Source organism: Amycolatopsis sp. NPDC021455, from assembly GCF_040640995.1.
In the GTDB taxonomy this organism is placed as follows: Bacteria; Actinomycetota; Actinomycetes; order Mycobacteriales; family Pseudonocardiaceae; genus Amycolatopsis.
This window is the reverse complement of the sequence record NZ_JBFACT010000014.1, coordinates 112,973-169,379: the sequence shown is the minus strand read 5'-3', so window position 1 is coordinate 169,379 and position 56,407 is coordinate 112,973. Positions and strand designations below refer to the sequence as shown.

Sequence of the window (56,407 nt, the reverse complement as noted above, 5' to 3'; positions counted from 1 at the left end):
CGAGGGGCTCGTCGACCGGCCGGTGCCGCGCGTGCACGCCGGAGACCAGGTCGACCGAAAGCAGGAACCGCCAGAGCCCGGCCAGCGCGGCCGGGCCTGCGCCGTGCAGGTCGTGGACCTTCAGCACGGCACCTTCGTCCGGGGAGTCGAGCGACCGGCGGCTGATCGTGTCGTACACGACGAAACCGTCGTCACCATCGGGTCCACTGTGGACGGCAACGAGATGGGAGGCGTCCGGGCCCGCGTAGTGCGCATGCCCGACCGGCCACCACAGGTCCGGACGCCCGATCATGCCCGGCCGGTGCAACCCGACACGCTCATACAGCGCGGGAAGCTCCTTCACCGCCTCCTCGGACGTGAGCATCCGGACCTCACCGACGGCCGGGACGCGCTCGTGCAAGCGCGCCGCCGGCCGCGCCACCCGCAGGGTCTTGCCGAGCGCGGCCGAGCCGTACCCGAACCGGCCGTAGATCGTCGGTTCACTGGCGTGCAGCACGGCCAACGGCACCCCGCGCACGGCGAAGTCCCCCAGCTGGGTGGCCATCATCGCGCTGAGCACCCCGCGCCGGGTCCGGTCGGCCCGCACACCGACGCCGTCCACCGCCGCGACCGGCACGGCCTGCCCACCGGGCACGGCGATCTCGGTGTCGAACGAGCTGACGACCCCGATCGGAGTGCGGCCGTCGAACGCGCCGAACTTGTGCGTGGCGGGCCACGCCTCCCCAGTCCGGGACCAGGCGTCGTCGCTGATCCGCGGGGCGTGCAGCGACCGGCGCAGCACGTCCAGCGTGCCGCGGCGCTCGTCTTCGGTGATCGGGCGGACGTCCAAGGCGCTCATCCCCCCGATCTTGCCGCCCGCCACCGGAACGGGCACCCGGTTTTAGAAGTAAGTACCGCTCCAGGACGCGACACGGGTGCCGAACAGCACGTCCGCGGCCGCCGGAGCGGCCGGGTCATGCACCTCGATCCGGCCCGCGTCGGCCAGCGCCGAAACCCGCCAGGTACCGAAGTAGGCCATGGCGAGCGTGGTGACGTCGAGGCGCAACGCGGCAGGCTCGTCAGTCCGCTCGGCACCATCCGACGTGACCCGGTAGGCACCGCTGTTGCCGGGCAGCAACGGGTCGGCCACCTCCAGGACAACCGCGTCGGCGTGCCCGTACGAGCGGGCGGCCAGCGCCTTCGGGACGTCGACGAGCCGGATCCAATGCTCGTCGGCGACCCGCTCGACGGAGGCGTGGCGGTGGTCGGCGAGGAGCAGCTCGATCGGCTCGTCGAGCGCGCGTTCCTCCGCCACGACCCGGTCCACCAGATCGACACCCAGCAGGAACCGCCACAACCCGGCGAACGCCGCCGGGGAACCGGCGAACAGGTCCGTCACCTCCAGCTTCGACTGACCGTGCCCGCCTTCGACGAAGTACCGGACAAACCCGTCGGGCCCGTCCGGACCGTGGTGCACCACCGTCTTCATCGGCTGCGTCCGGCGGCGCGCCTGGGTCTCGTACAGCCGCCACAGCACCTCCGGACGGGTCATGCCCCCTGGCCGATGCCGCAGACGGTCGTAGACACCCGGGCAGACCTCGAAAGCCCGGTCGATCTCCAGCAGCTCGATCTCACCGCCCGCCGGCACGTCCGGGCGCAACCGCGCCCGATACCGGTCGACGGCGTACGTGCGGCACCGCGTCGCCAAGCCATAACCGAACCGGCCGTAGATGCCGGCTTCGGAAGCGAGCAGGTTCGCGAACACCACCCCACGAGCGGCGAAGTCCTCCAGCTGCGCCGTCATCAACGCCCGCAAGATCCCACGCCGGGTCCGGTCGGCACGAACGCCGACACTGGTCACACCCGCCATCGGCAGCCGCGCCCCACCGGGAACGGTCAGCTCCGCGTCGAAGAACCGCGCCGTGCCGACGAACTCGGGATCGAACGCCCCGATCGCCCCACCCGGCTGGTACGCCCGGGCCGAGCGCTCCCACTCGGTGTCGTCGGCGGGCGGAAAGTGCACGGTGCCGCGGAACAAGTCACTCGCGGCGCGGTGCTCGTCGGTGGCCAGCGTCCGGATCTCGAAGTCGCTCATCCCCGGATCATCTCCGGAGACGACGAGGTCCGGCCACCGGAATTCCCGGCGGCCGGACCTGGAGTCACGTCACTTGGAAGCGGGCGGGGAAACCTCGTAGTTGCCGCCGTCGCCCTTCACCGTGATCGGCACCTGCTGCTGCTTGCCGGCGATCGTCGCGGTGCACTCGAACTTCGCCCCGTCCTCGACCTTCTGCTCGGCCGGGCACGTGACGGCGGTGACACCGTCGATCTTGTAGGTCTCGGTGAGCAGCTTCTGGACGTCAGTCTGCATCTGCGTGTTGTTGAACACCTGCGTCTTGAAGAACCCGGGCGCCACGAAACCCAGCACCCCGACCACCGCGAGCACCACGACCAGCGCGAGGACCCCGATCAACAGGCCCTTCTTCGACTTCGCCGGCTGCTCCCCCTCCGGCGCGCCCTGCCCCGGGAACTGCTGCTGGCCGTAGTCGTACTGACCCTGCTGCGGCTGCCCGTACTGCGGCTGCGCCTGGGGACCACTCTGCGGATACTGCCCGCCGGCCGGCTGACCGTACTGCGGCTGCGCCTGCGGCCCGCTCTGCGGATACCCCGGCTGCTGCTGACCGTACGGCGGGGGCTGCTGGCCCCACTGCGGCTGCTGCGGCGGGCTGTACCCACCCGGCTGCTGACCCCATTGCTGCGGCTGCTGGGGCTGCTGCGGCTGGCCCCACTGCTGCTGGTTCGGGTCGTAGGAAGGCGGCTGCTGACCCCACTGGGGCTGTTCCTGCTGGCCGCTCGGCGGGTACGCGCCGCCCGGCTGCTGCCCGTACTGGGGCTGCTGTGGGTCGTTGCCGCCATACGGCGTGCTCATCGTCTGCCTCCGCCTGCTTCGATCATGTCGCTGTCCACCCCGAAACCGCCGTCGTGCCGCATACGCACGGTGTCGAGGGCGATCCAACCACAGGTCGGACCCGAGCACACGTGTCCACGCTCACCCCGTCCGCCGTCCGGAGCAGGGCTTACACGAAGTTCACGCCGCTCCAGCGGCCACGACACCCCGGCGCAGCGCCTTCACCGCGTCCGCGGCCGCCGCCCCGACCGGATCACCCTTCCCGAGCACGTCCCGGATCTGGTCGAGCAGGTCGATCACCTGCCGTGACCACCGCACGAAGTCACCCGCCGACAGCTCCTGACCGTTCGCCTCGGCCGCCGTGAGCACCTTCTCCAAGGATTCACCCCGGGCCCACCGATAAACCGGCCACGCGAACCCGGCATCGGGCTCCCGCGTCCGGTCCAGCCGGTGCCGCCGCTCGTCCTCGGTCAGCTCCACCCACAACCGCGCCGTCTCCTGCCACGCCTCCGGCACCGCACCACCCGGCAACCGCGGCTCACCCGCGGTGTCCCGGCGCGCCTCGAACACCAGCGTCGACACCACCGCGGCCAGCTCCGCCGGATTCAGCTTCCGCCACACCCCGTGCCGGATGCACTCCGCCGCCAGCAGATCCGACTCGCTGTACAGCCGCGTCAGCCGCCTCCCGTGCTCGGTGACCCGATCCTCACCATCCCCGGCCGACTCCGGCCCCGATCCATCCATGCCCCCGCCACCACCCTCAACGGAGGCGCTTCGCGCCGCTGCCAGATATCCGCGCTCACCCAAAAGAGCCAGGATCCGGTCGAACGCCCGCGCCAGCGAGTGCGTCGTCGCGGCCACCTTCCGCTCCAGCTGCTGCGTCTCCGCCGCCAGCCGCTGATACCGCTCGACCCACCGCAGGTTCGCCTCCCGCTCGGCCAGCCCGTGACACGGATGCGCCCGCAACGCCCGCCGCAACGCCGCCAGCTCACCGTCCTCGTTCGCCCCGGACCGCCGCTTCTGCTTGCCCGGCAACGAAATCCCGGCATTCCGCAACGTCGAAGCGATGTCCCGACGCGTCTTCGGCGACCGCAGCTCCACGTGCTTCGGCAGCTTGATCCGGCCCAGCGCCTCCACCGGCGCCGGGAAGTCCGCCACCGACAACGGCCCCGACCAGCGATCCTCCGTCACCACCACCGGCCGCGGCTCCCGGATCGGATCCAGCCCCGGGTCGACGACCACCGCGAGCCCCGCCCGCCGCCCCGCCGGCACCGCGATCACATCGCCCTTCCGCAGCTTCTCCAGCGACTCCGCCGTCCCCGCCCGCCGCACCGCGGTGTTCTGCCGCGACAACGCCTTCTCCCGCGCCGAAATCTTCGCCCGCAGCTCGACGTACTCCAGCATCTCGTCGAAATCCCCGGTCACCGCGGCCGCATAGCCCTTCAGGGCCTCCTTGTTCCGCTCGATCCGGCGCGCCGTACCGACCACCGACCGGTCCGCCTGGAACTGCGCGAACGACTGCTCCAGCAGCTCACGCGCCTCCGCCGCGCCGACCTGCGCGACCAGGTTCACCGCCATGTTGTACCCCGGCCGGAACGACGACCGCAGCGGATACGTCCGCGTCGACGCCAGCCCCGCCACCTGCTTCGGATCCACCCCCGGCTGCCACGCCACGACGGCGTGCCCCTCGACGTCGATCCCCCGCCGCCCGGCCCGCCCGGTCAGCTGCGTGTACTCCCCCGGCGTCAGGTCCACGTGCGCCTCGCCGTTGTACTTCACCAGCCGTTCCAGCACGACCGTCCGAGCCGGCATGTTGATCCCCAGCGCCAGCGTCTCGGTCGCGAACACGACCTTCACCAGCCCCCGGACGAACAGCTCCTCGACCGTCTCCTTGAACGCCGGCAGCAACCCGGCGTGGTGCCCGGCGATCCCGCGCTCCAAAGCCTCCCGCCACTCCCAGTAACCCAGCACGCCGAGGTCACCCTCGGGCAGGTCGGCCGTGCGCTCCTCGATCACCCGGCGGATCTCCTCGACCTCACCCGGCCCGTTCAGCCGCAACCCCGACCGCACGCACTGCGCCACCGCCGCATCGCACCCGGCCCGCGAAAAGATGAACACGATCGCCGGCAGCAACCCCGCCCGGTCCAGCTGCTCGACCACGTCCACCCGCGACGGCGGCCGGAACCGCGGCATCCGCGCCGGCACCCCCCGCCGCCCACGCGGGCCGCGGAAACCCGCGGGCGCGTACTGGCGGCCGATCTCCTCGGTACGGCGCAGCAAGGTCGGGTTGATCCGCAGCTCGGTGCCCGGCGTGTGGACGTCCTCGCCGGCGAACAGGTCCAGCAGGCGGTTCCCGACGAGCATGTGCTGCCACAACGGCACCGGCCGGTGCTCGTCGACGACCACGGTCGTGTCCCCGCGCACCTCGACCAGCCACTCGCCGAACTCCTCGGCGTTGCTGACCGTGGCCGACAACCCCACCACGCGGACGTGCTCGGGCAGGTGCAGGATCACCTCCTCCCAGACCGCCCCCCGGAACCGGTCGGCGAGGTAGTGCACCTCGTCCATGACCACGTACCCGAGATCGGTGATGGTGGAGGAACCGGCGTAGAGCATGTTGCGCAGCACCTCGGTGGTCATCACGACCACCTGGGCGTTCCCGTTGATCGAGGTGTCCCCCGTCAGCAGGCCGACGGCGTCGGTGCCGTACCGGGCGACCAGGTCGGCGTACTTCTGGTTCGACAACGCCTTGATCGGCGTCGTGTAGAAGCACTTGCGGCCCTCGGCCAGCGCAAGGTGCACGGCGAACTCGCCCACCACGGTCTTACCCGCCCCGGTGGGCGCGCAGACGAGCACGCCGTGACCGCCCTCGAGCGCCTCGCACCCGCGGATCTGGAACTCGTCGAACTCGAAGGACGCCTCCGCGGCGAAGCGGGTCAGCTGGGGGTACTTCCCGCGGCGCGTGGAGGCCGCATAGGCCTCGGCCGGGGAGGGAGAAGGGCTACTGGCCACCTCGTCAGGGTTTCACATCCCCCCGGCAGTCCGCACGCCGCGTGACCGACGGCGTGGCTCGCCCGGTCCGTGCTTCTTTTCAGCCGCGACCCGGCAACTTGTTGATCAAGAAAATTGGCCCGGCGTATAGGTCATTATACACTTTGCTGTTCCCGGAACCGGGTTGTGGTGGGGTGCGTCGGATGCGGCATGACGGAGCCGTGTCCGGGTTGTGGGCTGCTGGATCGGGTGCAGCGGGTGCCTGCGGTGTATCAGGGTGGTCACTCGTTTTACCGGGGTCAGGGCGCGTCGGTGGTCGTGCCGGCCGGTGAGGGTGTGGTGGTGTCCACGAGTGGCCAGGTGAGCGGGGTGTCGGTGTCCGCGGTCGCGCGGGCGCTGGATCCCTTCCCTCCCCCGCGCCGCCGTGGTGGCCTGTTGGTGGCGGTGGTCGTGCTGGTGCTGGTCGGGAGTTGTTTTCTGCTGTTGCCGTTGGCGGCGTTCGACGATCCTCCGCCTGGGGGCGCGGGGTCGAAGGTGGTCGGCGTCGCGGTTGTCTCGTTGCCCGCGTTGTGCGTGTACGTCGCGGCCGGGGTGCTGGTCTGGTTGTACGTGCGGCGGGTGCGGGCGGATCGGCGGCAGCGGCGTGGGGTGCCGGCGGCGCGGCAGGTGTGGGAGCAGGGCTGGTTCTGCCATCGCTGCGGCGGTGTGTACTTCGCCGATGCGGGACGGCTGCTGACGCCGGCGCATTTCCGCCAGCTGGTGGCGCGGGCGGGCGGGTACGAGCGTTAGGCCAGGACCGTCAGGGCGTTGGGGACGCAGCTGACCGTCACCGGGACGCTTCCCTGCGGCTCGCCGTCGGCGTAGGCGGGCCAGGAGTTGCCGGAGAGGGTCACCTCGCGGGCGCGGAGGGTGCGGACCGCCGGGTGGGTGAGGTGTTTGCCGGTGCGGAGGCCGGGGAGCAGGCGGATGAGGGCGCGGCGGGTGGCGTGGCCGATGACGGTGACGTCGAAGACGCCGTCCTCGGGGTCGGCCGTGGGGCAGATCGGGACGCCGCCGCCGTAGAAGGGGGTGTTGCCGATCGCGACGAGGGTGGCGTCGAGCTCGAGGCGTTCGGTGCCGGTGTCGATGACGACCGGGCGGGGGCGGAGCGCCACCAGTTCGGCGAGGATCGCCAGGTCGTAGCGGCGTGGCCCGGACGGCCAGCGCATCCGGTTGGCGCGTTCGTTGACGCTCGCGTCGAAGCCCGCGCACAGTACCGTGGCGAACCAGGTGTCGGCGGCGCGGCCGAGGTCGATCCGCCGCCGGGCGCCCGAGCGCAGGGCGGCCACCAGTGCGTCGACGGCGGGCAGCGGCTCGCCGGGGACGCCGAGGGCGCGGGCGAAGTCGTTGCCGGTGCCCGCCGGGACGAGGCCGAGCGCGACGTCGTGGTTCGCGCAGAACTGGACGCCCTGGTGGGCGGCGCCGTCGCCGCCGAGCACGATCAGGACGTCGAGGCCGGCGTGGTGGGAGGTCCGCATCAGCGCGCGGGACTCCTCGACGGAGTGGGCGACCAGGACGTCGAGGCGGTCCACGGCGGCGCGCAGCCGCTCGGCGACGGTGTCGGCGATCCGGGCGGCCGCGCCGTGCCCCGACGCCGGGTGGACGGCGAGCGCGGCGTGGATCCCCACTAGGTGACGTCGTCGGTGCTCGAGCGGCCGCCGGACGCGGTCGGGGTGGACGGCTCGTCGTCGATCGTGCTGGGCGTGTAGTCGAACGGCGCGGCCTCGTCGTCGGCGAGCTGGTCCCAGCCCTCGTCCTGGCGCTCGCGGTCCTTCTTGCGGTCGTGGATCCGCGCGATCTGGACGGCGATCTCGAACAGCACCGTCAGCGCGCCGGCCAGGCCGAGCATCGAGAACGGGTCGGAACCCGGGGTCGCGAAGGCGGCGAAGACGAACAGGGCGAACACGATGCCGCGACGCCACTTCTTCAGCTGCCGGTACTTCACGACGCCGACCCGGTTGAGCATCACCACCAGCAGCGGCAGTTCGAAGCTGATCCCGAAGATGATCAGCAGCGACAGCATGAAGGAGATGTACTTGTCCGCCGTCAGCGCGGTGATGAACTCGCCCTGGCCGAACCCCATGAGCAGCTGCAGCGCGTGCGGGAACAGGATGTAGGCCAGGACGGCGCCGCCGGCGAACAGCACCGACGCGAACCCGACGAACGTCAGCGCGTACTTGCGTTCCTTGGAGTACAGGCCGGGGGCGATGAAGGCCCAGATCTGGTACAGCCACACCGGCGAGAACAGCACCGCGCCGGCGGCGAGGCCGACCTTCAGCTGGATCATGAACGCTTCGAACGGCACGGTCTGCAGCAGCTGGCAGCCCTGGGCGCCGTTGAGCCGCCGCTCCGGCGGGATGGCGCAGTAGGGGTCCTTGATGATCTCGCCGAGCGACGGGATCACGCCCACCTTCGTGCTGAACCAGAAGAACCCGAGGATGCCGCCGATCACGACCGCGAGCAGCGCGAAGCCCAGGCGGCGGCGGAACTCGTAGATGTGCTCGATGAGCGTCATCGTGCCGTCGGGGTTGGCGCGACGGCTGCGCCTGCGCCGCTTCGACCGGCGGCTGTCACCGTTTCCGGAGGCGGATTCCGCCACGGGTTGTTCCGTTCTCGTCGGAGCCCACCGGAGCGCGCCGGCTGGGGCGCGCTCCGTGGACCAGGGACCGGGTGTGGCCTACTTGCCGCTCAGCTGGCGTTCTTTTGCGGCTGGTTCTGCGTCTGGTCGGCGGCCTGCTGCTTCTTGAGCTCGTCGAGCTGCCGCTGCAGGTCGGCGACCTGCTGGTCGGTCGTGGCCGCGGGGGCGGGCGTCGCCGGGATCTGCTTGGTCTCGACGGGCTCGGCGTCCTCGTGCGAGGCGCTCTTGTCGCCCGCGAGGTCCTTGGTCTCGGCCTTGAAGATCTTCATGGACTTGCCGATCGACCGCGCCGCATCGGGAAGCCGCTTGGCCCCGAACAGCAGCACGACGAGCAGCACCAAGATGATCAAATGCCATCCTTGCAATCCGTTGGCGAACAAGATGGCCTCCTATCTGCGTCTGGTAGGGATGTTACTGGTTTTCCGGTTTCCGGCGGCGCTGCTCGAACGCGACGCGCAGCGCTGCCGTCCGGGCGCGGATCAACCCCGCCCGGTCCTGGGTGTTCGTAGCCACCATGCTTGCGGTCTGCTTGAAACCACGCAAGACCCGGGTGGTCCGCACCAGCAGGACGACGAGGAGCAGCAGTCCCGCCGCGGCGAGGACGATGGTGGGCAGGTAGGGCACTCGACCAGCCTAGTGGTCGCAGGTTGACGGAAGGTGACGGGCTCGGGCCACGGCGCCGGCGGCCCGGCGACCGACGTCGGACGCGAGGTCGGCCGGGCTCTCCACCAGCGCTTCTCCGCCCAGCCCCAGGACGAGGCGCACCATCCAGGACTGGTCGGCGTAGCGCATCCGGATCCGCAGCCGTCCCCCGTCGAGCTCGTCGAGCTCCTCGCACGGGTAGTACTCGGCTACCCAGCGTGCGTCCGGGTCGAGGACCAGGACCGCCTCCCGCTGGTCGGGACGTTCGCGGAAAACGCCCTCGGAGATGTCGGTGGGGTGGGCGTGGGCGGGCGGCCGGGACGGCTCGTCGAGGACCGTCAGCTCGTCGATCCGGTCGAGCCGGAACAGCCGGACGCCTTCGGCGCGGCGGCACCAGGCCTCGAGGTAGCCGACCGCCTGGACGATCAGCAGCCGCATCGGGTCGACCGTGCGCTCGGTGATCTGGTCCTTGGAGGCGGTGTAGTAGCGGATCCGCAGCGCCCGCCCGTCCCGCAGGGCCCGGGCGACCTCCTCGCGGGTCCGCGCGGTCTTCTTGCCTTCGCGCACTCCCCCGCCGACGACCACGCCGGCGGGCTGGGCCTGCCCGGCGGCGGCTTCGATCTTGGCGATGGAGCGGCGGACGGCGTCGCCGTCGACCACGCCCGGCGTTTCGGCCAGCGCGCGCAGGGCCACCAGCAGCGCGGTCGCCTCGCCGCCGGTGAGGCGCAGCGGGCGGTTCATCCCGGCGTCGTGGGTGACGACGATCGTGTCGCCTTCGAAGGACAGGTCGATCAGGTCGCCCGGGCCGTAGCCGGGCAGCCCGCACATCCACAGCAGCTCGAGGTCCTTGCGCAGCTGTTTCGGCGTGACGTCGAAGTCCTGCGCCGCGTCGTCGATGCGGATGCCCGGGCGCGCCAGCAGGTAGGGCACCAGCGCGAGCAGCCTCGGCATCCGGTCGGTGGAGGCGCTCACCGGCCGCTCCCCTGCCGGGCCACGACGGCTTCGAGCCGGTCCTGGACGGTCTTGGCCAGCACGTCGGGTTCGAGCACGACGACGTCGGGGCCCTGCGCGGTGATCCAGTCGGCCGCCGACTCCGGGAAGTAGAGCCCGATCTCGACGAGGTCGCCTTCTTCGCCGTCGACGGTGTACCGGCCGACGACGGTGCCGCGGCGGCGGACCCCGGCGGCCCGGCCGTCGGCGACCCACAGCCGGGCGGTGGTCACCGGCGACTGCTCGGCGTCGCCGGTCGCCGTGACGAGCTTCAGCAGGTTGACGCCTTCGGGCCGGTGGACCTCGCCGGGTTTCCCGACGGTGCGGACCTGGCCGGTGACCCGCGAGAGGCGGAAGCAGCGGGTGGCCCCGCGGTCGCGGTCGTGCCCGACGACGTACCAGCGGCCCTTCCACGACACCACGCCCCACGGTTCGAGGGTGCGCATGATCCGCTCGGGCGAGCCGCTGCGGCGGTATTCGAACCGCACCGCCTGGCCGTTCTGGACCGCGGCCAGCAGCGGCCCGAACGCCGGCTCCGCGCGCACGCGCGGCTCGACGACGGTGGGCGCCTGGTCGTCGACCTCCAGGCCGGCGGCGCGCAGCTTCACGAGCGCGCCGTGGGCCTGCCCGGTCAGCTCCGGGGAGTCCCACAGCCGGGACGCCAGCGCGACCGCGGCGGCTTCGTCCGGGGCGAGGTCGATCTCGCCGAGCTCGTAGTCGCGGCGGGCGATGCGGTAGCCCTCGATGGCGTCGAAGGCCGAGTTGCGGCCGGTCTCGAGCGGGATGCCGAGCTCCCGCAGCTCGGTCTTGTCCCGCTCGAACGTCCGGAAGAAGGCGTCGTCGCTGGCCGCGTCGCCGTAGCCGGGCACGATGCCGCGGATCCGCTCGGCAGTGAGGTACTGCCGGGTGGACAGGAGGGCCAGCACCAGATTGACCAGCCGTTCGGCGCGTGCGGTGGACACCCGGTAGAGCCTAGCCCGAGCCGCCCGGCTCGATCGTGAGGTCCGGTGTACGCGCGTCGTAGTCGGCGCGGGCGGCGTCGACGGCGTCGAAGTTGGCCTCCGCCCAGTCCTTGAACCCGGCCACCAGCGCGCGCAGGGATTCCCCCAGCGGCGTAAGGGAATAGTCGACGCGGACGGGTACCGAGGGGGTGACCTCGCGGTGGATGAGACCGTCCCGTTCCAGCACCCTCAGGGTCTGGGTGAGCATCTTCTGGCTGACCCCGGCGATGCGCCGCGAAAGGTCGCTGTAGCGCCGCGGGCCGTCACCGAGCGCGACGAGGACGAGGCTGACCCACTTGCCGGCGATCTCGTCCAGGAGCTTCCGCGTGGGACAGGCCGCGAGATAGGCGTCGTAGGCGGCTTTTTCGGCCTGCCGCCGCTGTTCCGCCGTGCGCGTGGGCACCGGGCGTACCTCCTGGTGGGGTGGGCACCTGCGAGTGCGTACTTCCCGCTGGAGAGTAGCTCCCCGTACGTTCGCGGGGAAGGTTTTCGGGGAACGGAGGAGCAGATGCGTGCGACGGTGGTCCGCCGGTTCGGCGGTCCGGAGGTCCTGGAGCCCGTCGAGGTGCCGGTGCCGGAGCCCGGTCCGGGCCAGGTGCGGATCCGGGTGGCGGCGGCCGCGGTGAACCCGGTCGACCTCGCCACCCGCGCCGGGATCCTGACGGCGGCCGGGGTGGTTCCGCCGCGCGAGGTGCTCGGCCTGGGCTGGGACGTCGCCGGGGTGGTCGACACCCGTGGCGGGCGTTTCGCCGAGGGCGACGCCGTGATCGGCCTGCGCGACCGGATCGCCACCCCGCTCGGCGCGTACGCGGAGTGGATCGTGCTGGACGCGTCGGCGGTCGCCCCGGCCCCGGCGGGCGTCTCGTTTCCCGAGGCCGCGACGCTGCCGCTCAACGCGCTGACCGCGGCGCAGGCCCTCGATCTGGTGGAAACCACCGGGACCGTGCTCGTGACCGGGGCGGCGGGCGCGGTCGGCGGGTACGCCGTCGCCCTGGCCAAAGTGCGCGGGCTGCGGGTGGTGGCGGTCGCCTCCGCCGCCGACGAAGGGCTGGTGCGGGGGTTCGGCGCGGACGAGTTCGTGCCGCGCGGGCCCGCGCTCGGCGATCGGGTGCGTGCGCTGGTGCCGGGCGGGGTGGACGCGGCCCTGGACCCGGCGCTGCTGGGCCTGGAGGCACTCGACGCGGTCCGCGGGGGCGGGGAGTTGGTCGCGTTCGCGGCGGGTGCCGCGCCGCTGCCGTTGCGCGGGGTGAGGGTGAGCAGCGTCTGGATCAGGGCGGACGGCGAGCGGCTGGCCGAGCTGTCCGGGTTGGCCTCGAAAGGGGTGCTCCCGCTGCGAGTGGCGGAGGTGCTGCCGCTGTCGGAGGCGGCGGCCGCCCACGAGCGCCTGGACGCGGGCGGCCTCCGCGGCCGGCTGGTGCTGACCCCGTAGGCCCGAGCGTCCCAATGCCACATTGGGTGCGTCCAGCGCACCCAATGTGGCGTTCGGTGCGCCCCAACGCACCCAATGTGGCGTTCGGTGCGCCCCAACGCACCCAATGTGGCGTTCGGTGCGCCCAACGCACCCAATGTGGCATTGGGTGCGCCCAACGCACCCAATGTGGCGTTCGGTGCATCCAACGCACCCAATGTGACATTGGGTGCGCCCAACGCACCCAATGCGGCGTTCGGTGCATCCAACGCACCCAATGTGGCGTTCGGGGCCGCGATCAGCGCACTAGCCTGAGCCGCATGGATGATCGCGTTCTCCTCGTCACCGGTGCCTCCCGCGGTCTCGGCGCCGCGACCGCGCGGCTGGCCGCCGCCTCCGGCTTCAAAGTCGCTCTCGTCGCCCGCAAGGCCCAGTCCGTCGCCGCCCTCGCGGCCGAACTCGGTGAGGACCGGGCCCTCGCCCTGGGCGCCGATGTCGGTGACTGGCCGGAAATCTCGGCCGCCGTCGGGCGGACCGTCGAGCGGTTCGGGCGGCTCGACGCCGCCTTCGCCAACGCCGGGGTCGGGGTCGGGACCTCCTTCTTCGGCGACGACGATCCCGATCCACGGGCCTGGGAAGAGATGGTCCGCACCAACGTCCTCGGCGCGGCCTACACCGCCCGCGCCGCCCTGCCCGCGCTGCGGGAGTCGTCCGGGCACCTGCTGATCACCGGCTCGGTCGCCGGCCGGTACATCCGCAACGCCAGCATGTACTCGGTGACCAAGTGGGCCGTGACCGGGATGGCCGGGGCGATCCGCGAGGAGGCCGTCGGCACCGGTGTGCGCGTCACGCTGATCAACCCCGGCATGACCGACACCGACATCCTCAGCGACGAACAACGCAAGAAGCCCATGCTGCAGCCGGACGACATCGCCCGCGCCGTGCTCTACGCGCTGTCCCAGCCGCCGTCGGTGGACGTCAACGAGATCCTCGTCCGCCCCACCGGCCAAGTGCTCTAGCCGAACCGAAGGTGGGCCACGCGCCCCTGCGCGCCGCTCGCCCAGCAGCTCGTCCCCGCGCAGTCCACCGAGTCGAAGCTGCCGGTGTCGAACGGCGTCCAGTGCCGGCCGCCGTCGGGGCTGTAGTCGCTGCCGCCCGGGCCGACCGCCAGCACCGCGCCGCCGCGCCAGGCCAGCCCGGAGCGGTAGCCGGCCGGGTACTGCGCCGGGGTGTGCCAGGTGCGGCCGCGATCCCGGGTCAGCGCGACCGCGGGGCCGGGTGCGGCCGGGTTCGCGTAGTCGCCGCCGATCGCGATCCCCTGGCCCGGCGTGCGGAAGGCGACCGCGAACACGCCGGCGGACGCGCTGCTCGGCAACGGCGTGTCGGAGACGCTCCAGTGGCGGCCGCCGTCGCCGGAGTGCAGGACGCGGGCCGTCGTGCCGCCGCCGGTGGCCAGCCAGGCGTCGAACGGGCCCGCCGTGGTGACGCACTGACCGCTGGCCGCGAACCCCGCCTCGCCGGGCAGCGCGGGCGGGAAGCCGCTCTCGGGCACCTGGCGCCAGCTGCGGCCGCCGTCGAACGTCGCCTGCACGCGGAACCGGCCGTCGACCGGGTCGCTCATCGCCAGCCCGCGCCACGGGTCGAAGAAGGCCAGGCAGTCGTAGAACGCCGCGGCGTCGGTGTTCTGGAAGGTCTGGCGCCAGTGCGCGCCGCCGTCGTCGGTCCGGTAGACGCGGGAGTCGGTCCCCGAGCCGATGGAGAGGACCACGGCGTGGTCGGCGTCGAACGCCTCGATGTCGCGGAACTGGAGCGACTCGGTCCCGGGCGGGCCGACGGACTGCCAGGTCGCCCCGCCGTCGGTGGTCCGCAGGACGGTGCCTTGCGTCCCGCTGACCCACGCCACCCGGGCGCTGACGGCGGACAGGCCGCGGAACTGGGCGGTGACGCCGGTCGGCGTCGGCTCCCACTTCGGCAGGCGCTCCCCCGCCGACGCGGGCACGGCGACCGACAGCAGCAGGGCGACCACGAGGAGCACGACACGCATGCCGCGATCCTGCCGCACCCCGCACCCGACTTTCGTCGCGTCCCCGGAAACGCCGTGAAGGCCTCCTTCCCGGCTCTTATGGCCGGGAAGGAGGCCTTCACGGACTTCGTCAGAGCGAGCTGATCAGGCGTTCCACGCGTTCGTCGACCGAGCGGAACGGGTCCTTGCACAGGACCGTGCGCTGGGCCTGGTCGTTCAGCTTCAGGTGCACCCAGTCGACCGTGAAGTCGCGGCCCGCGGCCTGGGCGGCGGCGATGAAGTCGCCGCGCAGCTTCGCGCGGGTCGTCTGGGGCGGGGTGTCCTTGGCCGCCTCGATCTCGCCGTCGTCGGTGACGCGGCGGACCAGGCCCTTGCGCTGCAGCAGGTCGAAGATGCCCCGGCCACGGCGGATGTCGTGGTAGGCCAGGTCGAGCTGCGCGATCCGCGGGCTGGACAGGTCGAGGTCGTGCTTGTGCCGGTAGCGCTCGACCAGCCGGTGCTTGATCGCCCAGTCGATCTCGGTGTCGATCTTGGCGAAGTCCTGCTGCTCGACCGCGTCCAGCGCACGGCCCCACAGCTCGACGACGCGCTCGTTCGCCGCCGTCGAGCCGTTGTCCTTGATGTGCTGGACCGCGCGGGCGTGGTACTCGCGCTGGATGTCCAGCGCGGAGGCCTCGCGCCCGCCGGCCAGCCGCACCTGGCGGCGGCCGGTGAGGTCGTGGCTGATCTCGCGGATCGCCCGGATCGGGTTGTCCAGGGTGAAGTCGCGGAACTGGACGCCGGCCTCGATCATCTCGAGCACCAGGTTCGCCGAGCCGACCTTGAGCATGGTCGTCGGCTCGGCCATGTTCGAGTCGCCCACGATGACGTGCAGCCGCCGGTAGCGCTCGGCGTCGGCGTGCGGCTCGTCGCGGGTGTTGATGATGGGCCGCGAGCGCGTGGTCGCGCTCGACACGCCCTCCCAGATGTGCTCGGCACGCTGGGAGAGGCAGTAGACCGCGCCCCGCGGGGTCTGCAGCACCTTGCCGGCGCCGCAGATGAGCTGGCGGGTCACCAGGAACGGCAGGAGCACGTCCGCGATCCGGGAGAACTCCCCCGCCCGGGTCACGAGGTAGTTCTCGTGGCAGCCGTAGGAGTTGCCCGCCGAGTCGGTGTTGTTCTTGAAGAGGAAGATGTCGCCGCCGATGCCTTCGTCGGCGAGCCGCCGTTCGGCGTCGACCAGCAGGTCCTCGAGGATCCGCTCACCGGCCTTGTCGTGTGTGACGAGCTGGACCAGATCGTCACATTCGGCCGTCGCGTACTCGGGGTGCGAGCCGACGTCGAGGTAGAGCCGGGAGCCGTTCGACAGGAACACGTTGGAGGAGCGTCCCCACGACACGACCCGCCTGAACAGGTACCGCGCCACTTCGTCGGGCGAGAGCCTGCGCTGTCCGTGGAAGGTGCACGTGACCCCGAACTCGGTCTCGATGCCAAAGATCCGCCGCTGCATCCCACCAGAGTAGGCGCTGCACCCCCTCCGACGGTGCGCCGTTCGGGCGTCGACACGCCCCCTGTCTGCCACAGACGGTGAAAACTCGCCGAATCAGGCACGATTGGAGCACGGCTCTTGACGGCACGCGGAAGGCGGACCTCTTGGCACACCAGCTCATCCGGACGTTCCGGCGGGTCGGCCGGACCGATCGCGCGCTGATGCGCCGCAGCGCCTCGCTGCCGGCCTCGCGGGCGGACGACGCGCTGATGGCCCTGTCGAGGTCGGCGAACAAGTCCCGCCTGTGGTGGGGCGTCGCCGCGCTGCTGGCCACCCGCAAGGGCGCGACCCGCCGGGGCGCGCTGCGCGGGGTCGTCGCGATCGCCGGGGCGAGCGCCGCCGCCAACCTCGTCGGCAAGCCGCTCTTCCCCCGCCGCCGCCCGGCCGAGGAAGAGGTGCCGGTGCACCGCCGCCTGCGGAAACGGCCCACGTCCTCGTCGTTCCCCTCAGGACACTCCGCGTCCGCGGCCGCTTTCGCGACGGCGGTGACGATGGAGTCGCCCCGCGCCGGTCTCGCCGTCATCCCGGTGGCGCTGGCCGTGGCGTACTCGCGCGTCCACACGGGCGTCCACTGGCCCTCCGACGTCGGTGTCGGACTGGGGATCGGCGTCGGTGTCGGCCTGGCCACCCGGCACTGGTGGCCGCTGCACGACGACGTCCCGGGCCGTACGGCCCACGACGCGGACGCCCCCGAGATGGTCGACGGCGACGACATGCTCGCCGTGGTCAACCCGAACTCCGGGGTGGCCGGGCAGGACCCGACCGAGGACGTCCGCTTCGCCTGGCCCAAGGCCACCCTCCTCTACCCCGACCCCCAGCAGGACCTCCGCGCCCAGCTCGAAGCCGAGATCGACGCCCGCGGCACGGTCCGCGCGCTCGGCGTGGCGGGCGGGGACGGCACCGTCGCCGCCGTCGCGGCGGTCGCCGCCGAACGCGACCTGCCGCTCGCCCTCGTCCCGGCGGGCACGCTCAACCACTTCGCCCGGGACGTCGGCGTCAGCTCCATGCCGGACGCCGACGCGGCGACCGAGGTCGGCAACGCCGTCCGCGTCGACCTGGGCGAAGTCGAGATCTCCGGCGCCGACGGCACCGCCCACCGCTGGTTCGTCAACACCGCCAGCCTGGGCGGCTACCCGGAGATGGTGCGGCTGCGCGAGAAGCTGCAACAGCGGCACCCCAAGTGGCCCTCGGCCGCGATCGCGCTGGCCCGGACGCTGCGGCACGCCAAGCCGCTGACCGTCCGGCTCAACGGCAAGCGCACCCAGGTCTGGCTGCTGTTCGTCGGCAACGGCACGTACGCGCCGAAGGGCTTCGCGCCCAGCCGGCGGCCCGCACTCGACACCGGCCTGCTCGACATCCGCTACCTGCGCGCCGACCTGCCCTACTCCCGCGCCCGGTTCCTGCTCGCGATGATCACCCGCAGCCTCGCCGCCAGCCACGTCTACCACGAGCTGGACCTGCCGGAGCTGGAGGTCGAGCTGCTCGACGGCAACCGCCGCGTCGCCACCGACGGCGAGGTCGGCCCGCTCGGCAACCGGTTCCGCTTCCGGTCGCGCCCCAGCGCCCTCACCCTCTACCGGCTTTAACGGCTCTTTACCTTCACTCAGCGAACCCACAGCCACTCCCCGCTAGCTTCGCGTTGGAGTTGCGGGCAACCATGCCCGCGACCAGGGGTGAGCGGGGAATCGATGCACGGGTACGGCCTGGCGAGCGTCATCCACCGGGCCGGGACCGATCCGGTGCTGCCCGGCGACGTCACCGCCCGCGCCCGCGACCTCGGCCCGCTCGAGTCGCCGCTCATCTGGCTCGCCTTCGCTTCGGCCGCCGTGGCCGTCCTCGCCGTCGTCGTCGCGCTCTGGTATCGCCGCCGCGTCCGGCGCTGGGGGTTCACCGCGTTCGGCGTGCTCCTGCTGCTGGCCGCGGTCACCGCGCTGAACAGCTACGTCGGGTACGTCCGCACTTCCGACGACCTCGCCCGGCTGCTGCAGCGCGGCCCCGGCGTCGTCCACCTCGCCGGCCGCCTGCTCGACGACGACAAGGAAGCCCCCGAACCGTCCTCGGACACGTCGTCGGGTTCGTCGGATTCGCCGTCCGCGTCGCACGGGGGTACGGGCAAGGCCGCCGCCGGCCAGCGGATCGACGTCGTCAACCTCCCCGATCCCGCTCACGGTGTCCCGTCGGGCAGCAACTACGTCATCCTCCCGCCCGGGTACGACACCGACACCGCCCGCCGCTACCCCGTCGTGTACCTGATCCACGGCTACCCGTTCGGCGGCCCCCGCGACTGGCTCACCTCCGGCGACGCCCCCGGCACGCTCTCGGCGCTGCAGCAGGCCAACGTCATCGCCCCGATGATCGTGGTCAGCGTGGACATGACCGCGGGCAACCCCGCCACCGACTGGGAATGCCTCAACGTCCCCGGCGGCCCCCAGCTGGAGACCTACCTCGCCTCGACCGTCGTCCCGGCCGTCGACCACCGCTACCGCACCTTCGCCGACCGCGCCCACCGCGCGCTCGGCGGCATGTCCGGCGGCGGCTTCGGCGCGCTCAACATCGGCCTCCACCACGTCGACGAGTTCGCCACCCTGGTGATCGCCCTGCCCTACGACGACCTCAACGACTCCATCGGCATCCTCGACGGCAACCAGGCCGCGATCGCCGCCAACACCCCCCGCCGCTACCTGCCGGGCATGAAGTTCAGCGCACCGATCTCGGTGATGCTCGCCGTCGGCACCGGCGCCCCCACCGACGTCGTCACCGCCCGCCGGATCGCCGACGCGCTGCGCGCCCGCGGCCAGGAGGCGGTGGTCCACGCCGAACGCGGCTTCAACCACACCTGGCACACCGCCCGCGCCACGCTGCCGTACCTGCTGGCCTTCGCCGACCAGAACTTCCGGGCCACGCCTGCGACATCCTGACCGCATGGATCTCGAGACGCACTACGCGACCGGCCCCGCCGAGCACACCCGGCTCGCGCGCACCCCGCACGGCAGGCTCGAGTACCTGCGCACCCGCGAACTGCTCCGCCGCTTCCTGCCCGAGCCCGCCCGCGTCCTCGACGTCGGCGGCGGCACCGGCATCCACGCCGAGTGGCTGGCCGCCGAAGGGCACGCCGTCCACCTGGTCGACCTCGTGCCGGACCACGTCGCGCACGCCGCCGGCCTGCCCGGTGTCACGGCCGAGACCGGCGACGCCCGGGACCTCACCGCGCCGGACGCCGCTTTCGACGCCGTGCTGCTCCTCGGCCCGCTCTACCACCTCGTCGACGCCACCGACCGGGCCCGCGCCCTCGCCGAAGCACGGCGCGTTCTGCGCCCGGGTGGGCTGCTCGCGGCCGCGGGCATCAGCCGCTACCTCTCGCTGCTGGAAACGGCCGCCGCCGGAACCCTCACCGCCGAACAGGTGGCCCCGATCAGCAGGGTGATCGAGACCGGCGAGTACGACGGTCACGTCGGCTTCGTCCCCGCGCACTGGCACACCGGGACGGAACTCCGAGACGAGGTCGCTACCGCGGGCTTTCCCGACGTGCGCGTGTACGGCGTGGAAGGTCCGGCCTGGCCCGCCCTCGACGCCGCCGGGCTCGACCGGTTCGGCACCCTGGCCGAAGCCGCCCTGCGCGCCGCGCGGATCGCCGAACAGGACCCGCAGGTCATCGACGTCAGCGCTCACCTGCTCGCCGTCGCCCACCGGCCGCACTGACGAAAGCGGGGGGCGCATCCGCGCCCCCCGCTTCGGGAAAGAACTACTCGCCTTCCGGCTTGGCCTCCGGCTCCTCGCCCTTCGGGTCCGGGACCGGCAGCAGCGTGTCCAGCGCCGCCCCGGTCAGCCGCCGGAACGACCGCCGCGGGCGGTCGCGGTCCAGGACCGCCACCTCCAGCTTGATCGGGTCCGCGTCGCCGTTCCCGTTCGCCGCGGCGTTCGAGGACGAAGACCCGCTCGACGAAGACGCCGGCGCCGGCTGGCTCGGCGCCCGCAGCGCGGCCACCGCCACGCCCAGCGCCGCCTGCAGCTCCATGCCGTCCTCGAACGTCTCCTTCAGCTTCGCGGAGATCTTGTCGGTCTGCCCGCCCATCACCACGTACTGCGGCTCGTCGAAGATCGACCCGTCGTAGGTCAGCCGGTACAGCTGGTCCTCCGCCGAGCTCGCCCCCACCTCCGCCACGCAGATCTCCACCTCGAACGGCTTCAGCTGCTCGGTGAAGATGCTGCCCAGCGTCGCCGCGTAGGCGTTCGCCAGCGCCCGCGCGCTCACGTCACGCCGGTCGTACTGGTAGCCCTTCAGGTCCGCGTGCCGGATGCCCGCGACCCGCAGGTTCTCGAACTCGCTGTAGCGGCCGACCGCCGCGAACCCGATCCGGTCGTAGATCTCGGAGACCTTGTGCAGCGTCGCCGACGGGTTCTCCGCCACGAACAGCACGCCACCCGCGTACTTCAGCACCACCACGCTCCGGCCACGCGCGATGCCCTTGCGCGCCAGCTCGGAACGCTCCCGCATCAGCTGTTCGGGAGAGGCATACAACGGCATCGTCACGGTGTGCGCTCCAGGTCTTTCGGTGTTCCAACGTTCACTGTCGTCCGGCTCCGGTCACTACGCCCGGCGCTGGTGGCGCTCGATCCGCCCCGCCACCACGGCTTCGGCCACCGCCGCCGCCTCGGCCTCCGGCAGCTGCACGGCGCCGTGCTCCGCGGTGACCGTCACGACGGTCGGGAAGATCCGGCGCACCAGGTCCGGGCCGCCCGACGCGGTGTCGTCGTCCGCCGCGTCGAACAGCGCCTCCACCGCGACCCGCACCGCGCCCTCGGCGTCGGCGTCCGGGTCGTGCAGCTTCTTCAACGCCGATTTCGCGAACAGCGAACCCGAACCGATCGACGCGTACCCGCCGTTCTCCTCGTACCGCCCGCCCGCGGCGTCGTACGAGACGATCCGCCCGGCGTGCTTGGCGTCCTCGGCCTCCAGGTCGTACCCCACGAACAACGGGATCGCCGCCAGCCCGGCCATCGCCATCTCGAGGTTCGCCTTGACCATCCCGGCCAGCTTGTTCGTCTTGCCGTCCAGCGACAGCGAAACGCCCTCGATCTTCTCGTAGTGCGCCAGCTCCACCGCGTACAGCCGCACCATCTCCACGGCCAGCCCCGCCGTGCCCGCGATGCCGACCGCCGAGTACTCGTCGGTGACGTGCACCTTCTCCATGTCGCGGCTCGCGATCAGGTTCCCCGACGTCGCCCGCCGGTCACCCGCGATCAGCACCCCGCCGGCGAAGGTGCACGCGACGATCGTCGTCCCGTGCGGCACACCCAGCTCCGCCGCGCCACCGGCCACCCGCCGCTCCGGAAGCAGCTCCGGCGCCTGCACCCGCAGAAAGTCCGAAAACGACGACGTCGCCGAAGAGAAGTACGCGGCAGGCAGCGCGGGACCCGAGATGCCCCTGGTGTTGTCCATACGTGCTCAAAAATCCCATCTGTGCGGGCCAGGCGAGCCGGAGTCCCGCGCGGCGGCCGCTACGGCCGCCACCACGCGGAACCCCGGCCGCCGGCTGAACGGTCGGCAAGGGCGCGGGGCCCCAGGCGGCTATTCGCCGCCCTTCTGCACGTAGGCCCGGACGAAGTCCTCGGCGTTCTCTTCGAGCACGTCGTCGATCTCGTCGAGGATCGTGTCGACGTCCTCGCCGAGCTTCTCGCGCCGCTCCTGACCCGCCGCGCCGGTGTCCTCGAACTCCTCGTCGGAGTCACCACCGCCGTGCTTTTCGATCTTTTCCTGGGCCATCTCGCCTCCCGGTGTGGCTGATGTTTCCTAGCCTACCCAGCGGCCCCGACATTCGGGGTACTGTGCCGATCGTTACTAATCCGATCACAGTCACGGCCGGATGGCTTCGTAGCAGCTGTTACGTGCCGTTCGAGGTCCGGCCTACTTCTGACCGGATTAGTAACACCGCGATCGCTGGTGCGTCCCGCCTAGTCCGAACCGGTGAGCGCCTCCACGAGCTCCTCCGCCGTCGCCGCGTTGTCCAGCAACTTGCCGACGTGCGCCTTCGTCCCCCGCAGCGGCTCCAGGGTCGGGATCCGCACCAGCGACTCCTTGCCCACGTCGAAGATGACCGAATCCCACGAAGCCGCCGCAATCGACGTCGCGTACTTCTCCAGCGCCCGGCCCCGGAAGTAGGCCCGCGTGTCCGACGGCGGCGTCGTCACCGCGGCCAGCACCTCTTCCTCCGAAACCAGCCGCTTCATCGACCCGCGCGTCACCAGGCGGTTGTACAGGCCCTTCGCCAGCCGCACGTCCGAATACTGCAGGTCGACCAGCCGCAGCCGCGGCGCGCCCCAGGCGAGGTTGTCCCGCTGCCGGTAGCCCTCCAGCAGCCGCAGCTTCGCCGGCCAGTCCAGCCGGTCCGCGCACTCCTGCGGATCCCGCGCCAGCGCGTCCAGCACCTCGCCCCAGACCCGCAGGACCTCCTTCGACGCCTGGTCCGCGCCCGTGCGCTCCAGGTTCTGCGAAGCGATCTCGTGGTAGGCGAACTGCAGGTCCAGGCCGGTGTACTTCTTCCCGTTCGCCAGCGCGACCTGCGTCTTCAGCGTCGGGTCGTGGCTGATCTGGTGGACCGCCTTGACCGGCTCGTCCAGCTTCAGGTCGTCGAACCGGATGCCCGACTCGATCAGGTCCAGCACCAGCGCCGTCGTCCCGACCTTCAGGTACGTCGAGTACTCCGACATGTTCGCGTCGCCGATGATGACGTGCAGCCGCCGGTACTTGTCCGCGTCCGCGTGCGGCTCGTCGCGGGTGTTGATGATCCCGCGCTTCAGCGTCGTCTCCAGGCCGACCTCGACCTCGATGTAGTCCGCACGCTGGGAGAGCTGGAACCCGGCCTCCTCGCTCTGCTGCCCGAGCCCGACCCGGCCCGAACCGGTCACGACCTGCCGCGACACGAAGAACGGCGTCAACCCCGCGATCACCGCCGTGAACGGCGTCGAGCGCGCCATCAGGTAGTTCTCGTGCGTGCCGTAGCTCGCGCCCTTGCCGTCGACGTTGTTCTTGTACAGCTGCAACGGCGGCTGCCCCGGCACGGAAGCGGCCTTCATCGCCGCCTCCTCCATCACCCGTTCGCCCGCCTTGTCCCAGATGACCGCGTCCCGCGCGTTCGTCACCTCGGGCGCCGAGTACTCGGGGTGCGCGTGGTCGACGTACAACCGCGCGCCGTTGGTCAGGATGACGTTCGCCGCCCCCAGGTCCTCGACGTCCGGGTCGTGCCCCGGACCGCCCGGCCCGGTCAGGTCGAACCCGCGCGCGTCCCGCAGCGGGCTCTCCACCTCGTAGTCCCACCGCGCCCGCCGGGCGCGCGGGATGTCGGCCGCCGCCGCGTACGCCAGCACGACCTGGGTGGAGGTGAGTACCGGGTTCGCCGTCGCGTCGCCCGGCACGGAGATGCCGTACTCGACTTCGGTTCCCATGATCCGCCGCATATGCCCACCCTACGGGGTCGTCCCAGTGGAACGATGCACCCATGCCAGGCAGTGACGAACTCGTTGCCCTCTATGACCAGGCCGGCGCGGTGGTCGGCACGACCACCCGCGCCCGCGTCCGCGCCGAGGCCCTGTGGCACGCCGCCGGCGTCGTCCTGGTCCGTTCGGGTGACGGCAAGGCCGTTTACGTGCACCTCCGCACCCCCGGGAAGGACGTCTTCCCGTCGACCTGGGACTGCTGGGCCGGCGGCGTGGTCGCCGCCGGCGAGACCCCGGCCGAGTGTGCCCGCCGCGAACTCGCCGAAGAGCTCGGCGTCCAGGGAGTGGAACCCGTCCCGCTGTTCACCAAGGTCTACGACGACGGCCGCAACCGCTGCCACAACTTCGCCTTCGAGGTCCGCTGGGACGGCCCGATCCGCCACCAGGCCGAAGAGATCGCCGAAGGCCGCTGGATCACTCTGGAGGACCTCCGCGCCTGGGTCGACGACCCGGCCCCGGAACTGCCATTCATCCCGGACGGCCGCGAAGGCGTCCAGGAATGGTTCCGCCGCTACGGCTGAGCCGTCAGCTTCGCCGTCATCGCGGGCAGCAGCCGCTTCGCCGCGTCCACCGCGCGGGTCTCGGTGCTCGCCGAGACCGTCAGCTCGGACACGAGCCTTCCCTTGGCCAGCAACACCGTGCAGGTCTTGCCGTCGCACCAGGCCTGCTGCCGCTCGACCCCCGGCTGGACGGGGACGCTCACCGTCTTGCCCGCGCACTCGTTCTCCGCGACGGCCTGGGCGGCCGAGGAGTCCGGGAACGCCACGACGCGGTGGCTCAGCACCGACCCGCTGGCATAGCGCCAGGTCGCGGTCCGGCTGCCCGCCGACGGCCCGTCCGCCAGGCAGCCCGCGACCTCGTTCGAGGCCGGCTGCACGCCTTCTTCGGCGACGTCGGCGTCGGACAGCAACGCCTGCGCCGCGAGCCGGTCGGCGTCGTCCACGACCGGAGCAGGCTTGACCGGAGCCGCCTTCGCCGGGCTCACGGGGGCGTCCGAAGGGGGCGCGACCGCCGAGGACGTGGGCACCGGATCGTCGTAGTACGTCTCCAGGTTGTCCGTAGGGCCCCCTTTGCAGCCCGTGAGACCCACCAACGCGACCGCGGTCAACGCGATCGCCTGCCGATGACGCACCTGCTCCGGCCTCCTGTCGTCCGTGGCGTGCAGCGAAGAGTAGTGCAGCCCTTCAGTCCCACGACAAGGAGGACCGGTGTCGCCAGTACTCGCCCGGTTCCTCGGCGAGCGTGGCGAGCGCGTCCCGCTCGGCGGCGGTCAGTTCCAGCGCCGTGGCCCGCAGGTTCGCCGCCAGCTGCGCGGTGCTCGCCGGGCCGATGACCGCCCGGCCGGCCCAGTCCTGGGCCAGCACCGCGGCCACCGCGACCGCGTCCGGCCCGGTCCCGTGCGCCGCCGCGATGTCCCGCACGACGGACGGCGCTTCGACCGCCAGCCTGCCGTTGGCCAGGGTTTCCTTGACCAGCACCCGTTTCCCGGCCGCGTGTGCCGCAGCGAGAGCGCGTCCCGCCGACGGCTCGAGGACGTTCCACGTCGACTGCACCGCCGAGAACACCGGGCGTCCCGCGGCTTCCAGCGCGAACGCCCGCTCGATCGCGTCCGCCTGCGCCGGCCCGGACGTCGAAAACCCCACCGCGACACCGTTCGCGGACAACTCCGCCAAGGCTTCCAGGAGTGGCTCGTCGGTGAACAACGGACTGTCCACAGTGAGCGAATGCACCTGGTACAGACCCACCCGATCCCCCAGCAGCGCCAGGGTTTCCGCCCACTGCGCGGCGAACCGCGCCGCCGAGTGCTCCTTCACCTCGTGCACGTCGGCGTCGAGCCGCCAGTCCCCGACGTACGCGTAACCCCACTTGCTGGAGACCTCGACGCCGGCGTGCCCGCGTTCGGCGAGCCAGCCGGCCAGGAACTCTTCCGAACGCCCGTAGGAGCGGGCGACATCGACGTGCCGGACACCGGCGGCGTAGGCGGCGTCGAGCACCTCGAACGTCGCGGCCCGCATCGAAGCGACGTCCCGCACCGGCGGCAGCGCCCCGTCCCGGCCGAGGTTGATGTAGGCGGGCCTGCCCAGCGCCGCCAGGCCGAGTGCGATGCGCTCCACGGGTCCCCTCACGCCGTCTGCTTGTGCCGGAGGATGGCCAGCCACTGATCGGAGTTCTGGGCCTGGCGGTGGAGCTTCTCCAGCCGCGCGGCCGGCGCCCGGACGTAGCCCTTGCCGAAGACCGGCGCGATCTGCCGGAGGCTGGCGCCGCCTTCGCGGGCGGCGAGCAGCAGCCAGTCCGAGGCGTCGGCGCACGCGGCGGATGCGCGGCGGAACTCGCCGAGCAGATCGATGAGCTCCTGCGCGCTCACCTCCCCCGCCTCGACGGCGGCCGCCGTCGTCTCCAGCCAGGCAAGAACGTCGGACTCGGTGATCGGCGCGCGCGGCCGCCGGGTTTCTTCGCTCACGCCGGGAAGTATAGGGCGTTATACGCAAGGATCCGGGGAGCGCGGGTTTCGGCGTGGCTCGGCGGGTGAGCCGAACCGCGCGGTGCAGTGCCACACGCGTTTGAGCACCTCGGGATCGTGCCGGCCGGCGTTGACGGCGTCGCCGATCACGCGGGCGTCCAGCCAGCCGTCTTCGGCGATGTCCTCGCCGGCCCGGACGACGTCCGCGCCACGGTAGCCGGGGTGTTCGGCGAGCTCGGCCACCGACAGCCGGAATCCGTGGTGCCACGAGACCGGGAACGGGAGGCCGGCGGCGGCCGTCTCGATGTCGGTCCCGCGGAACGCCGGGTCCAGGACCAGCGCCGCGACGTCGGACGCGAGCCGGAGCGGGCCGTGGACGTGCGCCTCGATGTAGTCGTCGAGCGGGTCGCGGGTGTCCGCTTCGGCGAGCGGGATCAGCGGCATGTGGGCGGCCGTGCCGAAGTCCGCGGGATCGTGGAAGCTGTCGGGGTAGCAGAACGTCGTCCGCGCCAGCACTTCCCGCTTCAGCCGCAGGTGGCAGGAGCCGAACCGGATCGACCCGCCCGCCGGGCGGCGGCGGTGGTCGAGTGAGCCGTACTTCGGGCGGGCCGAGGGCGGCAGGGTGTCGTAGACGCCGCCGAACATCCGGTGCTCCCAGCGCCGGCGGTCGCCGCCGGGGTGTGCGGTGAGGCCGCCGTTGCTCGTCCCCGTCTCGAACTGCGAGCGGTAGACGCCGTCGGTCAGCCAGTGCCGCACCAGCGGCATCTCCCCCACCAGCCGGTCCGGGTGGAAGTGCAGCGTGACGTCCAGGCCGCCCGGCAGCGGCGGTCCGGAGACGCGGGCGGCGACGTGCGCGATCGCTCGCCGCCATGGTTCTTCTGCCGCGGTCATGGGTGTCGACCTTCCCCGAGGGTATAGGTCGTTATACACAATGCGAGGTCCGTCGGACACGCCGATGGGGCGGCCGCCTCGGCGACCGCCCCATCGATGGTCCGGAACTACAGGTACTGACCGGTGTTCGTGGCGGTGTCGATCGCCCGCCCCGAGTCCTGGTTCTTGCCGGTGACGAGCGTGCGGATGTAGACGATCCGCTCGCCCTTCTTGCCGGAGATCCGGGCCCAGTCGTCCGGGTTGGTGGTGTTGGGCAGGTCCTCGTTCTCCGCGAACTCGTCGACGATCGCGTCGAGCAGGTGCTGCACGCGGAGACCCGGCTGCTTGGTCTCCAGCACCGACTTGATCGCCGATTTCTTCGCCCGGTCCACGATGTTCTGGATCATCGCGCCCGAGTTGAAGTCGCGGAAGTACAGGACCTCCTTGTCCCCGTTGGCGTAGGTCACCTCGAGGAACCGGTTCTCGTCGCTCTCCTCGTACATCCGCTCGACGGTGTGCTGGATCATCGCGTCGAACGTCGCCTTGGCGTCGCCGCCGAACTCGGCGAGGTCGTCGGCGTGGATCGGCAGGCCTTCGGCCAGGTACTTGGAGAAGATGTCCTTCGCGCCCTCGGCGTCCGGACGCTCGATCTTGATCTTGACGTCGAGCCGGCCCGGCCGCAGGATCGCCGGGTCGATCATGTCCTCGCGGTTGGAGGCGCCGATGACGATGACGTTCTCCAGGCCTTCGACACCGTCGATCTCCGACAGCAGCTGCGGCACAATCGTGGTCTCGACGTCGGACGACACGCCCGACCCACGGGTCCGGAAGATCGAGTCCATCTCGTCGAAGAACACGATCACCGGGGTGCCCTCGGAGGCCTTCTCCCGCGCCCGCTGGAAGATCAGGCGGATGTGCCGCTCGGTCTCCCCGACGAACTTGTTGAGCAGCTCGGGGCCCTTGATGTTCAGGAAGTAGGACTTCCCGTCCGCGGCGTCGCCGCGGGCCTCGGCCACCTTCTTGGCCAGCGAGTTCGCCACCGCCTTGGCGATGAGCGTCTTGCCGCAGCCCGGGGGGCCGTAGAGCAGGACGCCCTTGGGCGGCCGCAGCTGGTACTCCTGGTACAGGTCGGCGTGCAGGAACGGCAGCTCGACCGCGTCCCTGATCTGCTCGATCTGCCGGGACAGGCCACCGATGTCCTCGTAGCGGACGTCGGGCACCTCCTCCAGCACCAGGTCCTCGACCTCCGCCTTCGGCACGCGCTCGTACGCGTAGCCGGCCTTGGAGTCGACCAGCAGCGAGTCGCCCGGCTTGAGCGGCTGCTCGGCCAGCAGGTCGGAGAGCAGGACCACCCGCTCTTCGTCCGCGTGCCCGACCACCAGCGCACGGGGGCTGCCGCCCTCGACGTCGGGGGCGAGCACCTCGCGCAGCGCGCACACCTCACCGGTGCGTTCGAAGCCGCCGCCTTCGACCACGGTGAGCGCCTCGTTGAGCCGCAGCGCCTGGCCACGCCGCAGCGACGAGATCTCGACCGCGGGCGAAACCGACACCCGCATCTTCCGGCCGGCCGTGAAGACGTCCACCGTGTTGTCCTCGTACGCCTCGACGAAGACGCCGTACCCGGACGGTGGCTGGGCCAGCCGGTCGACCTCCTCGCGGAGGGCGAGGAGCTGTCCTCGCGCTTCGCGCAGGGTTTCGACCAGTTTGGTGTTGCGCTCGGTGAGCTGGCTCACCCTTTCCGAGGCCTCGGCGAGCCGCTGTTCGAGAACTCGGTTCTGCCGTGGCGAGTCGGTCAGTTTGCGGCGCAGCAGCGCCACTTCCTCCTCGAGAAAACGGATCTGCCGAGCCTGCTCGTCCGCCGTCGTCCCAGCTCCGGATGTTGCTGAAGGGTCGGCCTCCTCGCGCCGACCTCCGGGAAGGTCATGATGCATCGGGCACCTCCTCGGAGTGCTTTTCATTCCACGGTACCGGCGATCACCGACAAGAAAAGGCCTTTCCGGATCACAAGATCGGCGCGTCGCGGTTTCCCCGCCTCCCCCAGCACGGACATTCCCGCAGCGCAAGCGGCCATTTCGGTGCCGTGGCGCGGGTGCGCGGCGGGTTCCGACCGGCCGGGGTGAAGCAAGCACGTCGGGAGTACCCCGCCGCCGGGGCGCCCAACCCTGCCGGGATCGGGGCGATTCCGGCGAGTTCCGCCCTAACCGCGCGGTGGGCGGGCCCGATGGCTAGCATCGGGCCGACCACGGACCGGCAGTGAGGGCCGGGTCTCTTCGAAGGAACGCCAGGGGGTACCACTCATGACCTACCCGCCGCAGCAACCGGGCGGTTACGGCCAGCAGCCCGGTGGTTACGGACAGCAGCCCGGGCCGTACGGTCAGCCGCAGCCGGGCGGTTACCCCCAGAGCGGACCCCAGCCGCAGCCGGGCTACGGCGGCACCCAGCAGTTCGGCACGCCCGACCCGTACGGTCAGCCGCAGCAAGGCGGCTACACCCCGCAGACGGGCCCTCAGCCCCAGCAGGGCTATCCCCAGTTCGGCCAGCCGGACCAATGGGGCCGGCAGGACCAGTGGGGTCAGCAACAGGGCTTCGGGGGGTACGACCCGTACGGCGGCGGCAGCTTCGGTGAGGCTCCCCCGCCCAAGAAGAAGAAAACCGGGCTCATAATCGGCGTCGCCGCGGGCGCGGTGCTCCTCGTCGGTGGCGGCGTGACGGCGCTGGTCCTCACGAACAGCGGTGGCGAGCAGGCCGCGGCACCGCCGGCGAGCAGCAGCTCCGCGGCGCCGTCGACGGTGCCGAAGGCGACCACCCCGAAGCCGAAGAGCACCGCGCCGACGAGCCCGACGTCGAAGAGCAGCAAGCCCGCGGGCGGCCCGGCCCCCGGCGGCAAGCCGAGCTCGCAGGAGCTGTTCGACGCGACGATCACCGCCTACAACGCGAGTGACGAGAGCGCCCTCGCCGACACCATCTGCCGGAGCGTCTTCGAAGGCACCACCGGCGACATCCCGAAGGTGACGGTGAAGCTGACCGGCTCGCCGCAGGACAGCGGGGACAAGTCCACCGTGCGCTACTCGGCCACCGACGGCAGCAAGACCAAGGTCGGGACGATGTCGGCGCGGAAGGAATCCGGGCTGTGGTGCCTGTCGAACGTGCAGGCGGACGGCTCGTGAGCCCCCGCAGGCGGTGAACCGCGCCTTCGCCGCCGGGCTGGTCCTGCTCGGCGTGGCCGGCACAGGGGTCGTGCTGGGCCTGCTCCTCGTCGCCCCGGACGGCGCCCGGCCGGCACCGTCGAGCCCGCCGCCGTCACCGCCCCGCTCGTCGGCACCACCGGCCCCCGACGCGGCCGACACGGCGGCGGCTGGCGTGCTGGCCCGGGCGATCGTCGACGCGATCGCCCGCCACGACTCGGCGGCGTTCGGCAAGCTCACGTGCCGTCCGCAGACCGCCGAAGCCCTGGCGAGGCTGCAGCGGATGTGGGACGCGGCCGGCCCGGTGACGGCAACCCTCCCCCGCCCACCGGAGCTGCGCGGCGAGTCGGCGACGGCGGTGGTCCACGTCGAGGCGCCGGGCGGCACGAAGGACACGCCCTTCCCGCTGCACAAGGAGAACGGCCGCTGGTGCGTGCCGGGCTGAGCGAGGCCAGACCGGCGGCGTGAACCTCGGGCCGCGGATCCGCCCCAATGTGGCATTGGGTGCGTTGGACGCACCCAATGTGGCGTTCGGTGCGTTGGACGCAACCAACGCCACATTGGGGCGTTTGTCGCGGGGCGCGAACCTAGCCTTTGCCCTTGCTCGGCCGGCGGGACACCCGCGGGGACACCGTGCCGTCCGCCAGCCGCCGCGCGGTGAGCAGGAACGCCGTGTGCGCCACCATCCGGTGGTCCGGGCGGACCGCCAGGCCGACCACGTGCCACGGGCGCATCAGCGTCTCCCACGACTCCGGCTCGGTCCAGCACTGCTGTTCGCGCAGCGACTCGGTCACGCGCGAGAGCTGCGTCACCGTCGCGACGTACACCGTCAGCACGCCGCCGGGCACGAGATGGGCGGCCACGTTCGGCAGCTGGTCCCACGGGGCCAGCATGTCCAGCACGACCCGGTCGACCTCGCCCTCGTGCGAGGCCAGGTCGGCGACCGTCAGCGACCAGTTGGCCGGCTTCTCGCCGAAGAACTTCACGACGTTCCGCTCGGCGTGTTCGGCGTGGTCGTCGCGGATCTCGTAGGAGTGCACGTGCCCGGCCGGGCCGACCGCGCGCAGCAATGAGCACGTCAGCGCGCCGGAGCCGGCGCCGGCTTCGAGCACGCGGGCGCCCGGGAAGATGTCGCCCCACATCACGATCTGCGCGGCGTCCTTCGGGTAGATCACCTGCGCGCCGCGGGGCATCGAAAGCACGTAGTCCGGCAACAGCGGACGCAGCGCCAGGTAGGTCGACCCGCCCGCCGACGTCACCACCGACCCTTCGGGACGGCCGATCAGGTCGTCGTGGGCCAGGGCGCCGCGGTGGGTGTGGTACTCACCACCGGCGGCGAGCGTCAGGGTGTAGTGCCGCCCCTTCGAGTCGGTCAACTGCACCCGATCACCCGCGCGAAACGGTCCGCTGACCGACAACACTTCCTCCTGTACCCCGAATGGCCGACGACAGATCTTCGCAGGCCGTCCCGGCCACGACCTCAGCGGGTACGGCGGTTCAGCGCGGCCCGGAGGTCGTCCCGGCGCAGCACGCCCGCCGGGCGGCCCTCGTCGTCGACCACGAGGAACTGCCACGCCGGGGTCTCGCGGACGCGCTCGACGACGTCCTCCCCCGGCTCGGACGCCAGGAGCACGGTTTCCGCCCGGATCGGCTCGGCCGCCAGTTCGGCGGGCGCGTGCGGCGACGTGCCCGCGAGCCGCTCCGCCGCGCCTTCGTCGAGGAGCCCCGCCGCGACGCCGTCGGCGCGGACCAGCACCACGCCCCGGCCGGCCGACGCGGCGAGCGCGTCCGACACCGGGCTTTCGGCCGGCAGCTGCAGCACCGGCCGGACGAGCTCGCCGAGGACGAGCCCTTCGGGCCAGGCGCGGCGTGTCTCGGCGGCCAGTTCCGACCGCGCGCCGAGGATCACGAACCACGCCGTGACGACGCAGACGCCCAACCGCAGCCACCGGTCCGGGCTCGCCGTCGCCAGACCCCAGAGCGCCCAGACGAGCAGCCCGGCGGCCACGACCGCGCCGCCGGCGACCGCGGCGCGCGTCCCCTTCGCGCGGATGCCGGTGGCCGCCCAGACGCCGGCGCGGACGAGCCTGCCGCCGTCCAGGGGCAGCCCGGGCAGCAGGTTGAACACGCCGACGGCGAGGTTCGCCACCGCGCACTCGGCGACCAGGAGCCAGACCGCGCCGTCCGGCGGCACGGCGAACACGAGGAGCCCGCAGAAGCCGCCGAGCAGCAGCGACACCGCCGGCCCGGCCGCGGCGACCAGGCCCTCGTCACCGGGACGTTTCGGCGTGCGGGCCACTTCGGACAGACCGCCCAGCAGGAACAGGCGCAGCCGCCGCACGGGGATCCCCAGCCGCAGCGCGACCAGGCAGTGCCCGAGCTCGTGGGCGAGCACCGACAGGCCCAGCAGCAGCGCGAACGCACCCGCCAGCAGCCACGACGTCGCCGCGGTGGCGTCCGGCAGCAGCCGGCCGACGAGCGGCGCGTAAAGCACGACGACGATCAGCGAGCCGATCCACCAGGACGGCGCCAGCAGCACCGGCACCCCGGCGACCCGGAACAGCAGGAGGCCGCCGTCCGGGAGGACGGCCCGCCGGGTGCCCCCGGTGCCCTGCTCACTGGTCGCGGCCATGCGGAGAGCCTAGAGCCCCGGGTGTGGGTACCGGGTGATCCGGGCCCCGAAGGTGTCGCGCCCACAAGCGCCCCAATGTGGCGTTGGTTGCGTCTGACGCACCGAACACCACATTGGGTGCGTTGGATGCACCGAACGCCACATTGGGGCGCTCGGGGCCGTGGGCGTTGCGGTCGCCGGAACTGTCGTACCCCGGCGTTACGCTCTGCCCATGCCCGACGCCGAGACCGTGACCACCGACACTCCAGCCTCCGCCGTCGCCACCGAGGTGCGGCGGCGGCCCGCGTTGTCGCCGTCACGGGCCAGCGACTTCAAGCAGTGCCCGCTGCTCTACCGGTTCCGCGCGGTCGACCGGCTGCCGGAGGTCCCGACCAAGGCGCAGCTGCGCGGCACGCTCGTCCACTCGGTGCTGGAGCGGCTGTTCGCGCTGCCGGCCGCCGAACGCGTCCCCGCGCAGGCCAGGGAGCTGCTCGGCCCGGCGTGGACGGACCTGTCCGCGGACCGTCCGGAGTGGACCGAGCTGTTCGACGGCGAAAAACCCGAAGACCACGCGGAATGGCTCCGATCGGCCGAAAAGCTGCTGGACGCCTACTTCGACCTGGAGGACCCGCGGCGGCTCGAACCGGAGGCCTGCGAGCTGCACGTCGAGATCGAACTGGGCTCCGGCGTCCTGCTGCGCGGCTACATCGACCGGCTCGACGTCGCGCCGACCGGCGAGATCCGGGTCGTGGACTACAAGACCGGCGCCGCGCCGCGCGAAATCGGCGAGGCCAAGGCGATGTTCCAGATGAAGTTCTACGCCGTCGTGCTGTGGCGGCTGCGCGGGATCGTGCCCCGCCAGCTCAAGCTGATGTACCTGACCGACGGCCAGTCGCTGGCCTACACGCCCGACGAAGCCGAGCTGCTCCGCTTCGAGCGCACGCTGGAAGCCATCTGGCAGGCCATCCTGAAGGCCGGCAAGACCGGCGACTTCCGGCCGAACAAGAGCAAGCTGTGCAACTGGTGCGACCACCAGGCGCACTGCCCCGAGTACGGCGGCACGCCGCCGGAGTACCCCGGCTGGCCGGAGCCCGACGCGGGCGACGAAACGCCGCTGGACCGGGCGGACTGATGGCCGACGCCTTCTACGTCCCGCTCGGCGGCGGCCGGTTCTCCGCGACCGGGCACACGGCGGGGCCGTGGACCCCGGACGCCCAGCACTTCGGCCCGCCGTCGGCGCTGCTGGTGCGTGCCCTCGAAAACGTCGAACAGGCGCACCCGGCCGAGCTGGCCCGGGTGACGGTCGAGATCCTCGGCCCGGCACCGGTCGCCGAGCTCACCGTGCGGGCCCGCGTGGACCGGCCCGGCCGGTCGGTCGAACTGCTGCAGGCCGAGCTGGCGAGCGCGGACCGCGTGGTGGCGCGCGCCTCGGCGTGGCGGATCGCGACGGCCGACACGGCGGAGATCGCGACCGACGCGGGCCCGCTGCTGCCGTCACCGGGCAGCGTCGGCGAGTCGCCGTGGCCGGAGGGCTGGCAGGGCGGCTACCTCGACGCGGTGGAGTGGCGCGCGGTGCGCGGCGGCATGGACGTGCCGGGGCCGGCGGCGGTGTGGGCCCGCCAGCGTGTCCCGCTGGTCGACGGCGAGGAACCGAGCGGCCTGCAGCGGCTGTTCACCGTCGCCGACTCCGGCAACGGCGTGTCGAACTACCTCGACCCGCGCCGGTGGTGGTTCATCAACGCCGAGCTGACCGTCCACCTGCGGCGGGTGCCCCGGGGCGAGTGGATCGGCCTGGACGCGGTCACGCTGGTGGGGCGGCACGGCGTGGGCACGGCGACGAGCATCCTGCACGACGACGGCGGCCCGGTGGCCACCGGCGCCCAGGCCCTGATGGTCCGGCCGCGACAGGCCGGGGGCGGATAGCCACCCACAACGGGCCCGCATCCAATAACCTTCGCGGAACGACCGACTTGAGGAGCGCTCCGGCATGCAGATCACCTCGGTGGTCAACCAGAAAGGCGGGGTCGGGAAGACCTCACTGAGCGTCGGCACCGCGGCCGCGCTGGCCGAGCGGGGCCGGCGGGTGCTGCTGGTCGACCTCGACCCGCAGGGCCACGCGACGACCGAGATGCTCGGGCTGACCGAGGTCGCCGCGGATCAGCCGAGCCTGGCGAAGGCGCTGGCCAAGACGTGGAAGGGCCCGATCGAAGAGCTCGTCGTGCCGCACCCGCGCAGCAACCTCGGCAAGGGCGGCGCGCTCGACGTCGTGCCGACGTCGCCGGGGATGTTCGACCTGATCCGGCGGCTCGACTCGTTCCGCGTCCCCGGCTGGCAGCTGGCCCGGGTCATCCAGTTCGCCAACTACGACCACTGCGTCATCGACTGCCCGCCGGCGCTGGACGTGCTGACGAACAACGCGCTGGCGGCGTCGCACGGCATCCTGGTGCCGGTCCAGCCGGACAAGACGAGCATCCGCGCGCTGCGGCTGCTGGCCGACCAGGTCCGGTACGTCGAGCAGACGGTCGGCCGCCCGTCGCTGTCGTGGTTCGGCCTGGTGCCGAGCCTGTACCGGCGGCCGATCTCGCACTACGCGGCCGCGGCGCTGCAGGAGATGTACGACTTCGGCATCCCGATGCTCTCGCACCTGCCGCTGGGCGTGGTGATGAACGAAGCGGCCGCGCACGGCGTCCCGGTGACGACGTACGCGCCGGAGACGTTGCAGGCGCTGTCGTTCCGCGAGATCGCGGCGACGCTGGACGGCTACCTGGAGCAGAACCAGGCGCCGGCCGTCGTGCCCGCCGACGAGGAGTTCGTCTTCGAGGACTTCATCTCGGAGGTGGCGGTGGCCCGCAACGTCAACGACAACGGCGCCCGCAAAGGCCTGTACGACCTGCTGCCGAAGAAGCCGAACCGGCCGCGCTGAGCTTCCCCGGCCGCGAAGGTCGCGAATGACTCATTCGGGACGTCGGAGGTCCCGAATGAGTCATTCGCGGCAGTGCGGGCGCCGGGGTCAGAGGCGGCAGGAGCGGATGTCGGACGCCAGGATCGCCTTGGCGCCGACCTCGGCCAGCTCGTCCATGATCCGGTTGACTTCCTTGCGCGGCACCATCGCCCGCACCGCGACCCAGTCTTCGTGGGCGAGCGGGGCGACCGTCGGCGACTCCAGGCCCGGCGTGATCGCGATCGCGCGCTCCACCAGCGTCCGCGGGCAGTCGTAGTCCAGCATCATGTACTGCTGCGCGAACACCACGCCGCGCAGGCGTGCGGCCAGCTGCGACTTGGCCTTGCTCTGCTCGGTGCCCCGGCGTTGCAGCAGCACGGCTTCCGACACGCAGATCGGGTCGCCGAACGCCACCAGGTTGTGCTGCCGCAGCGAGCGCCCGGATTCGACGACGTCCGCGATCGCGTCCGCCACGCCGAGCTGGATCGAGATCTCCACCGCGCCGTCGAGGCGGATCACCTCGGCCTCGACGCCGTGGCGGGCGAGGTCGTCGCGGACCAGCCGCGGGTACGACGTCGCCAGCCGCTTGCCGTGCAGGTCCGCCGGCTTCCAGTCCCGCCCGGCCGGGGCCGCGTAGCGGAAGGTCGAGCCGCCGAAGCCGAGCGCCAGGATCTCCTCCACCGGGGCGCCGGAGTCGAGCGCGAGGTCACGGCCGGTGATGCCGAGATCGAGCTCGCCGGAACCGACGTAGATCGCGATGTCCTTGGGGCGCAGGAAGAAGAACTCGACCTCGTTGACGTGGTCGAGCACCGTCAGGTCGCGCTGCTCATGCCGCTTCCGGTAGCCCGCCTCGCCGAGCATCTCCGTCGCCGCGGCGGCGAGGGCTCCCTTGTTCGGCACGGCAACACGCAGCATTTCGCTTCTCTCCTCGTTCCTCGCCCGGTCCAGCACCGAGCGACCCGTCACAGGTAGCGGTAGACGTCCTCGGTCGACAGGCCGCGGCCGAGCATCAGCACCTGCACCCGGTACAGCAGCTGGGAGATCTCCTCGGCGAGGCGTTCGTCGGACTCGTGCTCGGCGGCGATCCACACCTCGCCGGCTTCCTCCAGCACCTTCTTGCCCTGGGCGTGCACCCCGGCGTCGAGGGCGGCGACGGTGCCGGACCCGTCGGGACGGGTACGCGCGCGCTCGGCAAGCTCCGCGAACAGCTCATCGAAGGTCTTCACGGACCGGAATCCTTCCATCCCGGCCCCCGCCGTGCCGCCCCGGCCCGCCGCGGATGCCGCCCATCTCACACGGATGTGGACCGCGCCTCCCACCAGCTGGGATCAGAAGAGCGCGCCCTGCTCGAAGTCCAGCAGGTACCGCTTGCGCTCGAGGCCGCCGCCGTAGCCGGTGAGCGAGCCGTTCGCGCCGACCACGCGGTGGCACGGGACGATGATGCCGATCGGGTTCTTGCCGTTCGCGAGGCCGACCGCGCGCGACGCCGCCGGGTTGCCGAGCCGGTCGGCCAGCTCGCCGTACGAGATCGTCGTTCCGTAGGGGATCTTCCGCAGCTGGGCCCAGACCAGCTGCTGGAACGGGGTGCCCGCGAAGACCAGCGGAACCTCGAACTCCTGGCGCTGCCCGGCGAAGTACTCCTTCAGCTCGGTCTCGGCGCGGTCGAAGACGGCCGCGCCGGGATCGTGGGAGCCGAAGGTCAGCTCGTCCGGGCGGTGGCGCTGGTCGACCATGTAGAGGCCGCAGAGCGCGTCGCCCTCGGCGACCAGCGTCAACGGGCCACAGGGGCTGTCGACGACGGCGTGGGTTCGCATGGAGACTCTTGTCGGTTTCATGCCGCGGGCATCCGGTTGATCGCGTGGTCTCCGGTGGCCCACAGGTGCTGGGTGGCGTAGGCCCGCCACGGGCGCCACGCGGCGGAGCGGGCGACGACGGCGGCCTGGCCGCCGAGGCCGAGGGTTTCCGCCGCGTACTTGATGCCGAGGTCGGTGGGGAGGAACGCGTCGGGGTCGCCGAGGGCGCGCATCGCGATGCTTTCGACCGTCCACGGCCCGAACCCGGGCAATGCCGTCAGGGCCGCCCGGGCTGCCTCCCAGTCGCTGCCCGCGCTGAGGTCCAGCCCGTCGGTCAACGCGGAGACCAGGGCGAGCAGCGTTTGGCGGCGGCTGCGCGGCATGGCCAGGGTCTCGGGGTCCAGCCCATCTAGGGCCGACGGTGACGGGAACAGGTGGGTCAGGCCGCCTTCGGGGTCGTCGACCGGTTCGCCGTGTGCGACGACGAGCCGGGCCGCGTGGGTGCGGGCCGCCGCCGTCGAGACCTGCTGGCCCAGCACGGCCCGTACCGCGAACTCGGCGCCGTCGACCGTGCGCGGGACCCGGCGGCCGGGTGCGGTCGCGACGAGCGGGGCGAGCAGCGGGTCGGTGGCGAGCTGGTCGTCGACGGCGACCGGGTCGGCGTCGAGGTCCAGCAGGCGGCGGCACCGGCTGGTGGCGGCGGGCAGGTCCCGGAGGTCGGTGAGGGTGAGGCGGCAGGCGATGTGACCGTCCTCGGGCCGCAGGGCGACGACGCCGTGGCCGTGCGGCAGCCGCAGCGTCCGGCGGTAGGCGCCGTCGCGCCACTCCTCCACGCCCGGCACGCCGGTCGCCACGAGGTGCCCGAACAAGTTGTCCGGGCAGAGCGGCTTCCGGTAGGGCAGCCGCAGCACGAGCGCTCCGGCCGCGGCCGACGGCGTGCCCTTCGCGCGTTGCCGCAGTTCGGTCGGCGAGAGGGCGAACACTTCTCGGACGGTGTCGTTGAACGTCCGGATGCTGCCGAACCCGGCGGCGAGGGCCAGCTCGGTCATCGGCAGCGCGGTCGTCTCGATCAGGGTCCGCGCGGTCTGCGCACGCTGGGCCCGCGCCAGGGCCAGCGGGCCGGCGCCGAGTTCGGCGAACACCTGGCGTTCGACCTGCCGGACGCTGTAGCCGAGCCGGGCGGCGAGGCCGCGGACGCCTTCGGTGTCGACGACGCCGTCGGCGATCAGCCGCATCGCCCGCGCCACCAGGTCGGCCCGCTCGTTCCACAGCGGCGAGCCCGGGCTGGCGTCGGGGCGGCAGCGCTTGCAGGCGCGGAAGCCGGCCTGCTGGGCCGCGGCCGCGCTCGGGTAGAAGCTCATGTTCCGCGGTTTGGGCGGCACGACCGGGCAGCTGGGGCGGCAGTAGATCTTCGTCGTCAGGACCGCCGTGTAGAACCACCCGTCGAAGCGGGCGTCCTTCGCCTGCACGGCCCGCACGCACCGTTCGAAGTCCTCATGCACCTCGTCAGCATCGCGGACGCCGGCGACCCGGGGCTAGCGGAAATGCGACATGGTGGTGATCAGCCGAGCAGGGCCGCCAGCGCCGGCACGTCGATGCCCACCAGGGAGTCGCGGAACACGCGCCGCTCCCCCGTTTCGACCGGGACGTCGTTCGGGATCACCAGCACGGTGCAACCCGCCGCGACCGCGGACGCGGTGCCCGGCGGCGAGTCTTCGACCGCGACGCAGCGCGCCGGGTCGACGCCGAGGAGCTCGGCCGCCTTGAGGTACGGGCGCGGGAGCGGCTTGTTCAGACCTTCGACCTCGTCGCCGCACACGGTGACGTCGAAGAAGTCCCGGCCGATCGTGTTCAGCGCCAGCTCGGTCAGGTCGCGCTCGGTGGAGGTGACCAGCGCCGAGCGCAGGCCCGCCTCGCGCACCGCCGTCAACGCCTCACGCGCGCCCGGGCGCCACGGCAGCGCGTCGTCGAACAGCCCGGCCGTGCGGCGGCGGATCTCCTCGCCCGTCGAAGCGACGGCGTCCGGCGTGACCGGAAGGCCGACGACTTCGAGCAGGTACGCCGAGGTGTCGTCCATGTTGGACCCGACGAGCGTCATCCGCTGTTCCTCGGAAAGCCTGCCGCCGAGCCACTCCGCCGTCTCGTAGAGGGCGACGTCCCACAGCTTCTCGGAATCGACGAGCGTGCCGTCCATGTCCCACAACACGGCGTCGAGTCCGTCCACAGTGGAGTCTCCCTCAGGTGTTGAAGTACTTGGCTTCCGGGTGGTGGCAGACGATCGCGTCGGTCGACTGCTCGGGGTGCAGCTGGTACTCCTCGGACAGCTTGACGCCGATCCGGCCCGGTTCGAGGAGGGCGACGATCTTCGCCCGGTCTTCGAGATCGGGACAGGCGCCATAGCCCAGGGAGAACCTGGCTCCACGGTAGCCGAGCTTGAAGAAGTCCTCGACGTCGTCGGGGTCCTCTGAGGCGACCGCCACACCGCCGGGGAACGTCAGCTCCTGGCGGATGCGGCAGTGCCAGTACTCGGCCAGTGCCTCGGTGAGCTGGACGCCGAGGCCGTGGACCTCCAGGTAGTCGCGGTAGGCGTCGGCGGCGAACAGCTCGTTCGCGTAGTCGGCGATCGGCTGGCCCATGGTGACGACCGTGAAGGGCACGACGTCGACTTCGCCCGCGTCACGCGGCCGGTAGAAGTCGGCCAGGCAGAGCCGCCGGTCGCGGCGCTGGCGCGGGAAGGTGAAGCGCAGCCGCTCCGGCGCGTCCGGTTCGGGTTCGGTCAGCACGACCAGGTCGTCGCCCTCGGCGTAGCACGGGAAGTAGCCGTAGACGACGGCCGCGTGGGCCAGGACGCCGTCGGCGGTCAACCGGTCGAGCCAGTATCGCAGCCGCGGCCGGCCTTCGGTCTCGACGAGTTCCTCGTACGTCGGCCCGGCGCCACCGCGGGCGCCCTTGAGGCCCCACTGGCCCATGAAGGTCGCGCGCTCGTCGAGCATCGCGGCGTAGTCGGCGAGCGGGACGCCCTTGACCACCCGCGAACCCCAGAACGGCGGGCTCGGCAACGGCACGTCGGTGGCGACGTCCGACCGCGCGGGCAGCGGTCCCTCTTCCTCGGCCTTGCGGGCTTTGCGCGCCTCGGCGATCCGCAGCGAGCGTTCGCGGCGTTCCTTGCGCTCCTGACGCTTTTTCTCCGCGTCGGCGTCCACCAACGGCGATTCCCCGCGCTTGGCGGCCATGATCGCGTCCATCAGCCGCAGGCCCTCGAACGCGTCCCGCGCGTAGCGGACGTCGCCGAGGTACAGCTCGGTCAGGTCGTTCTCCACATAGGACCGGGTGAGCGCGGCGCCGCCGAGCAGCACCGGCCAGCGCGCGGAGACGCCCCGGGAGTTCATCTCCTGGAGGTTCTCCTTCATGATCACCGTGGACTTCACCAGCAGCCCGGACATCCCGATCGCGTCGGCGCCGTGTTCCTCGGCCGCGTCGAGGATGGTCGTGATCGGCTGCTTGATGCCGAGGTTGACGACCTCGTAACCGTTGTTGGACAGGATGATGTCGACGAGGTTCTTGCCGATGTCGTGGACGTCGCCGCGGACGGTGGCCAGCACGATCCGGCCCTTGCCCGAATCGTCGTCCTTCTCCATGTGCGGCTCGAGGAGGGCGACGGCGGCCTTCATCACCTCGGCGGACTGGAGCACGAACGGCAGCTGCATCTGCCCGGAGCCGAACAGCTCGCCGACGGTCTTCATGCCGGACAGCAGCGTGTCGTTGATGATCTGCAGGGCGGGCCGCTGCTGCAGGGCCGCGTCGAGGTCGTCGGCGAGGCCGTTGCGCTCGCCGTCGACGATCCGGCGCTCCAGGCGTTCGAACAGCGGCAACGCGGCCAGCTCCTCGGCCCGCGACGCCTTCGAGGACGCCGCGCTGACGCCCTCGAACAGCGCCATCAGCTCCTGCAGCGGGTCGTAGCCTTCACGGCGGCGGTCGTAGACCAGGTCGAGCGCGACCGCGCGCTGGTCGTCCGGGATGCGCGCCATCGGGAGGATCTTCGACGCGTGCACGATCGCGGTGTCCAGCCCGGCTTGGACGCACTCGTGCAGGAACACCGAGTTCAGCACCTGCCGCGCCGCCGGGTTCAGGCCGAACGAGATGTTCGACAGACCCAGGGTGGTCTGGACTTCGGGGTGGCGGCGCTTGATCTCGCGGATGGCTTCGATCGTCTCGATGCCGTCGCGGCGGGACTCCTCCTGGCCGGTGGCGACGGTGAAGGTCAGCGCGTCGATGATGATGTCGGACGGCCGCAGGCCCCAGTTCCCCGTGATGTCCTCGATCAGCCGCGTCGCGATGTCGGCCTTCTTGGCCGCGGTCCGCGCCTGGCCCTCCTCGTCGATGGTCAGCGCGACGACGGCCGCGCCGAACTCGCTGACCAGGCCCATGACCTGGGCGAACCGGGACTCCGGCCCGTCGCCGTCCTCGTAGTTGACGGAGTTGACCGCGCACCGGCCGCCCAGGCGCTCCAGCCCGGCCCGCAGCACGGCGACCTCGGTGGAGTCGAGCATGATCGGCAGGGTCGACGCCGTGGCCAGGCGCCCGGCCAGCTCGGCCATGTCGGCGGTGCCGTCGCGGCCGACGTAGTCGACGCACAGGTCCAGCAGGTGGGCGCCGTCGCGGGTCTGCTCACGGGCGATCTCGACGCAGTCGTCCCAGCGGCCTTCGAGCATCGCGGTGCGGAATGCCTTCGAACCGTTGGCGTTGGTCCGCTCGCCGATCATCAGCACGCTGGCGTCCTGCTTGAACGGCACCGCCTGGTAGAGCGACGACACGCCCGGCTCGGGTCGCGGCCGCCGCGGGACCGGCGCCGTGTCCGCCACCGCCGCGGCGAGCTGCCGGATGTGCTCGCCGGTCGTCCCGCAGCAGCCGCCGACGAGGCCGACGCCGAACTCGCGGACGAACCCGGTCAGCGCCTCGACCAGGGCTCCCGGGCCGAGCGGGTACACCGCCCCGCCCGGGCCGAGCTCGGGCAGGCCGGCGTTGGGCATCACCGACAGCGGCACCCGGGCGTGCTTGGCCAGCTGCCGCAGGTGCTCGCTCATCTCCGCCGGGCCGGTGGCGCAGTTGAGCCCGATGACGTCGATGCCGAGCGGCTCGAGCGCCGCCAGTGCCGCACCGACCTCGGTGCCGAGCAGCATGGTGCCGGTCGTTTCGACGGTGATCGAAGCGAGGATCGGCACCTGACGGCCTTCCGCGGCCATCGCGTGCTTCGCGCCGATGATCGACGCCTTGGTCTGCAGGATGTCCTGGGTGGTCTCGACGATCACCGCGTCGGCGCCGCCGGCCAGCAGGCCCCGGACCTCTTCGGCGTAGGCGTCACGCAGCGTGGTGAACGGCGCGTGCCCGAGCGTCGGGAGCTTGGTGCCCGGGCCGACCGAGCCGAGCACGAACCGCGGGCGGTCCGGCGTCGCGAACTCGTCGGCGGTCTCGCGGGCCAGCCGCGCGCCGGCCTCGGCCAGCTCGAAGATCCGCCCGGTGATGCCGTACTCGGCGAAGTTGGCGAAATTGGCCCCGAAAGTGTTCGTTTCGACCGCGTCCGCCCCCGCTTCGAGGTACCCGCGGTGCACCGAGCGGACCACGTCCGGGCGGGTGACGTTGAGGATCTCGTTGCAGCCTTCGAGGCCGCCGAAGTCGTCCAGGCTCAGGTCGTGGGCCTGCAGGGCGGTGCCCATGGCCCCGTCGGCGACCAGGACGCGCGAGCGGAGGGCGGCCAGGAACGGTGACGACAGGCGGTCGGACATGCTGAACAGCGTAAGGCCGGTGGTCGTAGGCTGGTCCGGTGAGTGAGCCCGTCGACGAGACCCCGCGGCCGCCCGGCGACCGCACCGAACCCACCCGGCCTCTGATGGTCGTCGCCTTCGAAGGCTGGAACGACGCAGGTGACGCGGCCAGCCGGGCGGTCGAGCACCTGCAGCTGAACTGGGACGCCACGCCACTGGCGGAACTGGAGCCCGACGACTACTACGACTTCCAGGTCAGCCGCCCGACCGTCCGGATGGTGGACGGCGTCACTCGCCGGGTGGATTGGCCGACCACGCGGCTGTCGGTGTGCCGCCCTGACGGCTTCGACCGCGACGTGGTCCTCGTCCAGGGCCCCGAGCCGAACATGCGCTGGCGCGCGTTCTGCGCCGAACTGCTGAAGCACATCGAACAGCTGAACGTCGCGACGGTCGTGACGCTGGGGGCGCTGCTCGCCGACACCGCGCACACGCGGCCGGTCCCGGTCACCGGGACGGCGTACGACAAGGACACCGCGTCGCTCTACGGGCTCGACCTGAACAACTACCAGGGCCCGACCGGCATCGTCGGGATCCTGCAGGACTACTGCGTGCAGGCGGGCATCCCGGCCGTCTCGATCTGGGCGGCGGTGCCGCACTACGTGTCGCACCCGCCGTCCCCGAAGGCGACGCTGGCGCTGCTGCACAAGCTGGAGGACATCCTCGACGTCGAGATCCCCCTCGGCGCGCTGCCGGAGCAGTCCGAGGAGTGGCAGCGCACGGTGACCGAGATGGCCGACGAGGACGAGGAGATCAGCGAGTACGTCCGCAGCCTCGAAGAGCGCGGGGACGCGCAGAGCGAGGTCGTGGCCGAGGACGTCAGCGGCGACAAGATCGCGGCCGAGTTCGAGCGCTACCTGCGCCGCCGCGGCCGGGGCGGCGGGCAGGAAGGGTTCGGCCTGCGCTGAGTCACTTGCGCCAGCTGGTGGCGAACGCCCGCGCGGGGTTCGCCACCAGCATGGCCGTGACGACGTCGCCGCCGAGCAGCTTGGTGAGCCGCGGCGCCAGCGTGGTGAGCAGGTACGGGATACCCGGACCGCCGCCGAGCATCCGCATCGCCGAGGCGGTCGTCGTGTCGCCACCGAGCAGCAGCTGAGCGCCGTGCCCGGCCTCGACGAGGGTTTCGAGGCAGTCGGCGAGCCGCCAGTCCGTGGCGTGGTTCGCCCGCGAGGGCCCGTCGAAGGCCAAGAAAGTACCCGCTTCGGCGATCTCCCGCAGCAGCCGCAGGTCGGGGTTGCGGTTGAGGTGCCCGAGGATCACCCGTTCGGGCGGCACGTCGTGGGTCCGGCAGAGGTGCTCGATCGTCTCGAGCGCGCCGGTCCCCTGCTCCAGGTGGACCGCGATCGGCGCGCCGGTCTCCTCGTGCGCGACCGCCGCGGCGGTCATCGTCAGCCGGGCGTGGTCGTCGATCCCGTGGAACGCGCTCGCGACCTTGATCAGCCCCGCGCGCGGGCCCGTCCGCGGCCCGAAGAAGTCGTCGTCGGGGTGCGTGCCTTCCGTCAGGTCGCCGACGAAGAGCCCGACCAGGCTGTCGACGACCGCGTCGAGCAGGTTCTCGCGGTAGTGCTCACGCCGGTGCAGGCCGGTGGCCGCGACCACGTGCACCTCGCCGATGTCGGCCGCGACGCGGGCGAGATCCCGGGTCTTGCGGCCGAGACCGAAGGGCGTCCACTGCACCAGCGTCGTGCCGCCGGCGGACTTGAAGCCGAGCAGTTCCTCCTCGGCCGCGCCCCAGTGGTCGAGCTCCTGGCCGGGCAGCTTCGCCGAGGCGAAGAAGAGGTGGTCGTGCGAGTCGGTCACGCCCAGCTCGGCCGGATCGACGTCGCCCAGCACCGTGCGGACCTTGGGTTCCCCAGTCACGACCGCAAGTGTAACGTCTCACCCGTTACGATGACGAGGTGTCCGAAGACTTCCGCCTCGACATGGGCGCCCCCTGGCTGAACCTGCTGGCCACCCGTGGCCGCCACTTCGGATCCCAGCCGGTCGAACGCCTGCCGACGGCGGAGCGGCTGCGCGAGTGGCTGGCCCGCTCCGAGCTGACCCCGCTCGCCCCGGTCACGGACGCCGACCTGGCCCGGGCCCGCGAGCTGCGCGAGGTCCTGCGGCCCCTGGCCCTGGGCGCGGTCGACGGCATCACGCCCCGGGCGGAGCAGGTGCGGGCACTCGCGGCGTTCCTCGAGCCGGAGCCGGTGCACCTGGCCGCGCTCGACCGGCTGCACCGCAGTGCCCCGCCGACGGCGGCCGCCGCCTTCGCCCGGCTGGCTCACCAGGCCGCGGACTGGCTCACCGGGCCGTTGCGGCACGACCTGCGGGCCTGCCCCGAGCAGGACTGCCGCGGCGTCTTCGCCGACCCGGGCGGGCGGCGGCGCTGGTGTCCCTCCCCCGCCTGCGCCAGCCGTGGCCGGGTACGCGCGCTCAGGGAACGGCGACGCGCGGAGTCATGACGGCCGGAGGATCCGGTGCGTCGGCACCGCGCCCGGCTGACTGGTGAGCCGCCCCGCCGGGCCGCTGCCCGGGGCCGATCGCCGGCCTCACCTCCGCCCGATCAGGACGGCCAGAGGATCCGGCGCATCGGCACCGCGCCCCGCGCCCGCTTCCGCCATTCGCGCGGGTAGCCCAGCGAGACCTCCTCGAAGCGGACGCCGTCGGCTTCGGTGGTGCGCGGGATGTGCAGGTGGCCGTAGACGGCGATCTCCGCGCGGTAGCGGACGTGCCAGTCCTCGGTCTGCGTGGTGCCGCACCACAGCGCGAACTCCGGCCAGTACAGCGGCGCCGTGGGGTGCCGGTGCAGCGGCCAGTGCGACATCAGGATCGTGCCGTGGTCTTCGGGGATCGCGTCGAGGCGTCCGGTGCTGATCTTGAGCCGGTCCGCGCACCACGCCTGCCGGCTCGGGTACGGGTCGGGGTGCAGGAGGTACTCGTCGGTGCACACCACCCCGGCCTCCCTGGCCTGGCGCAGCGCCTCCGCCAGGGACTTCCCTTCCGCCTCCGGGGTCCGCCAGCTGTAGTCGTAGAGCAGGAACAGCGGCGCGATCGTCAGCGGCCGCGGGCCGTGCCGCCAGACCGGGAACTCGTCCTCCGGCGTCAGCACGCCGATCTCGCGGCACCGGTCGACGAGGTACTCGTAGCGAGCCTGGCCCCGCAGCTGGCAGTCGTCGTTCTTCGTCGTCCACAGCTCGTGGTTGCCCGGGACCCAGACGACCTTCGCGAAGCGCTCGCGCAGGGTCTTCAGCGTCCCGATGGTCGCTTCGGCCAGCTCGGCGACGTCACCGGCGACGAGCAGCCAGTCTTCGGGCGTTTCCGGGACGACCGAGTCGAGGATCGGGCCGTTGCCCTCATGGGTCACGTGGAGGTCGCTCGTGGCGAAGAGGTGCGGCACCCCTCCACCGTAGCCACCGCGGGCGCGGGGACTTCGCGAAACCTGCGCATGCGGCCCAGCATCAGGACCCCGGCGAAGACGTAGACACCGGCCTGGACGTTCAGCAGCACCGCCGGTCCGGTCGCGGCGACCAGGGTGCCCGCCAGCAGCGCGCCGACGCCCGCGAACGTGGCGACGGCGGCGAACGTCGTGCTCAGCACCCGCCCGGCCCGCTCGGGCGCGACCGCGCTCTGGATCTCCGACAGCAGCCCGGCGCCGACGACCACGCCGGGGGCACCCGCCAGCACGAACAACCCGACGTACACGCCCAGCGCCGTCGTCACCAGGGGCAGGTTCCAGATCAGCGCGGACACCAGGCCGAGCGCGATCGAACCCCAGCCGAGCAGCGCGGCCGGCGCCACCCGCCGCGCCACGGTCGCCAGGGCGAACCCGGCGGCGAGCCCGCCGAGGGCCTGCACGCCCCGCAGCAGCCCGGCGTCGGCTTCGCTGCCGCCGAGCACGTCGAGGACGTACACCACGAACAGCACCAGGAACATGCCCTGCGCCAGCGAGGTAAACACCAGCGCCAGCCCGGTCCGCCGCAGGCGCCGGTTGTGCGTCAGCTCCCGCAGGCCGTCGAGCCAGGCGCGCACCACCGGTTCCCGCGCCACCGCCGGGGCCGGGGCGGCGATCCGGCGGAACGGCTTGGCCAGCAGGGCCGCCGCCACCACGAGGACGGCCAGGTAGCCGATGACGACGTCGGCGAGCCCGCCGAAACCCAGCAGCGCGCCGCCCGCCCAGCCGCCGGCCAGCCGGGCGACACTGCCGTTGACGCTCATCAGCCCGTTGGCGCCGGTCACTTCGCCGGCGCCGACCAGCTCCGGGACCAGCGCGTTGCGCGCCGGTTCGAACACCGACGCCAGCGCCGCCTGCGCGGCCATCACCGCGTACACCACGACGACGCCGGGTTCGGCCAGCAGCGGGAGCGCCACGGCGGCGAGCCCGCAGCAGACACCGAACAGCATTGCCCGGCGGTTCCACCGGTCCGCGACGACGCCCGCGACCGGGCTCAGCAGCACCGCGGGCAGCAAGCCGAGCACGATGCCCAACGCCGTGGTCGCGGCCGAGCCGGTGCGCTGGAAGACGTAGACCGGCAACGCCACCTGCAGCATCCACTCGGCCGTTTCGCCGAAGAAGGCCGCGACCCACAGCCGGGCGAACGCCGGCACCCCCAGCAGCTGTCTCATGCCTCCGCCTTCCCCGAGTGTTCGATGCGCGGGAACGCCCGCAGGCCGACGTGCACCGAGCGCGCGTCCGGCGGCGCGTCGGCCCGGATGGCGCCGACGTACGGCCGGACCAGCGCGTCGATCGCCTCGGTCAGCCGGGTCAGCTCCGCCGGGGTGACCCGCAGGGCGTACGTCGACAGGCCGGCCGCGGCGCGCCAGGCCGGGTCGAGGTCGTCGAGGGAGTCCAGGTACCGCTGCGTCAACTCTTGCTCGTGGGCCAGCGTCGCGCCGACCACGCCCAGCTGGGCGGCCCGGTGCGCCGGGTCGTCGGCCGGCTCCCCCATCTCCAGGCCGACCTGCCGGGCACGCCACGGCCGTTCCCGGCCGTCCTCGGCGCCGGCCCGCTCGACCAGGCCGTACTGCGCGAGCTGCCGCAGGTGCCAGCTGCAGTTGGACGCCGTCGAGCCGACCGCCTCCGCGCACTCGCTCGCGGTCCGCGGACCGACGGCGGTCAGGTGGTTCAGCAGCGCCGACCGCAGCGGGTGCGCCAGCGCGCGCAGCAGCTCGACGTCCTCGATCCGCTTGCGCGGTGGCAGCTCGGCCATCGGTACCCCCCTTCTGAAAGCTCTCTTTCGAAAGTACTCTTTCATACTTGAGGCCGCCCGCGGGTTTGTCAACCGGCTCCGCTATCGTTCGCGGGGCAGTGACTGCACGGAGCAGTGACTGCGTCGTCACCCGACCTTGGATGGACGTTGCCCGACCAGCGCGAACTCGCCACCGCCGCCGCCCTCGCCCTCCCCCGGTTCGTGGGCTCGACCGCGCTCTTCCACGCGGCGGTCGCCGAGCGGATGGCCGTCACCCCGGCCGAACTGCACTGCCTGCACCTGCTCCACGGCGGCGTCAGCGACTCCCCGACCGAGCTCGCCCGGCTGCTCGGCATGTCCACGGGTGCGTTCACCCGGCTGCTCGACCGGATGGAACGGCACCGGCTCGCCGAGCGCGCGCCCGATCCGTCGGACCGCCGCCGGCTCGTCGTCCGGCCCCTGCCCGACCGGATGGCCGAACTCGCCGAGCTGTACGCGCCGATGGCCCGGTTCGTCGGCGACCGGCTCGCCCGCTTCGACCGCCGTCAGCTGACGGCACTGCTCGAGTTCCTCACCGACGGCACCGCGGCGGCCGAACGGTCGGCCGCACAGCTGCCGGATGTGACCCAGGCCATAACGAGTTGACTAACTCTACGGATGTTGCGTTAACCTGGTTCCACTATGAGGAACTGAACCGCGCCCATCCCGCTTGAGGCGGCACCCGGTCGAGCCGATGCTCCCGCGTGCCACGACGCCCGGCCGGGATCTCCGCTTTCTTCCCCCAGGGCTCGGTGATCGCACATGGCTCCCCTTTTTCCGTTGCAGGCCAAGGACGTCGTCTTCGGCTACGGCACCCGCGTCGTCCTCGACGGCGTCTCCCTCACCGCGTCGGCCGGGCAGCGGCTCGGTCTGGTCGGCGAGAACGGCACCGGCAAGTCCACGCTGCTGCGCCTGCTCGCCGGGCTCGAAGAACCCCGCTCCGGCGAGGTGCTCCGCGGCCCGGACGTCGGGTTCCTGCTGCAGGAACTGCCGTTCCCGGCGGAGGCGACCTTCGCCGACGTCCTCGACGACGCCCTCGCCGAGATCCGGACCGCCGCGGCCCGGCTCGACGAGCTGACCGCGGCCATGACCGACCGGCCGGACGACACCGGCGTGCTCGAGGAGTACGGCCGGGTCCTCGAGTGGGCGCAGGCCCACGACCTCTGGGACGCCGACCGCCGCGCGAAGCTCGTCTGCGACGGGCTCGGCCTCGGCGGTGTCGAACCCCACCGGCGGCTCGGCACGCTGTCGGGCGGGCAGCGGTCCCGGCTCGGCCTGGCCGCGCTGCTGATCCGGCAGCCGGAGACGCTGCTGCTCGACGAGCCGACCAACCACCTCGACGACGCCGCGATGGAGTTCCTGGAACGCCACCTCACCACGCTGACCGGGATCGTCGTGCTCTCTTCGCACGACCGGGTGTTCCTCGACGCCGTCTGCACCGACATCGTCGACCTCGATCCGGCGGCCGCGGACCGGCAGGCCGGCGGCGCGGTCCGCTACGGCGGCAGCTACTCGGACTACCTCGGGCACAAGCGCGCCGAGCGAGCGCGCTGGGAGCAGCGGTACGCCGAAGAGCAGGAGGAACTCAAGGAGCTGCGCGAAACCGTCGCGGTCACGGCGCGGAACGTCGCCTACGGCCGCGGCCCGCGCGACAACGACAAGTTCATCCACGCCTTCAAGGGCGCCCGCGTCCAGAAGACGATCTCGCGGCGGGTCCGCGACGCCGAACAGCGCCTGGAGAACCTGGAACGCGACCAGGTGCGCAAACCCCCGGCGCCGCTGCGGTTCCGGGCCGAGCTCACCGGCCGCGCCACCGGCGACGGCCCGGCGATCTCGGTGCGTTCCCTCGAAGTTCCGGGACGGCTGCGGCTGCCACGGCTCGACATCGGCGGTTCGGCCCGGCTGCTCGTCACCGGCGGCAACGGGGCCGGGAAGTCGACGCTCCTGCACGTGCTGGCCGGACGCCTCGCGCCCACGGCCGGAACCGTCCACTTCGGACACGGTGTCCGGGTCGGGCTGCTGGAGCAGGACGTCGTGTTCGCCGAGCCGGAGCGGAACGCGGCCCAGGTGTACCGGGACGCGCTCGGCGAGGACGCTCCCCCGCTGAGCCGGCTCGGCCTGCTGGCTTCCCGCGACCTGCGGCAGCCCGTCGGAGCGCTTTCGGTGGGCCAGCGGCGCCGGCTGGCCCTGGCGATCCTGCTCGCCGAACCGCCGGACGTCCTCCTGCTCGACGAACCGACGAACCACATTTCGCTGACCTTGGCGGAAGAGCTGTTCGCGGCCCTGGAGACGGCGCCGGGCGCGGTCGTCATCGCGTCCCACGACCGCTGGCTGCGCCGTGACTGGTCAGGCGACCACCTGGAGCTGGCCGCCGGCCGACCCGCCGCCGTATAGGTCGTTATACGGTTGAGGGGGCACTTTCACGTGAAAGTGCCCCCTCAACCGTCAGAGGGTGATGCCGAGGAGGGCGTCGACGGCGATGCGGATCAGGCCCGGGGCCGCCGGGTCGGTGCCGTCGCGGCGCAGGGCCTCGTTGGCCCACGCGTCGATCGCCGCCAGGGCCTTCGGGGTGTCGAGGTCGTCGGACAGGTGGTCGCGCAGCCGCGTCACCGTGTCCTCCGCCGAAGGGCCGGTGGCCAGGGAGACGGCTTCCCGCCAGCGGGCGAGCCGGGCTTCGGCGTCGGCGAGCAGCCGCGCGGTCCACGGGCGGTCTTCGCGGTAGTGGCCGGCGAACAGCGCCAGCCGGATCGCGCCCGGGTCGACCTGGTCGGCGCGCAGCCGCGAGACGAACACCAGGTTCCCGCGCGACTTCGACATCTTCTCGCCGTCGAGGCCGATCATCCCGGCGTGCACGTAGTGGCGGGCGAACGGGCCGTCCTTGGCCACGGCTTCGGCGTGCGCCGCGCTGTACTCGTGGTGCGGGAAGATCAGGTCCGAGCCGCCGCCCTGGAGGTCGAACCCGAGGCCCAGCCGGTTGACCGCGATCGCGCTGCACTCGATGTGCCAGCCCGGCCGGCCGGCGCCGAGCTCGGACTCCCACGACGGCTCGCCTTCGCGAGCGACGCGCCACAGCAGCGCGTCCAGCGGGTGGCGCTTGCCGGCTCGGTCGGGGTCGCCGCCGCGCTCCGCGAAGAACTTCCGCATGGTCGGCTCGTCGTAGTTCGACTCGTAGCCGAACTTCCCGGTCGCCGTGTGGTCGAAGTAGACGTCGGGGAACTGCGGGTCGTCCGCGCGGTACGCGGCGCCGTTGGCCAGCAGTTTCGCGATGACCTCGACGATCTCCGGGATGCTCTCGACGGCGCCGACGAACTGCTGCGGCGGGATCACGCGCAGCGCGGTCATGTCCTCGCGGAAGAGCGCCGTCTCCCGCATGCCGAGCACGACCCAGTCGTCCTGGTCTCGCTCGGCGCGTTCCAGCAGCGGCTCGTCGATGTCGGTGACGTTCTGCACGTAGTGGACGTCGTGCCCGTTGTCCCGCCAGATGCGGTTCACCAGGTCGAAGGCGAGATACGTCGCGGCGTGCCCCAGGTGCGTCGCGTCGTAGGGCGTGATGCCGCAGACGTACATCCGGGCGGTGGCGCCGGGCGCGGTCGGGCGGATCTGCCCGGTGGCCGTGTCGTGGAGCCGCAGCGGGCGGGGGGTGCCGGGGATGCGGGGCACGTCGACCGATGACCAAGTCTGCATACCTCGACTGTAAGGGCTCGTGCGTCATGCCTTCCCGAGCGGTGGGACGAGCCTCACGCGCGCGTAGGCTTCGATGGCGCTCGCGAGCCACGCCGGCAGCTGCGGGTCGGCCCGGGCGGCCAGGTCCCGCTGCCGCGGATCGGTCAGGTAGAGCCCGCCCATCGCGGCGTAGGCCGACGCGGTCGGCTGCCAGAAGCGGCTCACCGACTCGTAGTGCCGGGCGACGACGTCGAGCGCGGCGGGGTCTTCCGGCCCCGCGCCGGAGCGCATGACGTCGGCCAGCCGCCGGAACAGCGCCGCGCTCTGGGCGGCCGCGTGCTCGTAGTCGGCGGCGGTGAGCCCCTGCTGGGCGGCCTGCGCGACGTCGAAGGCCGCCCCGGCGCCCTCGCCGAAGGTCTCGCGGTAGGTCTGCCGCATGGCGGCGCCGTCCTTGCGCAGCCCCGCGAAGAACCGCTCCGGATCCTCGATCCGGGCGTCGCCGAGATCGGCGATGGTTTCGACGACGGTGGCGATGACCCGGTCGAGCCGGCGCCGCTCCTCTTCCAGCTGCGCCAGGTGCCCGCGCAGCGCGGCCGCCTCGTCGACCTGCTCGCCCAGGATCGCGCCGATCTCGGCCAGGCCGAGGCCGAGCCGCCGCAGCAGCAGGATGCGCTGCAGGCGCAGCAGTTCGAACCGGCCGTACCAGCGGTAGCCGTTCGCCGCCACCGAAGCCGGCGTGAGCAGGCCGATCGCGTCGTAGTGGCGCAGCATCCGGGCCGACACGCCGGACGCCTTCGCGACCTGGCTGATCGAGTACTGCATCCGTTCAGCTTAGAAGTTGACCTTCACACGGTGTCAACTTCTCCCGCCGCCATCACGATCAGGGGCAGGCGCGGCTCGTGAACGGGAGAGTCGGCGCGGGAACTGAGGCACCCGGTGGCGGAGTGCTCGCCGTCCAGGACTGCGGGCCCGGACCGGGAAGGTGGTCGCCGCCGTCCGCGGTCCGCTGTGCGCCGGCCGAACGTCTTGAACGACTCTTTCCTGTCCTCCGACGACAGGAAAGAGTCGTTCAAGACGTTCGGCAGAAGCGCTACCGCCGGGCGCGCAGGTAGTCGCCGACCACCGCGGCGCCGAGGCCGTCGAGGTCCGGCGCCACCACCCGGCCGCCCGACCGGCGGGCGATCAGGTCCACGAACGCCGTCAGCCGCGGGTCGTCACCGAGGCGGAACACCGAGATCGACGCGCCCAGCTTGGCCAGCCGGTCCACTTCGGACAGTGTCTTCTGGAGGGTCCGGGGCTGGGGCGGGTAGTCGAAGACCGCCTCGCCGTCCGGTTCCAGGTGGGCCGTCGGCTCGCCGTCGGTGACCATCAGCACCACCGGCTGCGCGTCCGGGTGCCGCCGCAGGTGCTGCCCGGCGAGCAGCAGCCCGTGGTGGGCGTTGGTGCCCTGCTCCCAGGCCCCTTCCAGGCCGACCAGCTCCGGCAGCTCGACCGACTGCGCGTACCGGCCGAACGTGATCAGCTGCAGCGCGTCGTTGCGGAAGCGCGTGCTGATCAGCTGGTGCAGCGCGAGCGCGGTGCGCTTCATCGGCAGCCAGCGGCCTTCCTGCACCATCGACCACGACGTGTCGACCAGCAGCGCCACCGCCGCCCGGGTGCGGTGCTCGGTCTCCACCACCTCGACGTCCTCGACGTCGAGCCGCACCTGCCGCTCCCCCACCGAAACCGACCGGAGCACGGCGTTGCGGATCGTCCGCGGCACGTCCCAGGGCTGCATGTCCCCGAACCGCCACGGCCGCGACGCGCCGGTGGGCTCGCCGGCCGCGCCCGCCGACTCGGTCTCGCGTTCGCCGGTCTTGCCGCGCAGCGCGTTGACGATGTCGGACAGCACCGTCTCGCCGAGGCGCCGCAACGCCTTGGGCGACAACCGGAGCGACCCGTCCGCGGCGCGTTCGAACAGGCCCTGGCGGCGCAGTTCCCGCTCGAGTTCGGACAGCCGGCGCGCGTCGACGCCGGCGTCCTTGCCGAGCTGGCGTTCGAGGGCCTCCAGGTCGATGTCCTCGAGCCGCGCGCCGGGATACGACTGGCCGAGCTGCTCGGCCAGCGCGTCCAGCTCCGCGAGGTCCTGCATGGCCTGGGCGCCTTCGCCCATGCCCAGCGGGTTGTTGCCGCGGAAACGCGAGGAGCCCGTCCAGTCCTCGCCCGGCCGGGCCGCCCGCAGCTGACTGTCCAATCGCGACAGCTGCTGCGCCAGGCGCGGGTCGCCGAACGCCTGCTGGGTCAGCTCGGCGAGCTCGGCGCGCTGCTCGGCCGACATCGAGTTCAGCATCCGCTGCGCGGCCGCCGACCGCTCGGCCAGCGCGTCGATCAGCTCCTCGACGTTGCGCGGGTTCTCCGGGAAGAACTCGCCGTGCTTGGCCATGAAGTCTTCGAAGCGCTGCTGGATGTCCTCCGCGCCGCGGGCGTGGGCGTCGAGCAGGTCGTTGAGGTCGGAGAGCATCTCGTTGATCCGCTCGACGTCCTCGGGCCCGGCGTTCCGCAGCGCCTGCTTCATGCCCTGGAACCGGGACTCCATCAGCTCCTGGCCCAGCAGGTCCCGGATCTTCTGGTAGTTCTCGCGGCCTTGTTCGGAGCGCCAGTCGTAGTTCGCGAGCTCGTTGACGGCCGCGGCCGTGCCCGGCGGCAGCGCGTCGAGCTGGGCCTCCCGGAACCGGGCGTCGTCGTCCGGGTCCGGGAACAGCTCGCGCCGCTCGGCGTCGAGGGCTTCCTGCAGCAGGCGCTGGACCTCCTGCAGGGTGCCGTCGAGGTTGTTGCGCCGCTGGATCTGCGAGCGGCGCTGCCAGAGCCGCCGGGTCAGCTCGTCGAGGCCCGCGGTGCGGTTCGTGCCGCGCCGCAGCATCTCCTCCAGCGCGGCTCTCGGCGACGCCCCGGCCATGACGTCCTGGCCGATCTCGTCGAGCGCGTCGCGCAGGTCGGCCGGCGGCGCGAGGGGGTCCGGCCCGTCGTGCCACGGGCCGTAGGAGTAGCCGTCGGGAAGCGGGACCGCGGTCATCGGCCGTAGACGGTCGTCGTGTCGTCGGAGTCCTTGGCGAGCCTTCGCGACAGGAACAGCATTTCCAGGGCGAGTTCGACGGCGGCCGCGATCCGGCCGGCGGGCTCGTCGGCGGCGACCCCGGCGCGCCGGGCCACCTCGTGCAGCACCGGCAGTTCCGGCAGAGCTTCGAGGACGTCCTTGCCCGGCACGCGCTCGCCGGTGGACACCAGGTGGCCGTCGCCGACCGCGTCGGCCAGCGGCCGCAGGTCGAGGCCGGCGAAGCGGTCGCGGGCGGTCTCGGCGATCGCCATCCGCAGCAGGTGCACGAGGTGCTCGATCTCGCGGCCTTCTTCGCCGGGCTCGAACTCGATCTTGCCGCGCAGCACCGACGGGACGGCGTCGAGGTCGACCGGGCGGGCGACGGCCGGCTCCTCCCCCGTCAGCGCCGAGCGCCGCAGGGCGGCCGCGGCCACGGTTTCGGCCGCGGCGACGGCGAACCGCGCGGACACGCCCGAGCGCTGGTCGATCGCCGTCGATTCGCGCAGGTTGCGCACGAACCGGGCGAGCACCTCCAGCAGCGGCTCCCCGACCTCGGCGACCAGGTTCGCCTCCTGCCGGACGACCGCCACTTCCGCCTCGACGTCGAGCGGGTAGTGGGTGCGGATCTCGGCGCCGAAGCGGTCCTTGAGCGGGGTGATGATCCGGCCGCGGTTGGTGTAGTCCTCGGGGTTCGCGGTGGCGACGAGCAGGACGTCCAGCGGCAGCCGCAGCGTGTAGCCGCGGACCTGGATGTCGCGCTCTTCCATCACGTTCAGCAGCGCGACCTGGATGCGCTCGGCGAGGTCGGGCAGCTCGTTGATGGCGACGATGCCGCGGTGGGCGCGCGGGACCAGGCCGAAGTGGATGGTCTCGGGGTCGCCGAGGCTGCGGCCTTCGGCGACCTTCACCGGGTCGACGTCACCGATCAGGTCGCCGACCGAAGTGTCCGGTGTGGCCAGTTTTTCGGTGTAGCGCTCGGAGCGGTGGCGCCAGGCCACCGGCAGGTCGTCGCCGAGCTCGGCGGCGCGGCGGATCGACGCGGGCGTGATCGGCTGCAGCGGGTGCTCGCCCAGCTCGGCGCCCTCGATGACGGGCGTCCACTCGTCGAGCAGGCCGGCGAGGGTGCGCAGCAGGCGGGTCTTGCCC

54 protein-coding genes (2 of these 54 cut by a window edge) are annotated in these 56,407 nt (G+C 72.2%); 16 read left to right on the top strand and 38 right to left on the bottom strand.

Features of this window, described 5'->3' with window-relative positions:
• The 4 genes from AB0G28_RS19590 to AB0G28_RS19575 all read right to left on the bottom strand — a co-directional run.
• Positions 1–838 carry the 5' portion of a GNAT family N-acetyltransferase gene (locus AB0G28_RS19590; RefSeq protein WP_361090326.1) on the bottom strand. It extends 380 nt beyond the left edge of the window, so the window shows 838 of its 1,218 coding nt (coding positions 1–838); the start codon lies at positions 836–838; its stop codon lies off the left edge, out of view.
• A gap of 42 nt (positions 839–880) precedes the next feature.
• A complete protein-coding gene (locus tag AB0G28_RS19585; RefSeq protein WP_361090323.1) occupies positions 881–2,074 on the bottom strand; it encodes a GNAT family N-acetyltransferase in 1,194 nt (397 codons plus the stop codon).
• 69 nt (positions 2,075–2,143) lie between these two features.
• Positions 2,144–2,905 carry a DUF4333 domain-containing protein gene (locus AB0G28_RS19580; RefSeq protein ID WP_361090320.1) on the bottom strand — a complete coding sequence of 254 codons (762 nt, stop codon included), beginning with the start codon at positions 2,903–2,905 and terminating at the stop codon, positions 2,144–2,146.
• 159 nt (positions 2,906–3,064) lie between these two features.
• On the bottom strand, positions 3,065–5,896 hold the full coding sequence (locus AB0G28_RS19575; protein WP_361090317.1) for a DEAD/DEAH box helicase: 2,832 nt from the start codon (positions 5,894–5,896) through the stop codon (positions 3,065–3,067).
• A gap of 321 nt (positions 5,897–6,217) precedes the next feature.
• Between AB0G28_RS19575 and AB0G28_RS19570 the strand changes: the two genes are divergently transcribed.
• Positions 6,218–6,664 carry a hypothetical protein gene (locus AB0G28_RS19570; protein WP_361090314.1) on the top strand — a complete coding sequence of 149 codons (447 nt, stop codon included), beginning with the start codon at positions 6,218–6,220 and terminating at the stop codon, positions 6,662–6,664.
• On the opposite strand, the gene AB0G28_RS19565 is transcribed toward AB0G28_RS19570, so the two are convergent.
• The 7 genes from AB0G28_RS19565 to AB0G28_RS19535 form a co-directional block, all read right to left on the bottom strand.
• Positions 6,661–7,542 carry a YegS/Rv2252/BmrU family lipid kinase gene (locus AB0G28_RS19565; protein WP_361090311.1) on the bottom strand — a complete coding sequence of 294 codons (882 nt, stop codon included), beginning with the start codon at positions 7,540–7,542 and terminating at the stop codon, positions 6,661–6,663. The two genes, AB0G28_RS19570 and AB0G28_RS19565, sit on opposite strands and share 4 nt — an antisense overlap.
• Positions 7,542–8,513 (bottom strand): twin-arginine translocase subunit TatC, encoded by a 972-nt coding sequence (gene tatC, locus AB0G28_RS19560; protein ID WP_361090308.1) that lies wholly within the window; start codon positions 8,511–8,513, stop codon positions 7,542–7,544. The genes AB0G28_RS19565 and tatC overlap by 1 nt, the downstream gene beginning before the upstream one ends.
• Before the next feature lie 89 nt (positions 8,514–8,602).
• Positions 8,603–8,932: a Sec-independent protein translocase subunit TatA gene (gene tatA / locus AB0G28_RS19555; protein WP_361090305.1), complete on the bottom strand. Its 330-nt coding sequence runs from the start codon at positions 8,930–8,932 to the stop codon at positions 8,603–8,605.
• Between the two features lie 31 nt (positions 8,933–8,963).
• Positions 8,964–9,176 (bottom strand): bacteriophage holin, encoded by a 213-nt coding sequence (locus tag AB0G28_RS19550; protein ID WP_361090302.1) that lies wholly within the window; start codon positions 9,174–9,176, stop codon positions 8,964–8,966.
• Positions 9,177–9,185: 9 nt separating this feature from the next.
• The gene (locus AB0G28_RS19545) at positions 9,186–10,166 is read right to left on the bottom strand and encodes a WYL domain-containing protein (protein WP_361090299.1); all 981 of its coding nucleotides are present in this window, start codon (positions 10,164–10,166) and stop codon (positions 9,186–9,188) included.
• Complete coding sequence (locus AB0G28_RS19540; RefSeq protein ID WP_361090296.1) at positions 10,163–11,146, bottom strand: WYL domain-containing protein; 984 nt, start codon at positions 11,144–11,146, stop codon at positions 10,163–10,165. Before AB0G28_RS19540 ends, AB0G28_RS19545 begins: the two co-directional genes overlap by 4 nt.
• A gap of 10 nt (positions 11,147–11,156) precedes the next feature.
• Positions 11,157–11,588, bottom strand: a complete 432-nt coding sequence (locus tag AB0G28_RS19535; RefSeq protein ID WP_361090293.1) for a helix-turn-helix domain-containing protein — start codon at positions 11,586–11,588, stop codon at positions 11,157–11,159.
• Between the two features lie 105 nt (positions 11,589–11,693).
• Between AB0G28_RS19535 and AB0G28_RS19530 the strand changes: the two genes are divergently transcribed.
• On the top strand, positions 11,694–12,614 hold the full coding sequence (locus tag AB0G28_RS19530) for an NADP-dependent oxidoreductase (RefSeq protein WP_361090290.1): 921 nt from the start codon (positions 11,694–11,696) through the stop codon (positions 12,612–12,614).
• A 299-nt stretch (positions 12,615–12,913) separates the two neighbouring features.
• Positions 12,914–13,612 carry an SDR family oxidoreductase gene (locus AB0G28_RS19525; protein ID WP_361090287.1) on the top strand — a complete coding sequence of 233 codons (699 nt, stop codon included), beginning with the start codon at positions 12,914–12,916 and terminating at the stop codon, positions 13,610–13,612.
• Here AB0G28_RS19525 and AB0G28_RS19520 read toward each other — a convergent pair.
• Together AB0G28_RS19520 and pafA are read right to left on the bottom strand one after the other, a co-directional pair.
• Positions 13,609–14,637, bottom strand: coding sequence for an oxidoreductase (locus AB0G28_RS19520; RefSeq protein ID WP_361090284.1), 1,029 nt, complete (start codon positions 14,635–14,637; stop codon positions 13,609–13,611). The two genes, AB0G28_RS19525 and AB0G28_RS19520, sit on opposite strands and share 4 nt — an antisense overlap.
• 109 nt (positions 14,638–14,746) lie before the next feature.
• Positions 14,747–16,105 (bottom strand): Pup--protein ligase, encoded by a 1,359-nt coding sequence (gene pafA / locus AB0G28_RS19515; protein ID WP_361090281.1) that lies wholly within the window; start codon positions 16,103–16,105, stop codon positions 14,747–14,749.
• Between the two features lie 143 nt (positions 16,106–16,248).
• Here pafA and AB0G28_RS19510 point away from each other — a divergent pair, with 143 nt between their 5' ends.
• The 3 genes from AB0G28_RS19510 (at position 16,249) to AB0G28_RS19500 (ending at position 19,843) form a co-directional block, all read left to right on the top strand.
• Complete coding sequence (locus AB0G28_RS19510; RefSeq protein WP_361090278.1) at positions 16,249–17,730, top strand: phosphatase PAP2 family protein; 1,482 nt, start codon at positions 16,249–16,251, stop codon at positions 17,728–17,730.
• 102 nt (positions 17,731–17,832) lie between these two features.
• Positions 17,833–19,062 carry an alpha/beta hydrolase-fold protein gene (locus AB0G28_RS19505; RefSeq protein WP_361090275.1) on the top strand — a complete coding sequence of 410 codons (1,230 nt, stop codon included), beginning with the start codon at positions 17,833–17,835 and terminating at the stop codon, positions 19,060–19,062.
• 4 nt (positions 19,063–19,066) lie between these two features.
• On the top strand, positions 19,067–19,843 hold the full coding sequence (locus AB0G28_RS19500; RefSeq protein WP_361090272.1) for a class I SAM-dependent methyltransferase: 777 nt from the start codon (positions 19,067–19,069) through the stop codon (positions 19,841–19,843).
• A gap of 43 nt (positions 19,844–19,886) precedes the next feature.
• Here AB0G28_RS19500 and prcA read toward each other — a convergent pair whose 3' ends face one another.
• The 4 genes from prcA to dop form a co-directional block, all read right to left on the bottom strand.
• Positions 19,887–20,675 (bottom strand): proteasome subunit alpha, encoded by a 789-nt coding sequence (gene prcA / locus AB0G28_RS19495; RefSeq protein WP_361090269.1) that lies wholly within the window; start codon positions 20,673–20,675, stop codon positions 19,887–19,889.
• A 57-nt stretch (positions 20,676–20,732) separates the two neighbouring features.
• On the bottom strand, positions 20,733–21,584 hold the full coding sequence (prcB, locus tag AB0G28_RS19490) for a proteasome subunit beta (protein WP_361090266.1): 852 nt from the start codon (positions 21,582–21,584) through the stop codon (positions 20,733–20,735).
• Positions 21,585–21,713: 129 nt separating this feature from the next.
• The gene (locus AB0G28_RS19485; protein WP_003075646.1) at positions 21,714–21,908 is read right to left on the bottom strand and encodes a ubiquitin-like protein Pup; all 195 of its coding nucleotides are present in this window, start codon (positions 21,906–21,908) and stop codon (positions 21,714–21,716) included.
• A gap of 188 nt (positions 21,909–22,096) precedes the next feature.
• Positions 22,097–23,599: a depupylase/deamidase Dop gene (gene dop, locus AB0G28_RS19480; protein WP_361090263.1), complete on the bottom strand. Its 1,503-nt coding sequence runs from the start codon at positions 23,597–23,599 to the stop codon at positions 22,097–22,099.
• Positions 23,600–23,640: 41 nt separating this feature from the next.
• Between dop and AB0G28_RS19475 the strand changes: the two genes are divergently transcribed.
• Entirely contained in the window at positions 23,641–24,159 is a 519-nt protein-coding gene (locus tag AB0G28_RS19475; RefSeq protein ID WP_361090260.1) for an NUDIX domain-containing protein, read from the top strand.
• Here the strand turns inward: AB0G28_RS19475 and AB0G28_RS19470 are convergent.
• From AB0G28_RS19470 to arc, 5 genes are all read right to left on the bottom strand, one after another.
• The gene (locus AB0G28_RS19470) at positions 24,150–24,770 is read right to left on the bottom strand and encodes a hypothetical protein (protein WP_361090257.1); all 621 of its coding nucleotides are present in this window, start codon (positions 24,768–24,770) and stop codon (positions 24,150–24,152) included. The genes AB0G28_RS19475 and AB0G28_RS19470 overlap by 10 nt on opposite strands.
• Positions 24,771–24,822: 52 nt before the next feature.
• The gene (locus AB0G28_RS19465; protein WP_361090254.1) at positions 24,823–25,764 is read right to left on the bottom strand and encodes an aldo/keto reductase; all 942 of its coding nucleotides are present in this window, start codon (positions 25,762–25,764) and stop codon (positions 24,823–24,825) included.
• Positions 25,761–26,099 carry a hypothetical protein gene (locus AB0G28_RS19460; protein ID WP_361090251.1) on the bottom strand — a complete coding sequence of 113 codons (339 nt, stop codon included), beginning with the start codon at positions 26,097–26,099 and terminating at the stop codon, positions 25,761–25,763. Before AB0G28_RS19460 ends, AB0G28_RS19465 begins: the two co-directional genes overlap by 4 nt.
• Positions 26,100–26,117: 18 nt before the next feature.
• Positions 26,118–26,990, bottom strand: a complete 873-nt coding sequence (locus AB0G28_RS19455; RefSeq protein WP_361090248.1) for a DUF3626 domain-containing protein — start codon at positions 26,988–26,990, stop codon at positions 26,118–26,120.
• Between the two features lie 107 nt (positions 26,991–27,097).
• A complete protein-coding gene (arc, locus tag AB0G28_RS19450; protein ID WP_361090245.1) occupies positions 27,098–28,900 on the bottom strand; it encodes a proteasome ATPase in 1,803 nt (600 codons plus the stop codon).
• A gap of 366 nt (positions 28,901–29,266) precedes the next feature.
• Here arc and AB0G28_RS19445 point away from each other — a divergent pair, with 366 nt between their 5' ends.
• Positions 29,267–30,136, top strand: coding sequence for a hypothetical protein (locus AB0G28_RS19445; RefSeq protein ID WP_361090242.1), 870 nt, complete (start codon positions 29,267–29,269; stop codon positions 30,134–30,136).
• 13 nt (positions 30,137–30,149) lie between these two features.
• Positions 30,150–30,599, top strand: coding sequence for a hypothetical protein (locus tag AB0G28_RS19440; RefSeq protein ID WP_361090239.1), 450 nt, complete (start codon positions 30,150–30,152; stop codon positions 30,597–30,599).
• 142 nt (positions 30,600–30,741) lie between these two features.
• Here AB0G28_RS19440 and AB0G28_RS19435 read toward each other — a convergent pair whose 3' ends face one another.
• The gene (locus AB0G28_RS19435; RefSeq protein ID WP_310972954.1) at positions 30,742–31,572 is read right to left on the bottom strand and encodes a tRNA (adenine-N1)-methyltransferase; all 831 of its coding nucleotides are present in this window, start codon (positions 31,570–31,572) and stop codon (positions 30,742–30,744) included.
• A 62-nt stretch (positions 31,573–31,634) separates the two neighbouring features.
• The gene (locus AB0G28_RS19430; protein WP_361090236.1) at positions 31,635–32,786 is read right to left on the bottom strand and encodes a site-2 protease family protein; all 1,152 of its coding nucleotides are present in this window, start codon (positions 32,784–32,786) and stop codon (positions 31,635–31,637) included.
• A gap of 211 nt (positions 32,787–32,997) precedes the next feature.
• Here AB0G28_RS19430 and AB0G28_RS19425 point away from each other — a divergent pair, with 211 nt between their 5' ends.
• From AB0G28_RS19425 to AB0G28_RS19415, 3 genes are all read left to right on the top strand, one after another.
• On the top strand, positions 32,998–33,897 hold the full coding sequence (locus tag AB0G28_RS19425) for a RecB family exonuclease (RefSeq protein WP_361090233.1): 900 nt from the start codon (positions 32,998–33,000) through the stop codon (positions 33,895–33,897).
• Positions 33,897–34,688: a thioesterase family protein gene (locus tag AB0G28_RS19420; protein ID WP_361090230.1), complete on the top strand. Its 792-nt coding sequence runs from the start codon at positions 33,897–33,899 to the stop codon at positions 34,686–34,688. Before AB0G28_RS19425 ends, AB0G28_RS19420 begins: the two co-directional genes overlap by 1 nt.
• A gap of 64 nt (positions 34,689–34,752) precedes the next feature.
• Complete coding sequence (locus tag AB0G28_RS19415) at positions 34,753–35,688, top strand: ParA family protein (RefSeq protein ID WP_361090227.1); 936 nt, start codon at positions 34,753–34,755, stop codon at positions 35,686–35,688.
• 87 nt (positions 35,689–35,775) lie between these two features.
• Here AB0G28_RS19415 and hisG read toward each other — a convergent pair whose 3' ends face one another.
• From hisG to metH, 6 genes are all read right to left on the bottom strand, one after another.
• The gene (gene hisG, locus AB0G28_RS19410; protein ID WP_361090224.1) at positions 35,776–36,621 is read right to left on the bottom strand and encodes an ATP phosphoribosyltransferase; all 846 of its coding nucleotides are present in this window, start codon (positions 36,619–36,621) and stop codon (positions 35,776–35,778) included.
• 47 nt (positions 36,622–36,668) lie between these two features.
• Positions 36,669–36,932, bottom strand: coding sequence for a phosphoribosyl-ATP diphosphatase (locus AB0G28_RS19405; protein WP_043784093.1), 264 nt, complete (start codon positions 36,930–36,932; stop codon positions 36,669–36,671).
• Between the two features lie 102 nt (positions 36,933–37,034).
• Positions 37,035–37,520 (bottom strand): methylated-DNA--[protein]-cysteine S-methyltransferase, encoded by a 486-nt coding sequence (locus AB0G28_RS19400; protein ID WP_361090220.1) that lies wholly within the window; start codon positions 37,518–37,520, stop codon positions 37,035–37,037.
• Between the two features lie 17 nt (positions 37,521–37,537).
• Complete coding sequence (locus AB0G28_RS19395) at positions 37,538–39,001, bottom strand: AlkA N-terminal domain-containing protein (protein WP_361090217.1); 1,464 nt, start codon at positions 38,999–39,001, stop codon at positions 37,538–37,540.
• 59 nt (positions 39,002–39,060) lie between these two features.
• Positions 39,061–39,723 (bottom strand): HAD family phosphatase, encoded by a 663-nt coding sequence (locus AB0G28_RS19390; RefSeq protein ID WP_361090214.1) that lies wholly within the window; start codon positions 39,721–39,723, stop codon positions 39,061–39,063.
• Between the two features lie 13 nt (positions 39,724–39,736).
• Complete coding sequence (gene metH / locus AB0G28_RS19385; RefSeq protein WP_361090211.1) at positions 39,737–43,282, bottom strand: methionine synthase; 3,546 nt, start codon at positions 43,280–43,282, stop codon at positions 39,737–39,739.
• Positions 43,283–43,320: 38 nt separating this feature from the next.
• On the opposite strand from metH, the gene AB0G28_RS19380 reads away from it, so the two are divergent.
• The gene (locus AB0G28_RS19380; protein WP_361090208.1) at positions 43,321–44,226 is read left to right on the top strand and encodes a PAC2 family protein; all 906 of its coding nucleotides are present in this window, start codon (positions 43,321–43,323) and stop codon (positions 44,224–44,226) included.
• Between the two features lies 1 nt (position 44,227).
• Here AB0G28_RS19380 and AB0G28_RS19375 read toward each other — a convergent pair whose 3' ends face one another.
• Positions 44,228–45,178 (bottom strand): phosphotriesterase, encoded by a 951-nt coding sequence (locus AB0G28_RS19375; protein WP_361090205.1) that lies wholly within the window; start codon positions 45,176–45,178, stop codon positions 44,228–44,230.
• A gap of 38 nt (positions 45,179–45,216) precedes the next feature.
• Between AB0G28_RS19375 and AB0G28_RS19370 the strand changes: the two genes are divergently transcribed.
• Positions 45,217–45,762, top strand: a complete 546-nt coding sequence (locus AB0G28_RS19370; RefSeq protein ID WP_361090202.1) for a CGNR zinc finger domain-containing protein — start codon at positions 45,217–45,219, stop codon at positions 45,760–45,762.
• 101 nt (positions 45,763–45,863) lie between these two features.
• Here AB0G28_RS19370 and AB0G28_RS19365 read toward each other — a convergent pair whose 3' ends face one another.
• The 3 genes from AB0G28_RS19365 to AB0G28_RS19355 are packed head-to-tail and all read right to left on the bottom strand — an operon-like array spanning position 45,864 to position 48,507.
• Positions 45,864–46,697: a metallophosphoesterase gene (locus AB0G28_RS19365; RefSeq protein ID WP_361090199.1), complete on the bottom strand. Its 834-nt coding sequence runs from the start codon at positions 46,695–46,697 to the stop codon at positions 45,864–45,866.
• A complete protein-coding gene (locus AB0G28_RS19360) occupies positions 46,661–47,923 on the bottom strand; it encodes an MFS transporter (RefSeq protein WP_361090196.1) in 1,263 nt (420 codons plus the stop codon). Before AB0G28_RS19360 ends, AB0G28_RS19365 begins: the two co-directional genes overlap by 37 nt.
• Positions 47,920–48,507 carry a helix-turn-helix domain-containing protein gene (locus AB0G28_RS19355; protein WP_361090193.1) on the bottom strand — a complete coding sequence of 196 codons (588 nt, stop codon included), beginning with the start codon at positions 48,505–48,507 and terminating at the stop codon, positions 47,920–47,922. Before AB0G28_RS19355 ends, AB0G28_RS19360 begins: the two co-directional genes overlap by 4 nt.
• Positions 48,508–48,654: 147 nt before the next feature.
• Between AB0G28_RS19355 and AB0G28_RS19350 the strand changes: the two genes are divergently transcribed.
• Together AB0G28_RS19350 and AB0G28_RS19345 are read left to right on the top strand one after the other, a co-directional pair.
• Positions 48,655–49,131 carry a MarR family transcriptional regulator gene (locus tag AB0G28_RS19350; protein WP_361090190.1) on the top strand — a complete coding sequence of 159 codons (477 nt, stop codon included), beginning with the start codon at positions 48,655–48,657 and terminating at the stop codon, positions 49,129–49,131.
• Positions 49,132–49,287: 156 nt separating this feature from the next.
• Positions 49,288–50,919: an ABC-F family ATP-binding cassette domain-containing protein gene (locus AB0G28_RS19345; protein WP_361090187.1), complete on the top strand. Its 1,632-nt coding sequence runs from the start codon at positions 49,288–49,290 to the stop codon at positions 50,917–50,919.
• A 51-nt stretch (positions 50,920–50,970) separates the two neighbouring features.
• On the opposite strand, the gene mshC is transcribed toward AB0G28_RS19345, so the two are convergent.
• From mshC to AB0G28_RS19325, 4 genes are all read right to left on the bottom strand, one after another.
• Positions 50,971–52,209: a cysteine--1-D-myo-inosityl 2-amino-2-deoxy-alpha-D-glucopyranoside ligase gene (gene mshC / locus AB0G28_RS19340; RefSeq protein ID WP_361090184.1), complete on the bottom strand. Its 1,239-nt coding sequence runs from the start codon at positions 52,207–52,209 to the stop codon at positions 50,971–50,973.
• Between the two features lie 24 nt (positions 52,210–52,233).
• A complete protein-coding gene (locus AB0G28_RS19335) occupies positions 52,234–53,010 on the bottom strand; it encodes a MerR family transcriptional regulator (protein ID WP_361090181.1) in 777 nt (258 codons plus the stop codon).
• A 268-nt stretch (positions 53,011–53,278) separates the two neighbouring features.
• Positions 53,279–55,240 carry a VWA domain-containing protein gene (locus AB0G28_RS19330; protein ID WP_361090178.1) on the bottom strand — a complete coding sequence of 654 codons (1,962 nt, stop codon included), beginning with the start codon at positions 55,238–55,240 and terminating at the stop codon, positions 53,279–53,281.
• A protein-coding gene (locus tag AB0G28_RS19325) for an ATP-binding protein (protein ID WP_361090175.1) crosses the window boundary here: on the bottom strand, positions 55,237–56,407 show its 3' portion. 227 nt of this gene lie beyond the right edge of the window; 1,171 of the gene's 1,398 nt are visible here — the last part of the coding sequence; the start codon falls outside the window, past its right edge; its stop codon occupies positions 55,237–55,239. The genes AB0G28_RS19330 and AB0G28_RS19325 overlap by 4 nt, the downstream gene beginning before the upstream one ends.

Coding starts and splice junctions, on each gene's coding strand:
- dop (WP_361090263.1), bottom strand. CDS start 23,599: ATGCGGCGGATCATGGGAACCGAAGTCGAGTACGGCATCTCCGTGCCG.
- AB0G28_RS19355 (WP_361090193.1), bottom strand. CDS start 48,507: ATGGCCGAGCTGCCACCGCGCAAGCGGATCGAGGACGTCGAGCTGCTG.
- AB0G28_RS19475 (WP_361090260.1), top strand. CDS start 23,641: ATGCCAGGCAGTGACGAACTCGTTGCCCTCTATGACCAGGCCGGCGCG.
- hisG (WP_361090224.1), bottom strand. CDS start 36,621: ATGCTGCGTGTTGCCGTGCCGAACAAGGGAGCCCTCGCCGCCGCGGCG.
- AB0G28_RS19445 (WP_361090242.1), top strand. CDS start 29,267: ATGACCTACCCGCCGCAGCAACCGGGCGGTTACGGCCAGCAGCCCGGT.
- AB0G28_RS19430 (WP_361090236.1), bottom strand. CDS start 32,786: ATGGCCGCGACCAGTGAGCAGGGCACCGGGGGCACCCGGCGGGCCGTC.
- AB0G28_RS19585 (WP_361090323.1), bottom strand. CDS start 2,074: ATGAGCGACTTCGAGATCCGGACGCTGGCCACCGACGAGCACCGCGCC.
- pafA (WP_361090281.1), bottom strand. CDS start 16,105: ATGCAGCGGCGGATCTTTGGCATCGAGACCGAGTTCGGGGTCACGTGC.
- prcB (WP_361090266.1), bottom strand. CDS start 21,584: ATGGACAACACCAGGGGCATCTCGGGTCCCGCGCTGCCTGCCGCGTAC.
- AB0G28_RS19335 (WP_361090181.1), bottom strand. CDS start 53,010: ATGCAGTACTCGATCAGCCAGGTCGCGAAGGCGTCCGGCGTGTCGGCC.
- AB0G28_RS19530 (WP_361090290.1), top strand. CDS start 11,694: ATGCGTGCGACGGTGGTCCGCCGGTTCGGCGGTCCGGAGGTCCTGGAG.
- AB0G28_RS19330 (WP_361090178.1), bottom strand. CDS start 55,240: ATGACCGCGGTCCCGCTTCCCGACGGCTACTCCTACGGCCCGTGGCAC.
- AB0G28_RS19420 (WP_361090230.1), top strand. CDS start 33,897: ATGGCCGACGCCTTCTACGTCCCGCTCGGCGGCGGCCGGTTCTCCGCG.
- AB0G28_RS19360 (WP_361090196.1), bottom strand. CDS start 47,923: ATGAGACAGCTGCTGGGGGTGCCGGCGTTCGCCCGGCTGTGGGTCGCG.
- AB0G28_RS19415 (WP_361090227.1), top strand. CDS start 34,753: ATGCAGATCACCTCGGTGGTCAACCAGAAAGGCGGGGTCGGGAAGACC.
- AB0G28_RS19525 (WP_361090287.1), top strand. CDS start 12,914: ATGGATGATCGCGTTCTCCTCGTCACCGGTGCCTCCCGCGGTCTCGGC.
- AB0G28_RS19485 (WP_003075646.1), bottom strand. CDS start 21,908: ATGGCCCAGGAAAAGATCGAAAAGCACGGCGGTGGTGACTCCGACGAG.
- AB0G28_RS19580 (WP_361090320.1), bottom strand. CDS start 2,905: ATGAGCACGCCGTATGGCGGCAACGACCCACAGCAGCCCCAGTACGGG.
- metH (WP_361090211.1), bottom strand. CDS start 43,282: ATGTCCGACCGCCTGTCGTCACCGTTCCTGGCCGCCCTCCGCTCGCGC.
- arc (WP_361090245.1), bottom strand. CDS start 28,900: ATGCATCATGACCTTCCCGGAGGTCGGCGCGAGGAGGCCGACCCTTCA.
- AB0G28_RS19500 (WP_361090272.1), top strand. CDS start 19,067: ATGGATCTCGAGACGCACTACGCGACCGGCCCCGCCGAGCACACCCGG.
- AB0G28_RS19400 (WP_361090220.1), bottom strand. CDS start 37,520: ATGCGAACCCACGCCGTCGTCGACAGCCCCTGTGGCCCGTTGACGCTG.
- mshC (WP_361090184.1), bottom strand. CDS start 52,209: ATGCAGACTTGGTCATCGGTCGACGTGCCCCGCATCCCCGGCACCCCC.
- AB0G28_RS19520 (WP_361090284.1), bottom strand. CDS start 14,637: ATGCGTGTCGTGCTCCTCGTGGTCGCCCTGCTGCTGTCGGTCGCCGTG.
- AB0G28_RS19345 (WP_361090187.1), top strand. CDS start 49,288: ATGGCTCCCCTTTTTCCGTTGCAGGCCAAGGACGTCGTCTTCGGCTAC.
- AB0G28_RS19455 (WP_361090248.1), bottom strand. CDS start 26,990: ATGACCGCGGCAGAAGAACCATGGCGGCGAGCGATCGCGCACGTCGCC.
- AB0G28_RS19425 (WP_361090233.1), top strand. CDS start 32,998: ATGCCCGACGCCGAGACCGTGACCACCGACACTCCAGCCTCCGCCGTC.
- AB0G28_RS19505 (WP_361090275.1), top strand. CDS start 17,833: ATGCACGGGTACGGCCTGGCGAGCGTCATCCACCGGGCCGGGACCGAT.